The organism is Aureispira sp. CCB-E (assembly GCF_031326345.1).
GTDB lineage: Bacteria > Bacteroidota > Bacteroidia > Chitinophagales > Saprospiraceae > Aureispira.
This window is the reverse complement of record NZ_CP133671.1, coordinates 3,283,420-3,341,090: the sequence shown is the minus strand read 5'-3', so window position 1 is coordinate 3,341,090 and position 57,671 is coordinate 3,283,420. Positions and strand designations below refer to the sequence as shown.

Here is a 57,671-nt window from a genome sequence, read left to right as displayed (position 1 = left end):
TGCTCTCTCCTCAATGCTCCTTTCATGCCGATAGGTCGCGGCAAATTGTGAATATCTGCATATTGGTGTTTTAAACTAATGTGGGGGATTAACCAGTTTGTATTCAATCCATGCAACTCGCAATCTTTCTTAAACTGAGTACGATCATAAAATCCCCAAGAGCATAAGAGGTAAGTCTCTCCAAAAGATTCTACCCAGTCTAAAAAATCATACAATACTTCAGGAAAAAGAGGAGCAGCATCAACATCATGCTGTTCTATTGTCGTTAATTCTGTACAGAACTCTGATAAGGTAGGATTTAATTTTGGTTTAACAAAACTACAATATTCTCCTAATTCGTTCTTATTTTCATCAATACAAACAGCTCCAATTTCTATAATTTCATTGGTAGATTTTCCTTTTTCTCGCCAACAAGTAGCTTCCAAATCCAATATAATATAATTCTTTCTTCTATTTTTCATTGAGTTGTTTTTTAAATTTTAAAATCAACTATAAGAGTTAGCTATGCTGCCACTTCGTGGTCGTTGATTATGCTATGCTTTCAACAAAGCACTAAAATAGGTATAATGCTGAATTTTTTAATAACCTAATTAAAAAACAAAATAGTTCCAAATCAACAAATATAAATCCATCGAATAAGGCAATCTATTAAATTTTTCTTACCTTGAAATATTACTGCAAAACGCCTTCAAAGAAAGCATTTTGAAAGATTTAAGTAAGTGGGCAGAAAAAATATAACTAAAAATAGGTTTATTTTTAGTGCTAATCGAAGAGGAACAGTGCAGTGCTACTTCATGGTAGCGGGCTAAAAGAAGGTTGTTTTTTATATAGTTTTTTCTGAACGATTATTTAGTATAAAAACAGTTAGACATCAGACAAGCATCCAATCATGATACGACGTAATTTTTTAAAACTTTTAGGTATTACAGGTAGCAGTAGTCTTTTGGGACTATCTTGTACAAGCCAACCTTCTGCTTCCAATGCTACATCCGAAAAAACCGTTTCAGAAACACCAACTCATCCTATTATTATTTCAACATGGTCTCACGGTATGGAAGCCAATGCTGCTGCTTGGAATGTCCTTGAAAATAATGGAACTGCTTTGGATGCCGTAGAAAAAGGGGTTATGGTTACCGAATCAGATCCTAGCAATACTTCTGTTGGAATTGGAGGTAGCCCCGACCGAGATGGTCACGTAACTTTGGATGCCTGTATCATGGATCATGAAGGAAACTGTGGCGCTGTGGCTTGCATCGAAGAAATAGAGAACCCTATTGCTGTTGCTCGTTTGGTTATGGAAAAGACACCTCATGTCTTATTAGTTGGAAAAGGAGCCCAAGATTTTGCCGTTCAAGAAGGCTTTCAACGAAAAAACTTATTGACAGAGCAATCTAAAAATGCATGGCTTGAATGGAAAAAAACGTCCAATTATACAACTCCTGTAAATATTGAAAATCACGATACCATTAGTATGCTTGCTATTGATAAAGATGGAAATATGTCTGGTGCTTGCACAACAAGTGGCATGGCTTACAAAATGCACGGTCGTGTAGGGGATTCTCCTATTATTGGTGCCTCTCTATACGTTGACAACGAAGTTGGAGGAGCTTGTGCTACTGGAGTTGGCGAAATGGTTATTCGAGTTGTGGGGAGTTTTTTAGTTGTAGAATTGATGCGCCAAGGGTATTCTCCCCAAAAGGCTTGCGAAATGGCCGTTGAAAGAATTATGTCCAAACATAGTTCTACAGAAGGACAACAAGTCGGATTCTTGGCACTCAACAAAAAAGGAGAAACAGGAGGCTTTTCTATTTATAATGGTTTTAACTACGCCTTGCGAACCAACGATAAAAATGAACTAGTTGACACCAAATTTATCAAAAAGTGGTAGTTTTTTTAATAACAATGGAACATTTAGCAAGCCCAAATGTTCCATTGTCTTCTTTATTTCGAAGCACTCTAAGACTAATATCCAAAAAGGTCTTTTAGTGTCACCTCTTCAAATGCCCCTAAGGATTTTAAATAATTCATATCCAACTTATCCTTATCTCCCAATACTAAAATGGTAAACTTACGATCTTTAATTTTAGACGCATGATAAGCCTTTAAAGCCTCCACTGCGGCTGTTTTGCTCTTCGCCAGTTCTTGGTACATTTGATATTCTTCTACTCTAATATCTTTATCCAAACCTAAACGAGCATTGGATCGACGATCCCAGAAAATATCAGCCCCTGTAATCCGCTCAGTTTCCATTTTTTTAAGAATTGCTTCTACGGCATTTAATACTTGTTCTTCTGCCACAGGCATTTCTTGAATAATTCCAGTCATTGCAGGAATTGCCTCTTTCATTTTGTCTGCTTGTGTTCCGACAAAAGCCATTAAATAATGTGCTTTATCTTTTCGATCTGGAGAAGCACTATAAGCATACGCAGAATAGGCCAAAGCTCTAGATTCTCGAATTTCTTGAAAAACAATAGAAGACAAACCTGCTCCAAAGTATTCATTATATAACCGAGCTATTGTATTTTCTTCCAAATCAAACGTTGGTGTTCCTTTAGAAACCATCAAAATTTCTACCTGCGGCATTGCTTTATAATCGACAAAGACAACCTTATTGCTATTGGTTTCTAATTGCACAAATGTACGTTCAGGAACGAGAGGTTCCAATTTTTCGGGCACTTGATGGTATTTTTCCAATACAGTTGCTACTTCAGATTGGCTTTTTGAACCAAAAAAGAAGATTTTATGCTCTAATTTGGTTAATTTATTGATTACTTTCATTAAATCCTTGGGAGTCAAAACATCCAACCGTCTTTCGTCCAAACGACCTTTTAATGGCGATTGATCTCCATAATAAGCATAACTTAACATTGCTCGTTGCAAAATTTGACGCTTATCTTTTTTCTCGTCTTCACGATTCTTTTTTACATCTCCAACTAATTTTTTTAGCACGTCTTCATCGGGTTTCGCATTCGCCAATATATGCTCAAACAACTCTACACCTTTCTCGAAAGAGCGATCTAGTCCTACTAAACTAATATAAGAAACATCCGACTGAGCACGTACACTAAATGACAATCCCAACTTAAAAAATTCTTGTTGTAGCTCTTGAGGAGAATATCGATCGGTCCCTAAAAACTTCAAATAACGCAAAGCAATCGGTAACTCTCGTACATTATGACTGCCCATTTCGATAATATATGCTAATTCGAACGTTTGATTGTTCCTGTTTTTAATATAATCTAGCTCTATTCCTCCTTTCAAGGTCTGGCTAGATATGCTTTTATTATAATCTAAGAACATAGGCTCTTGACGAGGCGACTCTATTTCCTCAAATCCTTTTCTAAAAGCAGACATAACCTCTCGGTTCAATTTCACAGGTGTAATCACAGGTTTTTCAACTTTTGTCACATTTTTATCTTCTCCCTCTCTTTTGTATACCACTACATAATTATCCATACGTAGTTTTGCATTTGCAAAATCAATGATATCCTGTTTGGTGAATGCTCTCATTTTTTGATACTTTTCGCAAGCCTCTTTCCAAGGCATATCAAAAATAAAAGCATCCAACATACTAAATGCCCGTCCAGAATTAGATTCTAACTTGCGAATTTCTTGTACTTCCAGATTATTAATAACAGCCTCTAGCATCCAATCTTCAAAATCACCCAACTTCAAACGCTCTAGCTCTTTCATCATTAAATCTTTCACAGATTCTAAGGCTTGATTCACCCTTGGCTCGCCATATAGGTAAAAGAACGAATGGTCATTAGCAGACCAAGCGCCCGCAGCACTGCGTTGCCCAATAGCTTGCTTTTGGATCAGGTTCATATCCAATAATCCTGCTTTTCGATTGTATAAAATACCTGCTGCCAATTGAGCTTTCAATGCCTCATCAGAACCAGCACCATCCAGCAACCAACCTATTTGGAAATTAGCTTTTTCTTTGCCATAAATATCTATTGAATTCACTTTTGTTAGAGGCGCAGATTCAGGTGCTTTCCATTTAGGAACTTTCTTAGATTTTAATTTTCCCCAATACTTATCAATCAGTTTTGCCATCTGATTGGGGTCAAAATCTCCTGAAAGGATGATCGACATATTATTGGGTACATAATAAGTATTAAAATAATCGTGGATTTTTTGCATAGAAGGCGTTTTTAAATGCTCCCCTGTTCCTATTGTCGTTTGAGTACCATAGGGATGATTAGGCAATAAACCTTTCAAAAAAGCAGCAAAAACTTTCCGACTATCTTTCCCCTGTGCTATGTTATACTCTTCGTAAACAGCTTCTAACTCGGTATGAAACAAGCGCAAAACCAATTCGCTAAAACGCTCAGATTCTAGTTTCAACCATTTTTCCACTTCATTCGATGGAATATCATTAATATAAACGGTTCGATCCAAAGAAGTGAATGCATTGGTTCCTTCTGCCCCTAACGAAGAAGCCATTTGATCGTACTCATTCGCTGCAACATATTGAGCTGCCAACCCCGAAAGAGAATCTATTTGATGATAAATAGCACTACGTTCTTCTGGCTTAGCTGCTCGGTGTTGCTCATATAAGTCAGAAATTTGTTGCAACAATACTTTTTCTTTTTCCCAATCCAACGAAGCAATTTTGCTTGTTCCTTTGAATAACATATGCTCTAAATAGTGCGCCAAGCCTGTAGCATCCGAAGGGTCATTTTTAGAACCTGCACGGGTAGCAATCATAGTTTGAATTCTTGGTGCATCTTTGTTGACACTCATATAAACCTTTAAACCATTGGCTAAGGTGTATATTTTCACCCCCATTGGGTCATCTTCTACCGTTTCAAAAGCGTATGTTCCGTCCGAATTTAGTTTTGTTTGCATATTTCTGTTACAGGATATTCCGACACACAAACATAACCATGTCAGCCATCCTATTTTTTTAAAATTCATAATTTTGTTTTTATAAGGTTGTATTGTAGTAATCCCTTACTAAATCATCATAACTGTCATTCCATTCTTTCCTACTTTATTAGCTTCAGTAGGATATCGAGCTGCTTTAACCAAGCATTTCCTGTCCTTTTTTAGGTTGGGCATAGGTGTCAGCTTGGATATAAATTTTTCCCTTAATTCATCATCCATTAGAAATTGATAAGGCTTCTTTTGATTCATTTCTAAATGAAAGTTTTTATATCAGTTGTGTTGTATTTCTAGAATAGTCTCATTTACAATGATTTCTTTTTTCTTTTAAGTCTATTGCTTTTATAAACTTGGCACTCCAATTATTCTTGAGGCAATGTGATTTTTAGAAAGGCTTAAAAAATCTTTTGTATATAGACTATCTATTCTCCCATCTTGGCATTGACAATAAGGAAAATAATACAATCCAAATAAAGGATAATTTTTCCATACATTTATAGCTTCTTGCAAAGGCAAAATTAATGAAAATTGATTTCTCTTTTATTAAAGAATGGAGAAAAGGTTGAATTTATTTGTAAACTGAATTAGTAGTCCTAATTTAAGGGGACACAGTACTTTTATTACTTTAAAATTGTAATTACCGTTAATAACGGGAGTATATGGTTCCCTCAATTTTCAGTGGTAGACTATTTTTCTAGATTCCTTCACTTATGAAAAATAGAAAGTAATCTGAATAAGAAACTTTCAAATATTCCTTTTGGAAGCAAATAAAGACCTCTCATATTTACGACCCCATTCATTGAGTTTTGTGGATTGAGGAGCATAGATGGATAAGCATAAAGAGCATATTCATTCATGGTTTTATTTTTAAATTTTAGTTTAGGGTTGTTCCATGTAAAATAAGAGTTTACAAAAGTTTCTTTTTTATCATTTAAAGGAATAATTTCATAAGCTTCCCAAAACATATCAACATACTTTGGATTTTTTAATTCTCCAATAATTTCATCATTCAATTCAATAAACCAACCATATTTTCTGCCATGATTAGAATTTAATAGGTCTTGTACCCTATTTATACTTTTTCTCATCTTTCTTTTAAATTCATGAATAAATCGCACATTGATACAAAAATAGAGTCTATTGGAGACCACCGACCTATGTTATGGTAATTTTGCCTTGTGCATTTATTTTTTGTTGGATTGTATCCTTCTAGCGACCATACTGCCCCGTCTAACCCTCTTCTTTCTATAGTTGGAGGATATGTCCAAAACGAATTTTCATTCAGTCCTTCTGTAATTTCAATCCAAGTGGCTTCAGAAATCCACTTTTCACTAGAATGTACAAGTGAGTCCTCATAGGTACCAAATGCTGAAACATAAATTTTCACTGTAGCACTATAACGATTATTTTTCTTTTCTATTCTGTAAACTTCAGCTCCACCAAATGTATGACTCCATGAAAACCTATAAGCCTCTTTCCCATAATTTATAAGAACTGGCTCTTCTCTTTCCCTAGACCATTCTTGATACCTTTCTTGAATCTCGGGCAGACTAATCAAACTATCTTGAGTTTTGATAGCATTTAATATATCTTTGGAGAGTAAACATGGATTTTTATCTCTTTGACAACTTATAAGAAGAATAAATAGTACGAGTGTGTAAAATAGTTTTTGTAAAATCACTTATCTTGTCTTGTCAGATTTAGTAGAATTATGAAATTTATTTTAAGAATCAATTACGAGTATCTCATTCTTAGTCGTTTCTTTGTATATATGATTTTAGTTTTAATCACTCCCTTTTACCTTAAGAGGGATTTAAAATATCAATGCTATTTTCTGACTTTCAACCCCAAGTCTAATAAACATTAAAATACTAATATAAGAGGACTTTAGATTTTTAATTATGTACAACTACTCCCAATCCCCCATTCCATTTATTTCTACAAAACACATAACAGCTTCTAAACTATAAAAAATCACATCAGTTTGATTGCCCGTCAAGATATAGACTAACAACCTAACTCCTAAGACAATAACAATCAAACCGATGCAGAGATATAAAAGAATGATTTATCTAAATCATGGTAGCCAACTCTGCCAGACGAGCAGAATATCCAGCCTCATTGTCATACCAAGCAGTCACTTTTAGCATACCATTATGAATGGTTGTTAAAGGAGCATCAAAAATACTAGACGAAGGATTAGAGATAATGTCTGTTGATACCAAAGGTTTTTCAGAATACTCCAATATTCCTTTCAACCCCCCTTCAGCAGCAGCTTGGAAAGTGGCGTTTACGGTCGCTTCGTCTACAGATTTGTCCAAAGCACACACTAATTCTACCAAAGACCCTGTAGACACAGGCACTCGAATACTAGAGGCACTTATTTTTCCTTTTACAGAAGGCATTACCAAAGCCAAAGCATTGGCGGCACCAGTTGTAGTAGGAATCATATTCAGAGCAGCTGCTCTTGCTCTACGCAAATCAGAGTGAGGAGCATCTTGCAATTTTTGATTGGCAGTATAAGCATGAATCGTACTCATAAAACCATATTGAATGCCCCAATTTTCATCTATAACTTTTACCAAAGGAGCCAAACAGTTTGTTGTGCAAGAAGCATTCGAGACAATTAAATCCTCTCCTTTTAGCAGAGCATCATTGACCCCTTTCACAATTGTTGGGATGCCATCGCTTTTAGCTGGTGCTGACAAGAGCACCTTTTTTGCTCCCGCCTTAATGTGCAACATCGCTTGTTCTTTTTTTCTAAAGAAACCCGTGCATTCCAAAACAACATCTACCTCTAGCTCTTTCCAAGGCAACTCTTCTGGATTTCGTTTAGAAAATGTTGGAATTTTTTTGCCATTTACAATCAATGTATCTCCATCTACGGCTACTGTCCCATTAAAACGACGGTGCGATGAATCATACTCGAATAAATGAGCCAAAGTAGCGGTATCTGTTAAGTCATTTATTCCTACAATTTCTACGTCATCTCTAACAATTAAATTCCTTAAAGTTAGTCGCCCGATACGACCAAACCCATTTATTGCAATTTTTTTTGCCATTTTTTTATGTTTTATTTTTAAATTTTTTCTTGAATAAAAAACCTTGATTTTGAACCTTTTTTAAGTATTCTGGGTTAATAACAACAATTGATACAGGATAGTTTTCTTAGAAAGATAGAATTTTTTTTCGACAATTCTTTTGCAAATAAAAAAAACTCGCTTATATTTGCACAGCAATGTTGAACAAGTCAACACAACGGTCCATTCGTCTATCGGCTAGGACGCCAGGTTTTCATCCTGGTAAGAGGGGTTCGATTCCCCTATGGACTACCATTTTTACAAGATTTTTCAGGCTTTAAAGTTTGATATGGTCCATTCGTCTATCGGCTAGGACGCCAGGTTTTCATCCTGGTAAGAGGGGTTCGATTCCCCTATGGACTACTATTTTTACAAGATTTTTTCAGGCTTTAAAGTTTGATATGGTCCATTCGTCTATCGGCTAGGACGCCAGGTTTTCATCCTGGTAAGAGGGGTTCGATTCCCCTATGGACTACTAAAGGAATGCTCTACATATAGGGTATTCCTTTTTTTATTTTTATTTTGTATCTTTCTTTATATTTTGCTCTACTCAACATTGTTTCATGAACAAAAAAAACAATACCAAAGTAATTCTCGCCCACGTTACCTTTTGGTTGCTTTTCATGGCAAGTCCTTTGACCTTTAATACAATGTTGTTTGGTTTCCCTATTGCCATTGTCAGAACATTGATTCCCATCAGTGTTATTATCATGATAGCTTATGGCAACAACTTATTTGTGATTAGACAACTCTTTCGGCGCAAAGGATTTGCTTGGTACTACCCTTTTATAGCTTATGCTATCATTACTCCTTTTGCCTTTTTTTTTATTGAATATGCTTTTGAATTTGTCAATATCATAACCAATGTAGAGGTATCCTTATTATTTGAACTAAAACAAAATGGAGAAGTAATTAATACCGATAGAAGTGATGCTAGCTTTCCTAGCTCTGTTGTTGGTTTGATTACTATTTTAGTCCTATTTATAAGCTCTCTCTACGGTTTGGCGCTTGAATTTATACAAAGAGATCGGCAAGAGATAAAATTAAAGGCTACTAACTTAAAAAATGAGTTAAAGCTCCTAAGGCGCCAAATTAACCCACACTTTTTGTTCAATGCTATGAACAATCTATACGCCATCGTCCAACTAAAACCCGATAAAGCAGGAGAGTTTGTACTAAAGTTGTCAGATATGTTGCGATACGTCACTTACGATTGTCAAAATGATAAAGTTTCGATTAGCAAAGAAATTAACTATCTAAACAACTATATTTACTTCCAAAAATGGAGAGATCAGAACTTTCAGGACATTCAACTAAACATTGACCCTTCGCTTCATGAACTGCAAATTGAACCCATGCTTTTAATTCCCTTTATTGAAAATGCCTTTAAACACAGTTACGACCATGATAACAACAACAAACGTTGGATAAAAATAAATCTCCAGAATCAAAAAAATAAATTACTTTTTGAGGTAAGTAATAACCTTTCCAAATCCAATACACAAGAAAATGTTCCTGACGAATATATGGGAATCGGAATAGAAAATGTTCAAAAGCGATTAGATTTATTATACAAAAACAAACATCAATTACAAATTGATAGAAATCCAACTAGCTTTCAAATTAAATTAATGATTGAATTGATATGACTATAAAATGCTTAATTGTAGACGATGAGCAACTTGCTAGAGAAATGTTACAAGCCTATATTTCCAAAGTGCCTGAATTAGAACTAGTAGCACTTTGTAAATCTGCCCATGAAGCGCAAGAAGTCTTAGAACGACAACATATTGACCTGATATTTTTAGATATTCAGATGCCCCAACAATCAGGAATTGATTTTTTAAGGCATTTGGGAGAAAACAAACCCAGCGTCATTTTTACAACAGCCTACCCCAACTATGCTGTACAAGGGTTTGAATTAGCTGCCGTCGATTATCTACTAAAACCAATTGCTTTTGATCGATTTGCACAAGCTATTCAAAAAATTGTAACAACACTTGACCTCAGTCACAAAGCAAACCTATTTGAGCAACAACAGGAACGACAAGAGCAGTTTATTATGGTGCATTCAGAACACAAGCATCACAAAATTTTCTTAAAAGATATTATTTATATCGAATCTCTCAAAGAGTATGTTCGTTATCATACCACTCAAGGCAAAATTATCGAATTAAACTCTATGAAGCGACTGGAAGCTGACCTTCCCGATCATCAGTTTATTCGCATTCATCGTTCTTATATTGTTGCTCTACCACAAATTCAAAGCTACCAAAACGGCAACATCATTTTAAAACTCCCACTAGAATTACCAATTGGAAAAACTTACAAAAAAACCATTTTAGAAAAGCTTTTTAAATAACAAAAAAGGTCTGCTCTCCAGCAGACCTTCTATAAAAACTTACCCAAAAAAACTACTTAAATCATGTGCCAAAGCACTTATTTTTTTTCAGCCTCTTTCCGCTCTAATCTTTGACGTTCAACTTCTTTGGCCAAAAGCCCAACTTTGACTTCCAAAGATTTGATACGCTTTTCCATTTTTGAAAAAGAATCACTTTGAGGTAAGTTTAACTTATCAAAGGCTGAATCTACTATTTTTTTAAATCTATTCTCGAATTGAGGGCGTTGAGTTTCTGCATTTTTCACAACATCATCCACGACCTTTTTCCCCTCTTCTTCAGAGATTTTTCCTTTTTCTACCAATTCATCAATAGAATTTTGTAGTCGCTCTGTTGTAGCAGCAACAATGCCAACTCCTGTATACAGGACCTTCTTGATTAGATTTTCCATTTTAGTATAACTTGTATTATTAGTAGTAATAATTCGTTAATTGCTACACCACTACTATCACTCTGTGTTTTTAACGAACTATTGTATTATAGTAATCCATGTTTTATCTAATTCATTGCAACAGATTTACCTATACAATGAATTAGATAAATATCTCATAGATTGAGTGACCATAAATGTTGATGATAAACGTATTGATTAGTCTTCTTTGCGAAGTGCTTCTAAACTTTCTTCTACCAATTTGCTCAATTTGGCTTCCAAAGCAGCAATACGCTCTTCCAATTCCTCTTGTTCTTCTGATTTAGAAGTTTTAAAACCAGAGAAGGCAGATGCAATCACTTCTTTAGCTTTTGTTTCGAATGTCTCAATATATTTAAACATTGATTTTCTATCTCTAGATTCTTCTTCTTCGTAGTCATAATCATCACCACCATTAAAACCTACAACTTCCTCTTTTACTACTTTAGCAATGTTCTTGCTCAATGCGAAAACATCTTTTACCGTTTCTGTTACAATATCTGTAATTGCCATTTTAATTTACTTTTTAATTGATAGTTTAATTATTGTTCAAAATAGGGATGACAAAAAAAGTGCTTTTTTATCATCCCAAACGATTGATTGTTGATGATTCTATTGGTATTGAATCTTAGTGATGCAACAAATGTACTACAATTTTTTTGGAATTTACAACCCGATTTTACAGTTTTCGATAAAAAATAATATTATAAACTTTTATTAAAAATAAAATAAAATAAACTTTATTAAGTTACTTTTTTAATAAAAAAAAAGCTACTCATTAAATCAACAATAAAATCAAGTGTATTAAATTATTTTATTTTAAACTATCTTTTTTCGAATAGTTCATTTTTCCTGTCATTTTGAATATGCCAAGTTGTCGAGAGGTAATTTTGTCATATTTTTTAAACTAAAAAAAGAGAGATAGTTTAGCTACTTTTTGCTTTTTTGGGAAAAAAAGCATTTTCTACACATTTTATTGTAACCTATTTAAAGTTTTGACTTATGAAAAGACAGTAATTCAAATTAAATACTCTTGTTACAAATATTAGCATGAAGCCTCTATTTTTCTGTCTACTTTGCCATCTTATTTATGATACAACTATTGCTCAGAATACGAATCTAGTTCCCAATCCCAGCTTCGAACAATTAAAAACCCTAGCTCCTTCCAAATTTTCAGCCAATGTCATTGACTTTGATTCCACTATTCAAGACTGGCAATCAGCAAGCTTAGCTACCCCTGATATATTGACATCTCATCTTAATGACCTTAGTCGTTCTTATAAAATCCCTATCGCTAGAACTGGCAAAAATAGCGTGGGCATTATCAACAACATGGGAGTATGGACAGAATACATACAAGTTCGGTTAAAACAACCTTTAGAGAAAGGAAAAACATACTATGCTGAATTTTGGTACATGGCTTTAATTGGGAAAAACCATCCTATGCCTCAGAAAAACCCTCGTTTTGGTTGCTGGTTCCACGACGGGGTCATACAACAAACACAACGTTATATTGATGAACAGCCCCAAGTTGCTCCGCCTCAAAAAAAGGCTTGTCGACCTCATAGTTGGCAAAAATTAGCTGGTACTTTTGTTGCTACTGAAGCACATACACATCTATGCATTGGACAGTTTCTCACCGAGTACAAAAGTGCCATGGATGGTTGCATTGCCATTGACGATGTAATTGTTTGTGAAGCAAAAGATTTGCCGATAGAACCACCAACACCCCTCCCTATCAAGATGGAAGTGGGGACTACGATTGTTTTAGATAATATTATTTTTAAAAGTGGTACAGCTATCTTAGAACAAGAATCTTTCCCCAATCTTGACCTTTTGCTTCAAAACCTCTTAGAACATCCTAATATCTGCATTGCTATTCATGGGCATACTGACAATGTAGGAAGCCAAGAAGCTAATTTGGAATTATCAACCAACCGAGCGCAAACAATCTACCATTACCTTATTCAAGAAGGTATCGACAAGAAACGTTTGAAATTCGCAGGTTTTGGAGAAACAAAACCAGTCGCAAGCAATGAAAATGAGAGTGGTCGAAAGAAAAATCGTCGAGTAGAATTTTTAATTCAAGACCTTTGACAATAGTTAGCTACGCTACTACTACTTTGAGTAATTGCCCCAAAAAGTAAAAAAGCAGCGGAGTATTATTAATACTAAATCCACCTCTTATCATTATCACTAAACAACCTTACTACTGTTTTTTCTCTATCCAATCACTTGGATTATAGGCAACATAATTAAAGATTTTCTGTACGAGTCTTCCTTCTGGATGTTTTCCTGTTTCTAACTCAAACTGTTCAATAGCACAATTAGGAGGCTTGGGCAATGCCAATATCTCTGCTTCATTTAAATGCTCAAAAAGCGATTTAAACAAAATATAGGGAACTTGGTGGGTGATGATTAAGACATTTTGCCCCGCATAATCTCTACTTAATTTAGACAAAAAACTATAAATACGATCACATACATCAGGGTAATTTTCTCCTCGTGGCAATCGATAATAAAACTTGCCATCTCGTTCTCTATCTTCATACTCATCAGGATATTTAGCTTTAATTTCTTTGGTTGTAAAACCATGCAGCCTGCCAAACTCTTTCTCTCGCAATCGAAAATCATTGTAAACTAATAACTTATAGTCCAATTCTTTTTGGATGGCTTCAATAGTTTGAAGTGTTCTACAATAAGGTGATACAAAGCAAATGTCAAATGGCGAAATAGTATTCAGGTATTTTCCCGTCTCTGTTGCTTGCCAAAATCCTTTTTTTGTCAATTGAATATCAGCATCTCTTATTTTCTTTTGTTTGGCTAAAACACCTTCTAAATCGTGCTGAAAGAGATCCAAAGCTACGTTCTGCTCTGATTCTCCATGTCGAATAACGGTCAATCGGTTGGGCCACTTTAATTCTACCATTCTCTTATTGGTTTATTTTTTATCCTTTCAATAGTTCGTAAAAACCACGCAGTAGCAGCGCAGCTAAGTAGTATAACTAACATTCTTATTATAACATTTTTTCAGACGAATGTGTACTAGTTTTAAAGAAAAATAATTTTACCTCATTCTATAACCTACAACCGATTAAATATGATGAATGATGACTATTTACTCATTGGCACTCTAATGGCACTAAAATAAGTCCAAAGAATAAACAAGACTTGAAGCGGTATCCTAAACCATAAGTAGGCTACTCCATTCCCGTCATAAGTTCCATTTTGATAGTCGACCTCTAAAATTGCGGCATTAATATTCGCAGGTAATAATAGGATAAAAAAGCCTAATAAAAACCAAGCGATTGCTTTTTGATATTTGGGAATATGCAACATTACTGCTGCTCCTATCTCCAATAATCCAGTCCCATATACAATTGGGATTTTGAACGGAACTATCGCTGGCAACATCATAGCCATGCCCTCTGTAAAGACAAAATGGGCAATTGCAGTAAAACACAGCATAATAGACAAAGCTATTCTAGCAGAAAGAGCTATTCGAAATCTTTGATTCTTTTTGGTAATGAATACTAAAATTAAAAAGCTCGTCAATAGTACAATTAATGGTTTCATATGTTTTATTCTAGTTGTTTAAATTTTCACAAAAGTGCAACAACTAAATCAACGAAACAATGAACCCAAGTTAAGAAATGCGCTTTCTAATTCTACTCAAAGCTTGAGGAGTAATCCCTATATAAGAAGCCAAATATTTTAGTGGGATAAATTGCAACAGTTCTGGACGTTCGTGAAATAACTTCAAATATCGCTCCTCCGCTGTATCGTTCAACAACGACAGTTCTCTTTGTGCCTTGATTTTGTACAAATTCTCTGCGGCAAGTCTCCCTATGGTATTTCCGATAGAAGTTTCGACATAAATAGATTGTAAATCATCATAAGACAAACTCCAAATACGACTTGGAGTCAATGTCTCTATCTTGCAAGCACTGGGCAATTGAGTAAGGAAAGAATCATAAGCACTAACAAATTCATTGTCAAAACAAAACCCAAAAGTTATATCGTTTTCGAATTTTGGAATAAAAAGTCGGACAATGCCTTTTTCAACAAAAGAAAGCCGCTGTTCAACCTTTCCCACCTCCAAAAGAATTGCTTTTTTAGGCAACTCTTGTAGCACCAGTTTTGATGAAAAAATCTCCCAATCGTTATCACTCAAAGGTACCATGCGGTTCAAATATGCCCTGATAACATCCATATAATATCATTCTAAGTTAAGGCTCAAAAAGAAAAGAGGCCCCCCCTTGCAATGAGAAGCCTCTGAAAAAACAGTACAAAAATTGCTAAATTACAAACCTATTATTTTATTAGAAACTTGTAAAAAGCATGGTAGAAAGGTAGTCAATCTTTCTACCTATATGCTTAAACGTTTAAACTAAAAATCAAGTTTCTTTTATATTGTATATTTTTCTTAACAAAATGTTAAAGTTTTGACAAATTCCAACTATTTGCCATTTTTAGTATACTAATTGAACTAAAAGCGATAGCCTAGGAGAACATATCCTCCTAAATGGATGATATTGGTTTTATCCTCGTTAGCATTCAACACACTATTTCCTTTAAAGATATTAGATGCGCCAATATCCGAACGAAGCCCATACCCTAATACAAATTTATCAATCAGTACTTCTTGCCCCAATGCCACTTTAAATCCAACATCAAATTGATGATAATCTGATTGTTTGTCAAAAAATAGAACACCATCGTAAAATAATTTCGCTTCTCTCATCACTCCTACATAAATCCCCGCTTGTGCTACTACCTTTGTATTAACGAGCTTTTTGCTATTTGTTTGCCAGATAGCATGCTTGTATGCCAATGAGAGCCTATTGTATTTCATGACCCACTCTTTGATATAAAAGACACCTTTTTGATACATGCCATATGCTTGTCGATTATCGGCATTAATTGAGAATTCAGCAACCAAAGCCCCTTTAGGAATAATTTGATACGATGCCCATAAGCCATAATTAGCAGCCAAACCAAAGTAATTTGTAGTTAAACTATTTTGGTCAAATCCCTCTCTAGTTTCATTATTCAACAACATTGTTGAATTAACGACCATAAAAGCACCAGCTTCCAACTTTCCTTCTACCAAATTCTTTTTTGCTTTTCGTTCTAGTTTCATTTCGTCCAACAACCGAATTGGCTCCACCGTATGACCTATTGCTAAAGGATTTATTGTAGAACGATCCAGCCATATTATATCGAATTGTTTTTTTGCTACAAGAGCCTCCTTATTTTTAAGGAAATTAGCATCCGACGGGCTCACTTTTGTCCCTTTAGAATCAATAGGCTGGCTACTTGTTGCTGCATGACTTGGCAAGAAACCTTTTTCAATTTCACTAGCTACAATTGGTAATTCATTATCAGAACTTGTTTCTTTTTTAGAATCAACTGCCAGTACTTTTTTGGATACATCAACTTGCTTATTACTCGACAGTTTGTTAGAAGACGAATGAAGTCCCCTTTGGGTTGGAAACTGAGCTATTAATTTTTTCTTTTTTGTTTTGGTATCCTTTGAATTATTAGAGTTTCTTGATGCTAATCTATTATTAGGTTTTTTTGATAATGGAGCAATAACAGGTTTAGATACACCTGATGGGGTATTTGTAGGATCTTTTTTAGTTACTAAAGGCATCAGTACCTGATCATTTGATTCCTTATTTTGCAACTGTTGAACGAAATCAGTACTTGGAATAGTATAAGGTTTATGTGTACAAGTTTTTAATAACAACAACAACAAGACCGCACTGGCTAGAAAAGCTAACATACGCCCACTCCAATCACTTACAATAGGCTCTTTGTCCAGCACTTTACTAATGCGTTCCCAAGTTTTGTCGATATTCAGTTGGCGACTAACAGCATACCATACTCTATTGGGTGTTTTCTTAGATTCTTGTGAAAGAAAGCCTTGTTTTAATTTGTTGTCTAAAACTTCATCTATGGATGTTGCAGAACTGCTTAATTCATCAGAAATAGCCCCCCACAAAAAAGCAGGTGCTATATTTTTAGTATTTGACAAAAAACCATCTTTGATTTTCTCATCTAGTACTGCATCTATTGAAGGCGTTTCATCTAGATTTTTTTCAACCTTTTGCCATATACCCAAAGGAGCTTTCTGTATTGGTATCTCAGAATGAGCTGCGTACACTTTTTCATCTAAAGATTTATCCACAGCCTCTTCCAAATCCATTTTGCCAACAATACGCCCCCAGAGGTCTGTAGGTGCTTGCTTTTGATAAGCATCAAAAGAAGTCTTTATTTTTGCATCAATATGTTGGTCCAAATTACTTTTCATTATTCTTACTCAGCAACTGTTTTAATAATGTTCTTGCACGGTGTAGCTGAGACTTTGAGGTTCCTTCACTAATGTCAAGCTTTTCAGCAATTTCTTTATGATTGTATCCTTCTACGGCATAAAGCTTGAGCACCATCGCAGCTCTAGAAGGCAACTCATTGACCAAAGCAATTAAGTCTTGGGCATCTATTTGCTCTAAAACATTGCCAATCGTTGGACTTATTGCCACCTGTGTATAGGATTCTAGTTTTTCTTCGTGTCGTTTTTGTTTTCGGTAGTGGTCTAATGCAGTATTGATAATAATTCGTCTTACCCAACCTTTTAGAGAGCTTTCAAAATTGAATTGTTCCAATTTTCTAAAAACCTTGATAAAGCCATCTTGGAGAATATCACAAGCAGCATCTTCATCGTTGTTATAAGAAAGACAAACACTATACATTTGGTCTGCATATTTTCGATAGAGCAATTCTTGGTACTGGCGCTCGTTGGCAATGCAACGTTGCACGAGTTCTCTCTCCGAAATATCGTTTATATCCAAATTATCTTTCACGCTCAGTTAGCTTTGTTTTACAAAAATCGCTTCAATAGCATTATTTTTTAACGAAGTTACAATGTCTTCATATAATTGTTTATTGATTTTACTGTTAATCAATATAGTATTTATTCCTTTAACCGAAACTTTTTCTGCCTTTTCTAAAGCTTTTTTGGGCAAAACAGCAAACCATTTAGCAGGATTGAGCAAAATAGTTGCCTTTGTTTTAGAATTTTGAAGCAAGTCAACTTCTTTATCGTTCTCAATCAAATCTTTGCCTACTATTGAAAATGTTTCCAATTGATTCAACTCAAAGCGAATAGGATAAGAAGTACCGAAAGAATTTTTAAAAATTCCATCAATTACCATATTAGCTTCTTCTTTGTTGGGTACGGTTTTTATTTCTAGATTGATTCCTGTATAAGTACCTTGCGGGACATCAAACTCTAATCCTTCTACATTTGCCGCTCCAAAAGTTGTATTAATCTTCTGCTCATAATGTTTTGTAAAATAAACATCTGCCCCTTGCACTCTTTTGCCATCAAACTGAAAGGACTCAATTACAATATAACCATTTTTAAAAAATAAAGCACCGTCCATAATGGTCTCTTCTTCTAGGTCAATCTCAAAACAAACTTGAGTTGGCTGTTTCCACTGATTTACTTTAGAACAAGCAAAAATCCCCAGAATAAAAAAGCAAAAAATTTTTAACCCCATAGCATATCATTTTCTTTTAAGACGTCTTTAAATTTTGATAGGTTGGAAGTATCTATTTTTTTTTATTTACAACACTATTATCAGATTGTCCTCAAACAGCATACACGCTAGAGTTACAACAATATATTTATATTAAATTAATAAAAAATTATCCAAAAAAATAGAATCAAGATTTTGTTTTATATTTTTTTTATTGTAGTTTGAATTAAAAGATAGCCAGTTATACATTCAACAACAAAGTATGATTACTTTGAGATTTTGTATTTAAACGTCCCATAACCAAATTTTATTCACCACTTCCCCAAAATTTAAACATGAAAAGTTTAAAGAAAAATTTCCCACTAATCCTTTTCTTACTATGCACAGGATTTGTACTCAATGCACAAAATGCACAACAACATTTGCACAGTCATGGAACACCACACCAAGAATGTGCTACACACGCAACTCAAGGGCAACTTGACTACATGAACAGAACCCTGAGAGAGCGCCAAAGTTATGTTGACAATGGGCGTTCAGGAACAATTTATATTCCTGTTCGACACATTATTGTCCGTAAAACAGATGGTACAGGAGGAATCTCCAATACCAATTTACAAAATGCAATGGATGGATTAAATGCCGCTTATGCGGTTGCCAATGTACAGTTCTACGAGTGTAGTAGAGCCTATGTAAACGACGATACTTATTACACTTTTGAAACCTCCGAAGAAGCAGCTTTAGCAGCAGCTTATGAAGTTTCTAATGTAGTAAATGTCTTTCATTGTAATACCGTTTCTAATGGTGCAGGAAGTTCTTACTGCGGATATGCCTACTATCCTGGAGGTGCCGATAGAATTTTCATGGCCAACGGCTGTACCACCAATGGAAGCACATTGATTCACGAATTTGGGCATTACTTTTCTGTTCGTCACACCCACAACGCTGGTAATGAGCTAGTCAATGGTAGCAACTGTAGTACTGCTGGTGATCAAATTTGTGACACTCCTGCCGATCCTAATTTATCAGGTAAAGTAAATGGTTCTTGTGTTTATACAGGTACTGATGTAGATGCAAATGGTGATAGCTATACGCCACAAACGACCAACTATATGTCGTATTCCAGAAAAAGCTGTAGAACAGTATTCACGCCTGGGCAAATTGCTCGTCTTCGTTATAGTGCCATCAACGATAGAGCTTATTTGACCTGTTCTTGTTTTACGTATGATTTTGTAGGTTCTCACAACCTTGGTACCGATGTTACTAGCCACAATTATACTGTTTCTGCCAATACATCACTAACTACTGTTTATAACTGTGACAGCGATCCTCAACAACTACGTGTTGGTTCTTGTTCTGCTTCTGGCGGAGACTTTGTTAGTGTAGAGTTTGACGTGCCTGCTGGTACAGACAAACTAAGATTGTTACTCAAAGGTGGTTGGCAAAACAATCATAGCGAAGTGCACATTGACGGACAATACCAACGTGATTTTACTTTATCAACTACCAACTGTAGCAGCGGTTATACCTATGTTTATGTTTACAATATTTCTAATCATACACAAGATGGAAAAGTAGTTATCAAATTGGTTGATCCTGAAGCAGGTTGTACAGGAGATTTTAACATTGATTACATGTATGTATATGCAGCCAATTGTAACCAAAGTGGCTATGCAAAAATTCCATATTTCACCAACTTCAACTCTGGTGTATTAGATAATTACTGGTTGACGCAAAGTTCTAACGAATTTGGACGTGCTGAATTGACCAATGCCAATGGTCCTTATTCTGGAGCCTATCACTTGGTGATGGATGTCAATACTAATAATAACTATGCTACCAATCAAGCTGATTTAAGAGTTGACTTATCTGGATGTACTAGTCCTAAGATACTCTTCAGATGGAAAGAGTTTTTAGATGAAACACATACACAAGATGGCGTTTATTTATCAGACGATGGTGGTGAGAACTTTGTTAAGGTCCATGACCTAACGGGAGCAGCCAACAACACTTGGACAGCTGTTACACTTGACTTGGCTGCTTTGGCTACTGCCAATAGCCTAACACTAAGTGAAGAATTTGTTATCCGTTTCCAACAGTATGACAATTATGGTGCTACGACTGACGGAATTGCTATTGACTATGTCTATGTTTATGGTTGTAACAACGTTCCTTCTCCGATGGTTATGATAACAGACAACGATCGAGCTAAAGGAGATGTACTTAGTGTATACCCTGGATCAGGAAATGAAACCAATGATGCTCTTACAACTAGCGTAGAAAAAATTGCTAACAAAGCAGAAGTGGATTTATTCCCTAACCCTGCCAATCAAATTATTAGTCTAAACTTTAGACAATTCAAAGCAGATGATGAGTTAACGGTTAAAGTAATTAGTATGTTGGGTGCTGTTCAGTATACGACAACACACACTATTAATAATGCTCAATCTGATATTTTAGAATTATCTGTAGAACAGCTACCTGCTGGAGTCTATAGCGTTATCATAGAAAACGCAACAACAACCGTTACCAACAAACCTTTTGTCATCAAACGCTAAGTTCAGTTACACTACATGACAAATGTGCAAAGCAATTACTCTTCGGAGTAATTGCTTTTTTTTAGGTACTTCTGAACTTTCTTGAATCAAGAATGGTTGTACAACAAACATTCTTATAAATCGTCTATAATATATTCGTCAATATGCGTTGGAAAGTAAAAAAAGAAACTTCCAAACTTTGGATTTTAGAGGAAGGTAATTGTGACTAGCTACTCTTATGAAAATAGATGTTTAAAATTCTACTAATTTTAAATAGAAAATTCTATTTTCGCAACACTAGATTTTAAATTACATAATTTATTAGTTTGTAAAGAACTAATTCAAATCCAATATAGCATAATGCAACATCAATATATCCAAGATTTTGCTCAATACGAAGATGGAACCGAAGTCACTATAAAAGGCTGGATTGACAAACCTCGTAACAGCAAAACCAACCACTTTTTTGATTTCCGTGATGGTACTGGTTTTACTCAATGTGTCGTTTCTTTAGACACTGTTGGGGAAGAAGCTTTTGAGCAAGCCAAACGCTTGACAGTAGAAAGCTCTGTTGCTTTTACAGGCAAGCTTCTACGCAACGATAAAAGTTTAGGTGGATACGAAATACAAGTTAGCAGTTATGATATTTATCATATCGCAACCGATTTTCCCATTACAAAATCAGATGGTGAGCACGGTCCTAACTTTTTGGAAGAACGTCGCCATCTTTGGCTCCGCAGACGACGCCAATGGGCCATCAATCGAGTAAGAAACCAACTGATTATGGGAATCCATGATTTTTTCCAAAAGGATGGTTTCGTTCAAATGGATGCTCCCTTGATGACAGGTTCTGCTTGTGAAGGAACAACCGATTTATTTGAAACAGACTTCTTTGGACAACCTGCTTATTTGTCTCAATCTGGACAATTATATGCCGAAGCGATGGCAATGGCAATGAACAAGGTCTATACCTTCGGTCCTACTTTCCGTTCGGAAAAATCAAATACACCACGCCACTTAGCTGAATTCTGGATGATAGAGCCTGAGGTTGCTTTTGCAACCAACGAAGATAACATGGTTCTCATTGAACGTTTTGTAAAACACGTTATCGCTCATGTCTTGGATAAATGTAAAATCGAATTTGACTTGCTGGAAAGAGATACTTCTAAACTACAAGCAGTTGTCGATGGTAAATTCCCACAAGTCGCTTATTCTGATGCGGTCAAAATTCTAAATGGATTGGTGGATGTTGATGGCAAGAATGCTATTCAGCTTCAAGAAGATGACTTAGCAGCAGCAAGAGCATTAATCGTTCGTCACAAAGAAGAAATTGCAACACGAGAAAAGGCGATTAAAGCAGGTATGAAAAAGGGAGCTAGAAAACACAGCGAACAAGTTATTGCCAAATTGCAAGCCGAAATAAAAATTGCTGAAGAACAAGAAAGAAACATTCCCAAATGGATTGAATCAGCCAAAAACTTCAAACATGGAGAGGATTTAGGTAGCTCAGACGAAACGGTACTAACTCGCGTATTCTCTACTCCTGTGATGGTTTATAACTGGCCTACTAAGATTAAAGCATTTTACATGAAGGAAGTCGATGGAAATCCTGAATTTGTAAAAGGAGTCGATCTATTAGCTCCAGATGGCTTTGGTGAAATCATTGGTGGTTCTGAAAGGGAAACAGATATTGACATTTTGTTGAAAAAGATTGAGGAGCATGAATTAGATCAAGCTGATTTTGAGTGGTACCTTGACTTACGTCGCTTTGGTTCTGTCCCTCATGCGGGTTTTGGTTTGGGCTTAGAGCGTTTGGTTCGTTGGTGTTGTGACTTGCATCACGTTAGAGAAACCATTCCATTCCCTCGTCGCTATGGACATATCAAGCCTTAAGTAAGATAATTAGTATTTATACCAATAGTTTACAAATGAACAACCCTTAACTACAACAAAAGTAGTTAAGGGTTGTTTAAATTTATATTTTATAATAGTAGTTAGCTTAGTTACTCCCTGCGGTCATGAGCCAGCAAGCTGGGTTCGCTGCTACTTCGTGGTCGTTGATGTTTACGTTTTTAGCTCGCTGCGCTCGTAAAATCGCAAGCTCAGTCACCAAAAAAAATAAAAAACCACACTTACACTGACTTGATAATCAAAATTTTAATAAAAGACACAACAAGTTTACAACTTGTTAATTATCGTGAGCGCAGCTAACTATTGTTATAAAAAATAATTAAATAAAAGCGTCTACCACATAACGTTCCCCTCCTTCTTTGATCGCATCAAACCATTTTTCAGCTTCTTGTTCAGACACATTTGCCATGCTCTTGTAAATATTAACAAATGTTTTTTGAACTGCAGGTACCATATACTGACCATCTCCACAAACAAACACTTTGGCTCCCTGTTGGAAAAGTTGGTATACTTTCTCTCGTTCTGCCCATAATTTATGTTGAACAAATTTAATCTCATCATCAAAGGCACTATATGCCCTAAATACTTTGACAATATTTTCTTTCTCCCATTGATTAAATTCATCAACATATAGTGCGTCAACATTGGGATGATCACAACCAAAAAACAACACAGTCTCCCCGATAGCCTGCCCTTTGGATTTAAGAACAGATCGCTCTTGAACAAATCCTCTGAAAGGAGCTATACCGCTACCTGCCGCAATCATAATAACTGGCACAGTAGGGTCTTCTGGAAGATGAAAAGCGGTCGCTGCTGGTTGGGTTTCAATTTGGACTTGTCCGCCAACAGGCAAGCCAGCCAAGTAATTGGATGCTAAACCTTTATAGTCACCCTGCCCTGACCAAGCAGGCGAATGAACAACAGCAACCGTTAGAGCCACCTTTTGATTATCTAAATAAGGGGATGAAGCAATGGAATACAAGCGAGTTTTTATCGGTGGAAGCATTTTTAGCAACTCTTTCAAAGGAATATCAACAGACATATAGCGCTCTAACAAATCTAAAACACTAATTCGTTTCTTTAAAACTTCTTTTTCATAGACTTCTTTTGGCACCAATGCTTCTAAGGCATGCTTTTCAGGAGGACACAAACAATAAGATGCTAATGTCTCTATTTGTTTGGGTGTAGCTGGTTGCCCTAATTCTACATAATTGGTAAAAATATCAAGCAGTGTAATAGGATAACCAACGGGCAAATGAAACTGTTGCATAGCTTCCGCTTGAATTGTAATTTGTGTATCTACGCTATAGCCCAAGCGGCGAAAAATTCGATCAATATTTTCTTTGGGATTGCTAGGAAGAATGGACAAATAATCTCCTGAATTATACTCCATCCCTTTAGGTAACTCAATCTCTATGTGCCTTTTCGAGCGTCCTAAAGGATGTGTCATATCGACCAACTCTTCGTTCCTTAAAACGATCCCTTTTCGTAGAATCTTTTGTTCAAGCGTCTTCAATCGGTCATTCGATATTTTTACCGAAAAATCTTGCCCTTTCAGGATTTCACGAGGCATTTTTGCCCAAAACATCTCTTGCCATTTCTCAAAATCATCATAAACATTGGCAGCACCATTCAAGGCTCCTCTTTCTACAATAGGCTTTGCTCCCATTTTAAATAATAATTGATCTACTTGTGTAGGAACAGCTTGATACGTTTTCACCCAATCTTTATGCCCACACCCCAACACGGCATAAGACATACCTTTAAGTTTTCCATCTTGAAGCTCCTCCAACCATTCTAAAAATTTTACAGCATTTCTTGGCGGTTTTCCCTCGTAGGAAGCGGTCACAATAACCGTAGGTACTTTGGGGCTAAGTTGGTCAATTGCATCGTCCATAGCACTTATTGTTGGTCGATATCCAAATTGACAAGCTTGCTGGTAAATATTTCGAGCAAATCCTTCGGAAAGCCCTGTATTAGATCCAAATAAGATTAATAATGGTTTTCCAGTAGTACGGTCTACAGGTAAATCAACTACTTCTTTAACTTTTTTCTGTTTATTAGAAGCTTCGTTTTCTATGATAATTTCTTTTCTTTTCACCCTCATTTTAAAATCATCGGGTTTGATTGTAATTGCTTCTTTTATTTTTAGTTGATAATTGGGGTTATCCCTAGATATCTCAAATCGTTGTAACAACATAGATAATGCTAAAACAGCTTCTTGTATGGCAAAAAAGCGACCAATACAAGCCCTTCTACCACTACCAAAAGGTTTAAAACAGTCCTCTGGAAGTTGATCTATATTGTTGGCAGCAAAGCGTTCGGGACGAAACTGCTCGACATCTTCTCCCCAAACTGTTTTATCTTTATGCAACCACTCTATTAGAACCGTTACCGTCTCATCCTTTTTGATTAAATACTCACCACCTATCACAGTATCTTCCAGTGCAGCAACACTATACATGGGCGCAATTGGATGCAATCGCAAGGTTTCTTTCAAAATTTGATCGATATACATCAACTTCGGAAGATGATCTATTGTTGGTTGTTGATTACCTAATACCTTATCAACTTCTGCTTGAGCTAGCTTTAATTTATCAGGGTTGTTCAACAACTCATAAATAGCAAAAGTCAACAGCCCACTAGTCGTTTCATGTCCTGCGATCAAAAATGTAATCATTTGATTTTTAATATTCTCATCCGTAAGCCGTTCGCCACTAATTGGATCAACACCATTTAACATAACATTCAGCAAATCGTTGTACTTATGTCTATTCGGATCTTTTTTTCTGGTTTGAACAATTTCAGCACCAACTGTATGCATGTATTCAATATTAGAAAAATACGTCCGATTGGTATTGACCATTAACTTTGTTTGAAGAGGAAATCGAACAATCCGATTTCCCATTTCTGTCAAGCTATCAACCATTGATTTGACAAAAGGATGTAACTCATCTGAATAAAAACTATTAAATCGGTAGTTAAAGCTGCATAGAGCAATCGTATCTAGTGTCAGTTTTGTCATTTCGTCTGAAACATCAAATACGTGTGCCTCTCCCATTCGCTCAAATTTTAGCATCATTTGCTCGGCTATATCCAACATTTGTGGAAATAAATTTCGAATAGCTACGGGACCAAAAGCGGGCATCAACAACCGATGTGCTTTGCCCCATGCCAAACTATTCGTGTCAGCGGTTACCAATCCATCGCCCAACAGCTTTTGTATCTCTTTGAACGATTGATTGACGTTTTTAGCAAAACGACTTTCATCAGAAACCTCATGTACTAATTCTTGAGATCCTAAAATGATCATATTGTTGTTAGGTAACAACAGCTTAAAAATTCGACCAGCCTCAAAATCTTTGGCAATAGCAGATAAACTTTGGCTAAAAGCTTTAGGGCTAATTAATTTGAGGTTGCCAAGGAACGGGAATGTTTTTGGAGTTGGGATGCTTGAATTCGACATCTTATTTGTTTTATTTTTATAGTTTTAATAAATATATATTTATGTATATCTATTCCATGCTTATCTTTTTTTAATCTAGAGGTTGTTTCAAATTGCGTCTTTTTTAAATAGGAGTTTCTCCAAAAGGAGCAGCGAAGCTAATTTTTTGATTTAAACAACTTCTCAATCTAACTAAACTAATTTTCGATATTGCGAAGGGGTTACACCGACTTTCTTTTTAAAAAGCCGACTAAAATATTGAGGATATTCAAAACCTAATTGAAAAGCAATTTGAGCAACAGAATCTTCATTGTTAAATAGCAACGTTTTGGCTTTATTAATAACTTGAGTGTGAACATGCTCTAACGTACTTTTCCCTGTCTCTTTTTTTAATAGGTTGCCCAGATAATTTCTAGACAAATTCATTTCTTTGGCCAATCTTTCCACCGTAGGCAAACCATTTCTTTCAAGCTCTTGAGCCGATAAGAGTGCTTTTAGTGTTTTCTCAAAGCGTATGATAATGTTGGTATACTCTAACTTTTTAGCCATAAACTGCCGATTGTAAAATCGTTCTATATATGTAAACAATAATACAATTTGATGTACCCAAACAGTCGTGCTATAATCGTCAATCAATTGATACTCGCCGAGAATATTGTTCAAAATAGTCTGAATAATTTCTTTCTCCTGAACTGAGATTTGTAGTGCCTCATTTAGATTATAAGCTAAAAAGTTGTACTGTGCTATCTGCTCATAGGTAGGAGAAGAACGAATTAAATCGGGATGAAAAACAATTCCCCAAACTTCGACTCCTTCTCGGCTAACAATATCGTATACTTGAACAATTTGATCTGGACGTAACACAATTAGGGTTCCTTGGTTTAATTCTATATCTTTTCTCCCATACGAAAAACTAGAGTGTACTCTTTTATTGTATAATAAAATTACATAAAAGGGATTTAACAACTCTACTTTAACGAGGTCTACCGTAAAAGTTGACTCCGTAAAGTTTATCACTGAAATTAAAGGGTGCTTGGGTTCAGGACAGCCTATAATCCCATGCAACTCAGCCAGTGTTCTAATATAAATTGGTTCCATATAAATTGATATAGATAAATGTTGACCAATAATCATTCAAAAGAAACCCATACATTGCCTTTCCAGCTTTTGGCAATCTACGCTTATCCTTCACAACAATCATTTATACAAAAGTAAGCACTCTACAACATAGATTTGTATACAAATGCATTATAATTGAATACTTTTCACATATCTAGCCTTTCTATATAACAAGCAGCTCCCGCCAATTCGCCTATTTTGGAAAATTTGACTCTCAAAGTTTTGTTTGGGCAGTTATCAATACTAAAACTATATTTTACTACAAAAGTCCACAACTTTATTCGTGATAATCGCTAATAGTTATTTTTTAATGATTTATTTTCTCCTTCTACTTAGCTTTTTATTAATTTAGAGCAATGCTTAATTCCCCATTATTAAAACCTACTTAGTATGAATAAGGAGTACCTTAAATTAGAACTAGAAAAAAGCAAACAGACTACCTTACAATTTTTTAATTTGCCCTTAGATGATCTCGATAAGCGCTATGCTCCTGGTAAGTGGACGATAAGACAAATCTTGCACCACTTAGCAGATGCTGAAACGATTCTTTACGAACGTATTCGCCGTGTCATTAGTGGTCCTCAACAAGTTCTTTGGGTCTTTGATCAAGATCGTTTTTGCGAACAACTAAATTATGACAAATTCCCACTAGAGATTAATAAAGATATTTTTAATGTCACTAGAAGAGCTATGATTTACGTTCTAGAGCAGCATTACGATGATAAAAAAGCTTTGACTTTCATTCATAGCAAAACTGGAAAGCGGACTTTGGGTGACGAATTTGAAAAGGTAGCTTGGCACAACGAACATCATCTCAATCAAATTCGCCAAGCACTAAAATTTGGTTAGGTAATTTCAAGTAATAATAATCTTTGTTTCTCTAGAACACACCATACTGACTACCAAAACAATATACTTTAACGGCGTTTTCTCTCCCAAACTAATCCTCCAAAGAAGGCAACAAAAATAACAATAGGTTGTTATTTTAGTAACTAGACTTCGATAATTTCTAGTTTCTACAATTTATTGTGTTTGCTTTCTTATTAAAAATGCTCTTTTAGTTGACTAAAAAAATAATAGCATTTATCAAGCACTATAACCATAAACACATCAATGAGCACTCAAAAAAATTCTGAAAAACGACTAGCCGTTCTTATTGACGGTGACAATATACCTTCTGCCTACATCAAAGAAATGATGGAAGAAATTGCCAAATATGGCATTCCTACTATAAAAAGAATTTATGGCGATTGGACAAGACCACACCTAAAAAAATGGAAAAATTTACTTTTAACCAATGCTATTACTCCGATACAACAGTATGCTTATACTAGAGGAAAAAATGCAACGGATTCTGCAATGATTATTGATGCTATGGATATTTTGTATTCTGGCAAAGTAGATGGCTTTTGCATCGTTTCTAGTGATAGCGATTTTACTCGTCTAGCTACTCGATTGCGAGAAGCTGGTATGAATGTCATTGGCATTGGAGAGAGAAAAACCCCTGAGCCGTTTATCGTTGCCTGCGATCGTTTTATTTATGTTGAAATCTTGAAACCTAAACTTGAAAAGATCATCTCCAAAGGCAAGGCGTCAAGCAAAATCAAAAAAGATGAAAAAGACGATTTTGAGCCTGTTACGCCCAAAGTAAAACGCTTGATCGAAAATACTATTTCTGACGTTGCCGATGATGATGGCTGGGCTTTTTTGGGAGATGTTGGTTCTCTACTACAAAAAAAGCAACCTAATTTTGATGCTAGAAATTATGGGTTTCCCAAACTAACACCTTTGATTAAATCCGTTAAGTCTATTGAAATCGACGAACGAGAATCGGGGCGCAGCAAAAGTCGCTTAATTTATGTCCGAGTAAAATAGTTTAACATAAAATTATTCTACTTTCAGTTGGAATTAACCTTAATTAACCCTCTTTAACTTTAATACATACAGATTCCAAGTAGTTTTACTTTGTAATGTTTTTACTTCAAACAAACAAAATAAAATGAAACCAATCACCTACTTAGGAATCTTAATTTTATTCCTAAACAATTTCCCCCTATTGGCACAAAACACCATTCACATTCCTTGTGGAAATGCGCCAACTATAAATGGTTCCTTCTCTAGTAATGAATGGCAAGATGCCAATAAAGTTGATTTACTCATTCAAAATGGCGCCAATACCGTTCAAGTCTTTTTTAAACACGATAGTTTGAACCTATATGTCGCTTTTGTTGACCACTTACAATCTTCTAACATTCGTTTTCCTGAGATTCTATTAGATGTTAATCACGACAAAAGCCCTAGTTGGATGCCTGACGACTGGTGGTTTCATGTTTCTGCAACAGACTGCGAATCGCAAGGGCAACCTAATAATTACGACAGTTGCCAACTCGTTCGCCCCAACTGGGTTGCAGCTAATAATTTTGATCAAAATCCTCCTCAAACAGATACTGTTGAGATAAAAATCCCTTTCAGTACCATCCATTTAAACTCCAATACTACGGATAGCATAGGAATTGCTTTTGATGTCACCAATACATTCAACTCATGGGAGTACTGGCCTGCCGCTGCCAACTATAATAGTCCTGCAAGTTGGGCAACAGGTATACTAGGCTGTTCTAGCCTCTTGAACAAAACTAAACTAAATTCTCCCATAGAAACAATTTCTATTTACCCCAACCCTAGTAATGGTCATGTTGTAGTAGACCTACATCCTCTACAACAGACAATAAAGCAGTTGATGGTCTACAACCTTCTTGGTGAGTTGGTCTACCAATCTAACTTCCATCCGACCAATTCAAAAGATCTAAATCTTCAACTAGCGAATGGTATCTATCTAATAAAAGTACAAACGACGCAAAAAGAATATACAAAAAAAATAATCATTGAATAAAGTAAGGCTGTTCCATCTATTCTATATCTCGCTAAGGTGAGGTATAGAATAGGTGTTTTCTTATATCCCTTCTCTAAGCATTTTTTTTATCAATGATATTTGACCTAAGTGGTAATAACTATGCTCAATAATTGCTTCAATATTTCTACGGTAATTCCCATACTTTTCATCGACAAAACTTTTTTCCAACTGTTCGTCAGACATTTTTTCTACACAATTAGCAAATTGTTCCGCATTACTCCACATAGAATTTAGAAGGTTGTCCCAATCGCTTTCGCATGTTATTTCGGGGCAATCAAAACTATACTTGTCTCGAATATCTAGCGTCCCTCCTTCCAAGACATTTAATACACCTGCTACATAATAATCAATGTGATACGTTAGCCCATGAATGGTATTCAAAGAACCTATCTTTCGAATTGCTTCTTGCCACGATATACCAGACAACATTTCTTTACAATTCGTATTTGCAATCCATTGACCACTCAGAAGTACTTCTCTAAAGCGGTTTGCGATTTGTTTTGATTGTTTCATTGGTTCAAATATTAATTCAGGAATAAATATGATTTAAGTAATTTATTAAAAGTAATCAAGTAAGTCGACATAAAAAACTTAGCAAACAAGAAAAAAATAAGATATCGAAAATGAATATTAAATCGAGCAAGTACTCAATGGTAAAAGCGTTTGCCAGAAATATTATTCTGACAAACGCCTTATCTATATTAAGCATGATTATATAAATAGTAGTTCGTTGATTAGTTCGCTACGCTCATGAGGGCGCTAGCTTAGTTTTTTACTTTTTTACCAAAAAGATAAAAAAGCACATTTATATTAGTTTGATAATCAAAACTTTAACATAAAACGCAACGAAGACACAACTTACTGATTATCAACTGCGCAGCACTCATGCAATAAACTAATAAAGTTTAGCTTCGCTGCTACTGCGTGGTTTCAACGAACTATTGATAAAAGTAAGTAATCGTTCATAAAAATTTATAGGCAAAATAGAATTCTTTTTGCACTATACTTTTTTCTGTCCACTTACTTAATAGATAGCTTCACTACATTCATGAAAATAAATACCCTGTAGTAACATAGTTTTTTTTCACGAAGTAATGCTAAATATCACCTGTATTAATTACTATAAAAATATAATGAAGAAGCTTTGGACAAGCTTTTGTTCATAGATGGTGTTAAGTCTCCCCCTGCATCAGCATTGGTATAACTCAATACTCGACCACCACCGTTAGCAGCTTCTGCAATATAAACTACATTGGCGCTAGCGTCGTATTCAGCGGCAACAGGATTTCCCAACATAGTAGCAGCGCCTGCTACTCTTATTTGATTGCCTGCTACAGCTAACATACCTCCATCTGCTGTATTAGAAAATTTACTTTTAAAATCTGTGATAATATGAAAACCGCCATCCGAATCTGAAGTAGCAGCTCCTACATCGGTTAAAATCATCGTTCCACCGTCGTAAGCAAGACCATGAGTTCGAACAATTCCTTCAATGGCAATCGTTTTACTAGCACTTACGGTAGCATTGGTTGTATTAGAAGCTGTAAAATTAGCAAAAACTGCTAACTGGTTGGTTTTATCCACTACAGCATACAAATCATTCTCCACAAACTCAATTCCCCAAACGGCAAATTCTGTTGTAACAACATTTCTAAGCGTCAATGCTCCGTCGCTTTTGGTGTAAATAAAGAGTCGTCCATCTGCCGTTGCTGTATTTCCATCTACATCGGCATTATCTGCTACCACAACCATATTGCCATTAACAGCAACGTCTCTTGGGCTAGACAAATCGGAAGAACTCGAAAAAGCAAGAGATAAAATAGCATTGACTGATAAAGTGGAAATGCTGCTGTATACGTTCAGTTGATTACTGCTTCTAGATGCTTGGATTACCTTATCCATATCTGCATCATAATAAATACCTTCTGCTGCTAAAGATGTGGTTGTTAAGGTTTTGGTCTCATTCTTTTCCATGTCATAAACAGTTACATTTCCATTGGAATTATTGGAAACGTACAACTCTGTTCTTGTAGAATTATCATTGTTATTGTCCTCTTTGTCGCAAGCAACAAATGCCAAAGAGCTAATGGATAGCAAGAATCCTACTTTCAAAAAATTAGTGTTCATTTGTAAAAGTTTTATTGTTTAAATTGATTGTTTTTATACGAATCATTTAAGTAGGCTATGATAATTAAGTGCGGAAAGGCTTAATAAAATTAGCTTTTGATCGTAGCGTAATGAACTAATTTGGTGAAGAGAGATTAATGTAGATGTTTTTCATTAAGCACCACATTGTGAGGAAAAGTTCAGTAGTTCAATCTTAAACAACATGATTACTAAACGCAGTTAACAAGAAAAAGTTTAGAAAAAGATTACTTTTTTCATTTAACATTGTTTGAAATTAAGAAGATCTTTCTTCCATTATTTTTATATACCCCCTTTTCTGTCTACTTCCTTGCCTTTATAAAAAGAATAAAAATTTTATCTTAGAGCCAATCCTAACCATCAAGTATTTTGAAACCCTACATAAAAACTTAGAAAAAACTAAGACGAGTTCTTTGAAAATATGAGAGAAAAGACGAAAGGGATTTCCCTTTCAATAAAATAATGAACTAATTTTAAGCCCAATGTAAAAATTGAAAACTGTTGATTTTGTTTTTCTTGAACTTTCTTTTTTACTGGACTGTTTTGATGTAAAGCACCAAATCCCATAATAAAACAAAAAGCTAATGCACCAACAATCAACAGATTAAATATGTCATAAGCTTCCTTTAATCTTGTTTTATGCATATTAAATCCTCTTGATTTGAAATCTTTGAACATGGTTTCAATTGAAAAACGCAGTTCATATTGCCTTATAATTTCAAAGGGGTCATCTAGATTACTAATCAAAAATATTGGCTCATCATATTTAGGATCATGCCAATGCAGAAAATTTACATCTTGAATTTTCTCTTTAGAAAACTCAACAGATGGGATAAACAAAAATGTTTCTCCATCTGGTACTTTTGTAAATCGAGGTTTAAAACAGTCTCCTTGCTCATGTAAAATTGTATTCTTGGCTGTTCTTACAGCATATTTCCAGCCTAACTTTAGGCGACATAATTGCTGTATAGATGCTCCATCAAACTCTCCATCTCCTAATAAAGTCACTTTAGTTTGAGTAAAAAGAATCGGTTTTAAGATTTCGGCTGCTTGTTGAATAATGTCTAAATGCATTTGTTGGGGGAAATGTCCTTTACGCCCTTTTCTGATTACCCAACAAATAGGAATACTACGTTTTTTCCAAGCTAGACTGACAACAAGAGCGACATGTTTACTTCCCATTTGACTCCCATCTATTACTAAACTAATGTCTTGATTATTATTCTTTTTGGATAAAGCAAAACGTAAAAATGCAATTAGAAAGGGAAGATAATGTACCTTGTAATCTGTCCACTTATTTGACAGAAATCGTTTGGCATGAACAACTCGACTTGCGGCATCTATATCTTGAGGTAAACCACTACCTATATCTGGCAAATGGCTACTTTTTCGTTTAATCATTCCTGTCACTAAGCCACACAAAGTGTTCAAACGGCTTAGTGCATGCCCCGATGGCTCTTGCTGATATAGACTTTTTAAACTATCTTTGACTTGTGAAAAAATCGTTTTTTTTCATATTGACAGGTTTTGTTTGATATTCGCATTACAAATATGACCTGTCTTTTTCTTTTCTCTACCTAATTTTCAAAAAACTTCTTCTTTTCTTTTTATGTAGGGTTTCAAATCAAGTATAAAGAAAGTTGATTAAGGTTGTTTCTAAACCGTATCCTAATATAAATTAACCAAACACATGGAGCAATGTACAATTTATAGCCATTCTATTGATTTTGATGCTATAATACCTATTATAAAAAAATACCTTCCCAAAGCAACACTAGAAAGAAAAGATACAGAAGGTGAAAAAATTTTGATCGTGCAAGCAAAAAAAGGCTTGTTGAGTCGTAAACACATCGTTACCATCCAAGGAAGACAACGTACAGTGCCCTCTTATCAACTAGAGCAACCAACCTGCCCTTTAACACAGAATTTAGTCGGGATGCACAACTATGTTTCTAATTTGCCCGCTCAAAATACAACCATTCAAAGTTTGTTGTTGCAAAAAATTGCTACTCTTAATAGCGAAATTAGTTTTACAGCACAGCCTTATATATCTGAAGATTTTGAAAAAATTCTAAAAGAAACCCTACAAGTATTGGATGGCATTTTATTTACCCCTCCTACTGCATTATTTTCAAAATCCAAACATCAACAATTCTTAGATAAAAACTTTGACTTAATTCTAGATACAGCTGGAGTATCCAAAATATCTCAATTAGAAGTGAACATTGATACTCAATATTATGATCCTCCCCAAGCAGAGTATACTTCAGCACAGCTCGACCGAAAGGCACGGAGTGAAGCTCTCCTTCAAAAACATCAAGTAACCATCAATCCTCATTTACCTTGCACGCCTAATCTTACTGAAATTGAATTGAGAGATAAAACGGCTATTATTAATCGCATCTATGCATTAACCATTATTACAGCTAGAGCAGAAGGCGTAGCTATAGAGCAATTGAAAACTATTATGTCTGAAAAAGAAATTACAGAGCTTTCGCCTTATGAAAACTATGTATTGAGTAATGATGTTCCTGCCGATGAGTTGTCTATCTTGACTTGGCGCTATGAAAGTCTGTTCTTGCTCTGTTGGGCGATTCAAAAAATAGAAAATCTTCCTTATCCATCTGAAATGTGTGTGGTTGATGAGTTCTTGGGTTCTATTCTACAACAATCGAGAGAAGAATTTACGGCTAGTAGTACACTTCGAAGCAAAGAGGAAATTGTAGAGGCGTTAGATTTGACTTATCGAATGAACTGGGCTTGCGTAGACGCTCGCATCAAAAAAATGCCTCCCTCTGGGAAACTACATCCAGGCATTGTATACGAACGCCATTATGCCTTGAACTGGTTAGTGCATCATCGTCAACAAAATTGGGATGCTGTTACAACCGATACTTAAATAGGTGCTTTATTTGGAATATTAATTTTTTTATTATAAATTCGAGCTCAAATTTATCAAACATACATTGTTCCCCGTATGTTTTATCATAGTTTTATTGTGGGCACAATAAAGCTATACTCTCAAAATTCCACTTACTTAGTTCTCTCCCACAGATTTACTGTGTTGATATTTGGCTAATTCTAAATAGCAATTTTCTATTATAGGGCTAGTAGAAACTTATACTATTCTATGTTTTTAGCTAAATAAGCTATTCAACAATCTGTTTATTTCCAAACTAACTAAAATAGGTTAAGATAGTTTTTTTCTATAGTTCTAGAATGTAGAAATAGATGTTCTTGCCTGTAAAAAATTCTTTCACAAAGACCAAATTTAATTACCATGTTAAAAACTAAAAAGAAATTTTTAATGGCTTTTTTAAGTCTAACACTATGTGCCCACTACAGTTGTAAAAAAGATGCTAGCATTCCAGAAAACAACACTATTTCTGAACAAATGTACTCTGCTGGTCAAAAATCAATTACTGCCGATATCATCAAAACTAGTGATGGAGGTTATCTAATGGTAGGAACTTCTTATACCAATAGTCCTATAGAAGGAGATATTGTTGCTATAAAAACAGATGCTAGAGGCGTCCAGCAATGGACAACTTCAATGGGGAAAGCCTCAGAGATGGGATCAGGTTCTTTAAACGGACAGACCGTTCATTATGACGAGGAAGGTGTCAAAGTTGTCGAAGAATCAGATGGCTCTTTTACCATTGCAGGGAATAGAACTTATATAGCTTATCCTAACATAAATAGCAGTCATGGAGTAAAAAAACATACCAAAATTGTATTTTATCAACTTTCTTCTACAGGTACTGCGACATCTACAGATGGAGTAGAGCTAAAAAGTAATGATGAATTTACAGAGAGGATCTCTGATTTCAAAATTGATGCTTCTAGTGGTTCTTCAAAATACATTTTGACAGGATATACAACCAATGTTAACAATAGTAAGCCATCTAATAATTCCAACACAGACCTTACAGATATGCTTGTCATGTCTTTGGATAATAACTTCAATTTTAATTGGGCGGAACAGAACAGTGCTCAGGGTTTTCAAGGAAGCGACTATGGCACTTCTGTAGTAATAACACCGAATGGGTATGTTGTTACAGGAACTACCCAAACAATCAATTCGGGCGCTGCTCCTTCTACAAGGTTTACTGCTACCTTGATTGATAAAGCAACTGGAACTCCTATAAGAAGATCTCATCACGAAAGCCAAGGTTATGATGTAGAAGGTGGGTATTCAGTTTACGATGCAACCACTCAAAGTATTACATTTGTTGGTAATGTTGTAGGTGGCTCACTAACCATCGCTCAATTAGATGCTAATCTATCCACACAGTATCCAACTAACCAAGGATTTGAACTTCTTACTCCTTCTAGTAATGGTGCCTTTAAAGCTAGTTCTATAGCTATTGTTCCTAATAATGGTGGCTTTATTATTTCATCGACTAAGTCTGATAACCTTGGAAAGGATATTTGCATTACCAAAGTAGAAAATAACTTTTCGCTTTCTACAGCTGCAGGGTGGCCTCATTACTATAGAGCTAATGGCGGCATCAATACCAGCGAATATTGGGCGGGACCTGTTGTTCCCACAGTTGATGCTAATGGAACCCTACAATATGCTTACACAGGTACTTTTAACGCCAATACGTTTACTAGTCAAATAGGATGGGTACTATTTTAATAGTCTTAGCTGCTACTGCATATTTTCAACAACCACGCAGCAATCCTGTGCTGTAACCAGTTATTAAAACAAGAGTATGTCAAATAATAACTTATTCTAAAAATTAAGCTGTATTTCTTACGAAATGCAGCTTTTTTAGTTAACTTACTATGCTGTACCAAGCATCGCCATACTATCATGTAAGTATGTCATCACTTTATCAATTCAATCTATAAAATAAACACCAATGGAACGAGAATATATTGAAGGTTTTTATCAATCTGAAATACCTCCAAGAGACAGCGATATGGATGCTGTACTTATCAGAAACATGGCATCAAGTGCTACCCCATTTACATCTGAAGAAGTTCAAAAAATGCTTGAAGCCCACGACCAATTCATCCAATCAGGAGGTAGTGGTGGTCGATTTGAACGATTACAGTTATCAGGTATCCCTATGAATATTTATATGGGTAAAAAAGGAACGGAAGGAAAACAGTTTGAAGTGCGCATGAAGCAGTTTTCTCCAGAAACAAGCTTAGAAAACGTACAACTAACCTACTCTGACTTTGCAGGTGCTATTGCTGAAGAAGTAAATTTTCAAGGAGCCAACCTAAACCACTCTTTGCTAACAGATGCCTTTTTGGCTGGTGCTAATTTTGACAACTGCTCTGCGGTAGGCACTGATTTTACAGGGGCAGATTTAACTGGCGCCTCTTTTGTTAATGCTGATCTTAGAAATGCTGATTTTGAAATATGCAACTGCACAGGCGTAGATTTTACAGGCGCTAATTTAGAAGGTGCTTTATTTAAAGGAACAACACTAGATGGCATTCGTCGTTAATGCTTACCCCATACGCATCAATTTTAACAAACACATAATCAATATGACAGAAGAAGATAAACAATTTATGCAACGAGCTATTGACCTAGCCAAGGAAGGCATGCATTCTAATGCTGGTGGTCCTTTTGGAGCCGTTGTTGTTAAAGATGGAATCATTGTTGGCGAAGGATACAATAAAGTAACCTCTACCAATGATCCTACTGCTCATGCAGAAGTTACGGCTATTCGAAATGCTTGCCAAGCTCTCAATACCTTCCAATTAGACGACTGTATAATTTACACCTCTTGTGAGCCTTGCCCAATGTGCTTGGGTGCTATTTATTGGGCAAGACCCAAAATGGTTTATTTTGGCTGTGACCGAGAAGATGCAGCGGCAATAGGTTTTGACGATCAGTTTATTTACGATGAATTGGAACGGGATATTGATGATCGCCACATCAAAATTGTTCGTTTAATGCGCAAAGATGCTTTGTCTGCTTTTGAGGCTTGGACTCAAAAAATGGACAAAACAAACTATTAAAGCTCGTGTCAGCTTCTAGGAGCCATCAACTTGAAGGTTAATTTTTTGCAATACTTTTAGAAGTTTTAGAAACCTTCAAGCTGATGTATCTTTTTATACAGAAAAAATTTTAGGGCGTTCAATATTTAATGACACGCCCTTGCTTTATCTTTTCTTTTGCTACTTTCCACGAGGGAAACTCGTCCGACTCGTACGTATAAGTAGCAATTTCTGTTGCTAGTGCAGCACTCTCTTTCATTGCTTCTTGATGTGCTCCTGTTCGCATGGCTTGTTGCATCAACTCCTTCGACTCCCAAGCTGTTATGGTATAATGCATATATCCAAATCCTGTATTTTTTAAACGAATAAAACCAGGTGTTTTTTTTAGTTGTAGAGTTATTTTTAAACCGTGCCAAGATAGCTTAAAAAAGTTCCACACGCTTCTTAGTCGAATAGATGTAATTGTGATAAGCATAGTTTATAGTGTTTTATTTTCAAAATTTTTAGCGTTTTGGTTGTTCATCTTTATTTTAAATCATAAACCTAAGTCCTCTCTATAGGACCATCATAGTCAAGACTTTTTGCTTTATCAAAGTGACTTTGGGCTCGTTTTAATTGGTTCAGCGCCTTATACAATAACCCAAGATTATAATGAACATAAGAATTTTTTTTATCCAACTTTAAAGAATATTTGCAATCCATGAGCCCCTCTTTAAATTTTCCTAATTTATATTTTGCAAAGCCTCTATTATTATATGAGTAGGCAAAAAAAGGATTGATTTCAATCGCAAGCGAAAAATCTTTAATTGCAGCTTCATAACTGCCAATAAATAGTCTGGTATACCCTCTATTATTATAAGCTGTATATGAAGTATTATCTATTGAGATTGCTTTAGAGTAGTCATCAATAGAATCGACATAGTTTTTTAACTTACATAATATTAATCCACGGTTGAGATATCCTGTACTATTTTGAGGATTGATTTTTATCGCTTTAGTAAAATCAACCAATGCATTTTCATAATGACCTTGCACCAGAAGAATTTCGCCTCTTTCCAAATAGGCATCCAAATAATTTGAGTCTCTTTCAATAACAGAACTAAAATCTTTGATAGCTCCTTTGATGTCTCCTTCTTGATTTTTTAATCTACCTCTATTGACAATCGCCAAAAAGCAATAACTATTAATCTCTATAGCTTTATTATAGTCTTCTAATGCGCCTTCTACATCATTTAGTTTTTGTTTGGAAACACCTCTGTTATTATATGAATACTCAGCCTTAGGATTGATTTCAATCGCCTTATTATAATCATCAATTGCCCACCAATAATCTCCTAAACAATATTTTGCCCAGCCTCTTTGGTGATAAGCCTCTTCTAAATTAGGGTTAAAATCAATCGCTTTGTCGTAACTCTTAATCGCTTCTAAATAATCATTATTATCAAAACTAGCATTTCCTTTGTTCAAATATTCTAAGGCGTATTTAGATATACTATCACGTAATTTATAATAACTATGGCTTTTAATTTCTAATAACTCCTTTTTTTTGTCTAAAGGTCGTTTATTATCTTCTAATCCATCTTCGTATGGAACTCTTTGTGCAGCAACGTTTTCAACCTCTTTAGGACGAAGAGATAAAGATCCATCTAAAACATCATTATCCTCTCCTCCACGCAAAAAATTTTGAAAAAACGCTATTATTTTATAAAATAACTTCGTCATCTATTACTATTTAAAATTGCTCTATTCAACTTCCTCCAAAATTAAAAATTACTGGATTATAAATTTAAAGACTTCTGACTACTCTTTTCCTATTCCAATTTATTTTTTTTGTACTTTTGAGGCTCTATTATTCATTCACTGCATAAAAAATGAAGGCACAACCCTTAACTTCTGACGAAATCAACAATTTATCTCAACTCCTCATCAGTTCTAACGCTAGTAGTATTGATGTCGCTTTCCAAATCCTGCACAATTATCCAACTGCCATTCCAAAGGTAATGAACGAATTGGTGCTTATCAGCCAACTCTCTTGGAACGATGCTCAACGAAAAGAAGCACTTCAGCTCTTAGAAAGTACCTTTGATAGGACACAAATCAAGGCATGGAATGATATTTTTCAAATTTTTCATATTTACCAAAATTTATTTGAGCCCGAAGATTTTGAAGAAAACTGGCATTGGTTTGAACAACATGAAGCACACCGAGCTACTTTTATGCCCATTATTCGTCAAAATAATGACTATACAGGAGAGTATTTTGCCATCGCAGAAACTATTGCCGAATATTACAAAAAACGACTCGATTGGGCAGAACGCTATTATTTTATTTCTTTAGAATACAATCCTAACGATCTCAACACATTAAGCACCTTGGCAACGCTATACAAAGATGGCTATCAAGACTACCCCAAAGCACTTTCTTTTTATGATAAAATGCTTGAAATTGAACCTCAGCATTACGATGCATTGGAAGCAAAAGGAGCTTTGTTTTTAGATTATATTAAGGATATTGATAGGGCTACTCAAACTTTTGAAAATGCGCTTAAACATTATCCACAAGACGAAACACTTCAAATCTGGCTGGCAGATACTTATATGCAAAAGAACCACCCAGAAACCCTCCCTCGTGGTAAAGAAATACTAGAACTTGTCTTGGAAAACAATCCCCATAATATGTTTGCATGGACTATTTATGGCAATCGGCTTTGGATTACAGAAAACAAGCCCGAAGAAGCCATAGAAGCCTATCAAAATGGTCTAAAAATCAACCCTAGAAGTTACAATATATTAGGTAATTTGGCAGAGTTATACGAGCGAGTCTATCAAAATTATGAACAAGCCAAAGATTACTACATCAAAGCATTTTCTATTTATATGGATGATGCTTTTCACCTTAGCAACTTTGTTCGCCTTTTGGTTCTTCAAACTCAAGAACTCGACGATGCCAAGGATTATTATGTGCACCTTAAAAGTTTGTTTTTTGGAGCTATTAAGCGAGAACCAGAATTAAATGATGAACAATGGAAAGCATTTCAAGAAGCAGAACAACTCTTATGGAACACCTTCCCCGAATTAAAAAACTACCTATAAACACGTTTTAAATCATCCAACAACAATATCGCTGCCTCCAAAGCTATTTTAAAATTCTCACAGCTTTTATCATGACTTAGTTGAAGGGGTACTTTATAAAAAATTTCTTGATTATCAACTAGCAACTCTCCAAAATACATCTTTGGAATATCAGTTAATTTATCCCGTGTTTTTTTGTTTAGTAAGGTACGAGTAGTCGTGAGGTTTTCTGCATCTATCAAAAACCGATGGTCAAAATCCTGTACACCAATTTCTATTTCTTTGACAAGCCCCAAACCTTTTCCCATTTTTCTAAAAATATGCTCGCTCGCCAATCGAAGCCGATATCCTTCTGTATTAAGATTGTGCTGCAATTTAAAAGCTGTCCAATAGGTAGCATTTTTTCCTGCCCCTACCACATAGGTATAACAAACAAAATTATGCCCTTTGATGGTACCTTTTAAAAGTGGTCCTTTTTTGGTTCCATACTCTGCCAACATATCCTTTTCAAATCGCAAACCATAGGGTCTACCTAACTTTTTAAAGTTCTCTTCTTTTTTCTTTTCAAAATGAACAGCCAATTTGTAAATTAAAAAGATTAGCCCAGCAACAACTCCTAGAATAATTGTTACTGCAATTATTTTTTCTGATCCATCTGACATAATGATATATTTTTAACGTTTTTTAGTGGAGCTTAAAAATGGTGCGAATCATTCTACTCCTCCATGCTTTCCCCAAAGAGGTATTAGAACTTCGTGCCTCTTTGATCGTCATTCATTGCAACTACAAAGTAGCAATGCAACGAACGGCTATAGTATTTTAAGGCAAAATTGTAAAACTTAGCCCCGTTTGTTAAAGATTAAATATTTATGACTGCTATCTTTTACAAAATAGCTTTTAATTTTAAAAATACCTGTTTTTGTGCTGCATTTAAATCATCTGCCATAAAAATACACATTCCTTTTGCACCATTTTTTTTGGTAATGCGAATCGCTGCCTCCAAATCATCAGCCAATCGCAACGCAGGAGAATACAAACCTGCATGAATTGGAAAATCAACATCTTGTACGCCTTGGTTGGTCGCAAAACCTATCCAATTAATCCCTTCTCTATAAAAATTGTGATACAACATAGGATAAGCGGCATCTAAATTCCAATCGTTCCATGCTTGACGAACCATTTGGCGAGACATTTCTGGAAAAGGAAAAACTGCTGCTGTCAAAGGAATATTATACTGATGTGTTAAATCTGCAATTTCATTCACCAATTTTGTAATTGCATTCAAGCGATATTGCCGCCACTCTGTGCTTAACTCTGGATGTTCCATGTCCATTGGATCTTTTCCAAAAATAGCTTTAAAACCTTCTCTAGCAATAGGATGATAACCATAATCATATTCTGGCAGCTCTGTTTCTTGTTTTAAATTGTACTTAGGCTGCAAATCTGCTCCCAAAATCACATCCACATACCGTACATAATCTAGATGTACTGAAGCTAAGTTTTCTATGGAACAATACGCTTGAACCTTGCTTTTGATATAGGCACAAGCATCGGGATGAAAAGGGCTTAGCCACTGATAATAATTTACATAAGCTCGATATTCCAAAGAGTTTTGCCCTCGTCTATTAACAGCATACCATTCTGGGTGTGCTTGAGTTTCTTTGTTACCCGGTTGATTCAACGTCCACATCCAAGCATGCACCTTCATATTCATACGAGTAGCCAAAGGCACTAATTCTGTCAAAAACTCAGGGCTTGCTTGCACCAACAATTCTGTAATTCCCAAAGAGTCATAATAGTTCAACTTTTGAGTCCATTTGTCAGCATCGTATTCTTTTTCGCCATGCACCCAAGTTGACAATGTAAAGCTGCTGTCTACAGAGGGAATTTCTATCGTTTCCTCTTGAATATTAGTTGCATCTTCTTCTTTGGGAACTTGGCAGGCAGCTAGTAAAGCAAATCCAATAATCAGCATTTTCCAACAACTAAATTTTACACTACTCATAACAATTTAAATTTTCCTTCTTCATTAATAACAAATTGTTCTTTAGAGGTTAAGTTCTCTATGTATAATTCAAAACCAACATAGGTTTTCAAAAAAACGACATCGAACAAATTTTGCCTAATTTCCAATTGATTTAATTGATACGTTGTTTGAGGGCTACTATCTAACAAGGATTTGTGTTTGCCAAACTTTATTTGTTCCAACAAAGCATAAGCCACCTGTTTGTTTAGTACTTGAGGAATGGTTACTTCCGTTGCTTCCTTACCTACTAAATGATCGCTAAACACCAAATAGCCCCAATGCTCAGGCAAATGCATGTTGATAGCGCCTTGATTTGACCACACCCAATTGTACTCAGGCAATCGCTTCCCGTTTTCTTTTTTCAAACTATACATTCCATCGTTCAAATCATGTTCCCATTGAACTCTAGAGAAATTAATCCGCCAATAATCGCCTCCCTTGGGATGCTTAACCGTTTTTCTTTTCCGTTGCAAAAGCACTTCAAAAGGAATCGCCATTTCTACCGACCAAAACGTATCAATATCAGTGGCATCATTCAAACTGCCTCCTAGATAAACAGCCGTTTTTAGTCCTTCTATTTCATAGTAATCATTAGCGTGTCCTCCAAAACGATATGCTTTATTCAAACACAAATCCCAGACAGTATTCAAAGCATTGACTTCAATTTCTACGTAATTATAAGTGTCATCTGTTGGATCTATAAACACCTCAAAATCGTTGTTATAAAAAACAACTGCATCGTGTTTTTTAATATTGCCCCAAATGTGTGGTTCTTCTAATTCCGCATAAACATATAAGTACGCATCATCCCAAAGCATTTTTACCTGTGTTTTATATTTAGGTTCTTTAACGCCTTCTATATCTATGAAAGTACTCGTATAAGCTGCTTTTGACCAAGCATTCTCCACAGCTTGCCCATCAATTACCATGTTGTCTGCCGTTCGGTATGCAGTGTACTCTGAAGGTATAATGATAGAAGAATCAATATGAATCGTATTTTCATATAGAACTGTTTTTGTTTCTGTCCTTGGCTTTTTGTTTGTACAGGCAACCATCAATAGCCCTAAACAACAAACAAGTAATTGATTCATTTTTTGGAATTTGGTACCATACATAATCGTTTGACAAAACGCAGGGTAGTTTAATAAATATTCTAATGATGATCCATCCGATACAACTTTATCGCTAAAAATTAAAATCTAACAAAACACGCCATACTCCATCTTCTTCTAGTTGCCACAAAAGAAAATAATGACCTCTTCCATCACTAACGTACTGTCCTATATCATAACACAAGCTATCACCTATCGGCATCGTTTGTATAGTAGACAATCGAATGTGCCAATTTTCACTCAACATATAAGCATACTTATCCTCGATTGCCCGCCGCCCTCGATAGATATAACCGTCATTCAAATAAAAAGCATTTTGACGATACAACTCCATAACCAAAGAATCAGGGTAATGTTGATTCGACCAATATTCCCAATCCTCTCGAGCCTTACCAACCGCTTTCATATGCATATCTTGATGCCTTGTTACAGGATATAAAACTTCCAATTCTTTTGCCCAACGACCTCCTTCTTTTTTCCAAGCAATTGCATAAGCTATTTTAGACTCAAGACTATCCTTAGGTTCATAATACCCAATATCAAAGTAATTGGAAGAATCGTGCTTAACAATGGCTATAGAATATACCGTATCAATGATAGGCAAATTTTGTAGTTTTTGATCTATGCTATCCCTATTTTTATAAATCTTATCTTGTGTCAGCAAAGCTCCTTGTCGGCAGTAGTAAGCTGCTCCGCTATTATTTTGATTCACAGTAGTGATAAAATTCATTTGAATCTTATCAAAAGGCAGCTGTACAACTTCACTATTACAGGCTAACAATGCAAATAAAACAAGTATGACGAGAGCTATTTTCATAATGGAGATAAAAATACGTTATCAAAGATTTGCAATAAATTCTTAAGCAAGCAATTTACAAGACAGTGGACTAAAATAAAATCGTCAATCTATTTTGTTTTTAACAACTGTGCCTCCCAATTTTTAATTCCTCCTGTCAGGTTAATTAAATTGTTGTATCCATAATTCGTTTGCAGTTGTTCGATAGCAATTTTACTTCGAATCCCTTTGGCGCAAAGTACAACGACTGGTCTATCTTTAGGAATTCGATCTTTCCAAAGCACCAAACGAGGCAAAGGGATGTCGATTCCCTTTAGCGTTTCATAACGAGGTTGTTCCCAAGTTTCTCGAACATCTACCAAGGTGTATTGCTCCAAATTATCAGCTAATTCTTGAGGTGAAATTTCTAGAATACTTGGTTGTTTTTCTTCTTTTTTGATGCCACAAAAAGCCTCATAACTGGTCGTTTTAAAGTCCTTTTTCATAGCTTTTGTTTGGGTAATAACGGCAGCGTTAGCCTGAATTGTTAAGATCAAACTTTCTGCTGTCAATGCATTATAAACCAATAGTTTTTCAGACAAAACATCCCCTAATCCCAATATAATTTTTAGGGCTTCATTGGCTTGCATCGCTCCTATCACTCCAGGCAGAACCCCCAATACACCTACTTCTGAGCAATTGGGCACCTCACCTGGTGCAGGAGGATTAGGGAACAAACAACGATAACTAGGCCCTCCTTGATAATTAAAAACAGCTACTTGCCCTTCAAACTTAAAAATAGAACCATAGACCAACGGTTTGTTAGTGATAATGCAAGCATCATTGACCATATAACGAGTCGCAAAATTATCAGTGCCATCCACCACAAGATCGTATTGTTCGAATAATTCTAATGCATTTGAAACCTCCAAAGCATAAGGATAAGCCAATACCTCTATCAATGGATTTAGAGCAACCAATCGCTTTTGAGCAGCCAAGGCTTTGTTAACTCCTATATCTGCTACCGTGTACAAAATTTGGCGTTGCAAATTACTCTCTTCCAAAACATCAGCATCAATGACACCTATTTTTCCTACTCCAGCAGCAGCTAAGTATTGCAAAATCGGACAGCCCAAGCCACCAGCACCAATGACCAGTACGTTGGCATTTTTCAGTTTCTTTTGCCCTTCTAAGCCGATTTCTGACAGCAATAAGTGACGACTATATCTCGCTAAATCTTCTTTGTTTAAATTCATGCGCTATGTTTGATATCCTTTTTAAGCAGACTAATACTTGTATTCTATTTTTTTTATTCTGTCTAGTAACTTTTCTAATTTTCTAGAATTACAAAGATAACATCTTATTAATTAAGTCGAAAAACAAAAGTCATTCGCTATAAAATAAATTACATTCCTCAACAGTTCTTATAAAGAATCTATTCGTACCACCTTCAAAAAAAAGACATTATGAACCTTAAACATTTGATGCTTTTATTTTTAGTTATCCCCAGCATTTCAAAAGCAGCCCCAGATACGAAGATTAAAACATTTAGCTTACAAGAAGCCATTCAACAAAAAATTATTGTTTTATCAAGTATTCAGTCCGTTGCTTACCAATCCTTGCAACTTCGTTTAAAGAACGTGCACCAACGCAAAGACATCTACGTTTATTTTCCAACTGGTTTACAATTCGCCTCTAGAGATAGTTCTGAACAAGATCAAATCATTTTGCAAGAGCGCACTTTGTTGGTAAAAGCAGGACGAACCATTAGCCCTACTTTTGTCAGCTATTGCACACAATCCAATCACCGCAGCCCAGGCAAGGAGAGTCAATTTGATTTAAAAGAAAATGCCAATGGTAAATTATTAGAGTTGGCTAGTTTTTTATCAACCATCAAGGATATTAACTATACAGCTCAACATGCTGTATGGACAGTTACCAATGACCATGACCTAAAAGGGCTACATCATGATGATCTAAAAACAGCTATAAAAATTCAAAAATTTGTAGCAGACTTAACAGGAAAACCACTTCCTAAATACACCGTTCGATATAAAGATGGTCGAGAACGTCAAGTCGCTTTTACGGGAGAAGCCATTGTTATTTATGGTCATCATGAATACATCTTAAAAGAAGATGCAACCGTGACTTGCCAGATTTTTAATGAGGCAGGTGAAATGGTTCAACAAGTCTTTAAAGATATGACTCAAAAAGGAGGCAAAATACGCTTCAACTTTAAACTAAAGGCTTTGGATTTACCCCAAGGAAAATATGTTTCAAAGGTTTTTATTGAAGGAAAAACGATTCAAGAACAATGGGTCGAAGCCTAGCACTAAAATTAACCTCATCCCCTTCTTCATCTTAATAACTAATTTTCAACACATTGAGACCAACAGAACAAAATTCATTCTATTAAAGTATACCCTATTCCTTTATGAGCAAATAGGATTTTCTTAAAAAGTAATGACAAATAATAAATTTAGTTTTTAAATTTGCCCTCGATCAAATTTTTTGTTGTTGATAATTAGTGGTTACTTATGGTCCTACTATTTGGTCGTTGAAACCACGTAGTAGCAGCGCAGCTAACTATTTTGATAATCTTGCAAACATTATATATAGTTTATAAACCATTCACAACAACATACTTAACACTAACAAACTACATTTATTTTGAAAAAGCGATCCATGCTAGAACTCAATCGGTTGTCGGTAGAGTCATATAAAGAGACCCCAAAAACTCCTATTATTGTTATTTTAGATAATATTCGTTCTGCACTTAATGTTGGGTCTGCTTTTCGTACTAGCGATGCTTTTTTGGTTCAAGAAATAGCCCTTTGTGGTATTACTGCTCAACCTCCTCACAGAGAAATTTTAAAAACAGCTATTGGTGCCACTAAATCTGTGGCTTGGCAACATTTTGAAACGACTCAAGAGGCTGTCAATCATTATCGAGCCAAAGGGTTTCAAATTGCTGCAATCGAACAAGCAGAAGGCAGTATTCCGTTGCAGAATGTTCCAGTTCAGGCACAAGATAAAGTAGCCATTATTTTTGGCAACGAGGTAAAAGGTGTTGATCAAGAAATTATGAATATCGTTGATTGTTGCATTGAAATTCCTCAATTTGGCACCAAACACTCTTTTAATATTTCTGTTTCTATGGGAATTGTTTTATGGAGTTTAACACAAAAAATTCGCCCCGATTTAATTATTCAAGAATCGCATTAAAATATTATCTAACCTAGACTTTGGGGTTTTAGAGCAAGACAATAGAGATACTAAATCAATTAGAAAGATGTCCATATATTCTATTTTTGTAGAATAACTAAGCAAAATTAATCCTAGACCATACTTAATCTTTAGGAGATAAAATCAAGCAAGGATTTGAATACTTATATTGACAACCATTAGTTTTGCTTAGTCATTTAGTTTAATACTCCGTTGATTTTTTAGTTTTCCTACGAAAAACGTAAAAAAGCATCTTGCATTAGTTTGATTATCAGTCTTTTAACACAAAAATCAACAAAAATACATCTTACTAATAATCAACTGCGAAGCACTCATGCAATAAACTAATACGATTTTTCAACGGAGTAATGTTAGTTTGAATAATTACCAATTATACTCAAAACTGCCTATCAGCTCCATCTGCTATTTGTCTTCCTTCCCCTTCTTTTCCAAAGTCATTTTTTAATTATAACTATGAAAATCGATATTAATTTTATTAAAAACATTGTAGAAGAACAAATTCCTATTCACAAATTTCTGAATCTAAAACTCGTTGAAATTCGCAGTGGGTATGCGAAAGTAAAAGTCCCTTTTCAAGAAATGGTTTTGGGAGATATTGTTCGTAGAAGGTGGCATGGTGGCATGCTATCCACTATCATGGACTCCGTTGGCGGAATTGTTGGCATGACTCATTTGACTTCTTTTGAGGACAAAATGGCGACCATTGATTTGCGTGTAGATTACCTCAAAGGTGCCAAAGAAGAAGGCATTGTTGTAGAGGGGGAAATTGTGCGTCTAGGAAATCGGATTTTAGTAACACGAATGAAGGTTTGGAATGAAGCAGAAACCGAAGTCCTTGCAGAAGGAAAAGGTGTCTACAACTTTATCCGCATGAAAGACAAAAGCATCATAGAAGCTAATTAATATTCATAAGTTGTTTGTATTTCTAGCACATTCGTTCTTAAGTTCCAAATCATTTTATGCTCCATGCGAGCCTTACAGTTTGGAACTTAAGCATTTGAACTATTTACTTAATACAATAGTTAGCTGCACTGCTACTATTAATAAAGACCTCTCTTCTTTCCTATTCTGAAAAGATAACGGTTAACATAGCCGAGTTAGTTTGGTGCGTTTTGTTGATTTTGGCAGATATAGTAGAGCCAGAAAATATCATTTTTTCATTGTATTGAAACGACTTCGCATTATCTTTCATTGCTATCGCCCATTGCTGTAATAAACCTAATTCGTTGGGGGCTTGCTGCGATAAATTATAGAAAATTTCAGCAATATCTATTGCACAAACTTCTGGTGGTGTATTGAGCGGATACGTTCCATTTAGCAACATCCGATATTCTTGCTGCAAGACATCGCAACCTGATTGATACAGTTCAATACTCAAATTCATAGCTGGCACGGTTACCTTTTCTACAGCATCCTGACCTTTGACTTCAAAACTATGATTGGCAAATCCCTGAATATGCTCAAAGATAGCTGTTGGTGGCTTGTACTTGCATTCTTTTTTTTGATTGCCTGATGCACCACATCCAACTCCAATAAATAGTATACTTATTATTAAACTCCAGAGAATTTTATATTTTAACCTTATCATATTTTACAGTTCATCATTTGTTCCATCATTTCTTATTCCTTAACGATATTGCCACTTGAATTAGTATCAACGCCTCTTGACTGGTTGACAAAAAGATAAAAATATCCTCCTCCCAGCCCATAAGATACGTAGTCCCAATTGTCTCTTACAAAACCATCAAACACTCTAGTAAAAACTTCTTCATAGAGTAGACTCAACGCAACAACCATCACCAACGTGTCAAAAAGAGAAAAACAGAAAGAAACATTTTGCATCAAAAAACGACGTTCGACCAATAATAAACCTAGCAAAATAGGCATGCACAAAAAGCTATCTAAATAACTGTCTATTAATGGGCAATCCCAGTTCCATACTCTTTCTACAAATTGATGTCCCCCAAATAGCAAAAAACATCCCCACCAAGTTCTTTGTTTAAGTACTAACATCTACTCTTTATTACATCGCAAAAGCAACCGCTAGTATAAAACCAAAAATAGCAAAGGGTGACAAAGCTACTAATACAGCTATTCCGATCACTCGAATACTTAGTTTTAGTGCAATAACAAGAATACTATCTTCAGCATGAATAGCCGCTGCATGATTCCACCACTTGAGTGTTTTAGATATTTTCTCTAGAACCACTTGGTCCATTGAGTTCTCTGGTTTCTTTGTCATAATTCTGGTATATTTATTGGTTAATGTTTTGCTCCTCTATTTCTACGTGACCATAGGTAGTTGAAATATTCACTTGATAAACACAAAAATACACCATTTAATATTAGCGTACAGGCTTAGGTTTTTATTTAGAACAATTCTAAAATTTTATGCCAAATAATCCTTTAATGCCTCCACTGTTTTCTTTGCATTGCCAACAAAAATAGCCTCTTCAAACACAAATACAGGTCGTTTTAGAAATGTGTAGTGAGACAATAATAACTCTTTGTAGTCTTCTTCTGACAAGTTCTTGTCTTTCAATCCCATTTCTTTGTATTTGGTAGCTCTTCGATTGATCAAAGATTCGTAAGACTCCGTTTGTTGTCTAAGTTCTTCCACCTGCTCTTCTGACAAGGCTTCTTTTTTTAGATCTTGTAATTCAAAATCAGTAGTATCTACTTCCGACAAAATGCGCTTGCAGGTACTACAAGTGCTCAAATAATATACTTTTTTCATTATCAATTATAATGTTTTAGTTTTCGTATTCCTAACTATTGAGAATTGCAAAACTAATAATTTACGCCAATTTAGATGTTTTATTCCTGAAATTAAATTGGTTGATATTTTACCCTCCTATTAATTCTTGACCTTTGATAAAAAATTTTAAATTGAGGAAATATTAATCTTTTGGTTAAAAAATCAATTTATGCGTCCAATTAAAAGTGCTATTCAGACAAACGCCCCAAGCTATCAAGACAATTATGAACAGATGTCCAAACTAGTCGAAGAACTTAATGGATATCTTCAAAAAAGTTTGTTTCAAGGAAAAGAAAAACACCTTCAAAAAGCTAAAAATTCAGGAAAGCTATTAGCTAGGGAACGAATAGAATTACTTCTAGATCAAGACAGTTTCTTTTTAGAATTATTGCCTTTAATTGGTCTTCAAGGAGAAGGATTTGGTCCTGGTGGAACAGCTGTGTGTGGCATAGGTTTGGTCATGGGACGTTTGTGCATGATTAATGCCAATGTGGGAAGCAATAGAGGTGGTTCGATTGATAAAGCTACCCTAGAAAAAAGCATTCGCATGAGCGAGATTGCAGTAGAAAATGGGTTGCCTGTCATTAATTTGGTCGAATCTTCTGGAGCAAATCTTCCTGAACAGGAACAAATTTTTAACTATGGAGGAACCATTTTTAGAGAAATTACAAGACGTTCCCGCAAAGGCTTTCCCACGATTTCTGTAGTTTTTGGAAACAGCACCGCAGGGGGTGCCTATATTCCTGGTATGTCTGACTATACCATTATGGTCAAAAAGAAAGCAAAAGTTTTCTTAGCAGGTCCTCCGCTTGTCAAAATGGCCACTAACGAAATTACTGACGACGAGTCTCTAGGAGGGGCAGAAATGCATAGCACCATTTCAGGTGTTTCAGATTATCTAGCAGAAAACGAGCAGGATGCCATTCGATTAGCACGAGAAGTCGTAGAACAATTAAAAGCGCCTTCGGCAACAATCCCAACAAAAACAACCGTACAACCTCCTTTATACGACACAGAAGAATTGTTAGGCATTGTTCCTGCCGACATTCGAAAACCTATTGATGCAAGAGAACTTATTGCTCGTATTGTTGATGGTTCTTGCTTTTCTGAATTCAAACCCAATTATGGCACTACCTTAATTACAGGCTATGCAGAAATTCATGGGTACAAAATAGGCATTATTGCCAATAATGGGGTTATTTTATCCGAGTCAGCCAATAAAGCAACGCATTTTATACAGTTGTGCAATCGCAATAATATTCCGTTACTTTATCTTCAAAATACAACTGGATTTATGGTTGGACGAGCTTACGAAGAAGGGGGCATTATCAAAGATGGTGCAAAAATGCTTAATGCAGTTTCTAACAGTGATGTTCCAACGATTACGATTATGATTGGTGCTTCTTATGGAGCTGGTAATTATGCTATGAATGGGCGTGCTTATCAACCTAGGTTTTTATTTTCTTACCCCAACTCCAAAATTGCCGTTATGGGACCTCAACAGCTCAGTGGTGTTATGGAAATTATACAACGAGCAGCCGCCAAAAAGGCAGGGGTAGAATACAATGAAGCGCAAGCTGCTCAGCTGCGACAATATATGATTCAACAAGTTGAACAATCCTCTACCGCTTGGTATTCTACCTCTCAAGGTTGGGACGATGGTGTTATAGACCCTAGGGAAACACGCAATTATCTAGCCGTTTGCTTGGCAACCATCCACAATCAACCCATCAAAGGAACAACAGATTATGGCGTCTTTAGAATGTAACCCTCTATCAATACCAAAACTGCTATTTTACAAAGCTCTCAATGTCAAAAAATTTCACAATGATACAATCTATCTTAATTGCCAATAGAGGAGAAATTGCTACTCGAATTATCAAAACATGTCGCCGTTTAGGGATTAGAAGTATTGCCGTTTATTCAGAACCTGATCAGAATTTACCTTTTGTACACGATGCTGACGAAGCCATTGCATTAGGTGGCAAATCCGCCAAAGAATCCTATTTAGTTCAAGATAAAATCATTGCTGCGGCCAAAAGAACTCAAGCCGATGCGATTCATCCTGGATTTGGTTTTTTATCAGAACAGGCTGATTTTGCGCTTCGATGCCAAAAAGAAGGGCTTATTTTTATTGGTCCTAATGCTGATGCCATCCAAAAAATGGGCTTAAAATCTACCGCAAAAGCCATCATGCAAGAGCATGGTGTTCCAACCATTCCGGGCTACCAAGGCGAGCACCAATCTCTAGACCAGTTAATTCAAGAAGCCAATCGGATTGGTTACCCCGTTCTAATCAAAGCAGTTGCTGGAGGCGGTGGCAAGGGAATGCGTATTGCTTATCAAGAAAACGAAATCAAGTCTGCCTTACTCGCTGCTCAACAAGAAGCTCAAAATAGTTTTGGCAATTCAAGCGTTATCTTAGAACGATATTTCAAAAATGCTAGGCATATTGAATTTCAAATTTTTGGAGATCAACAGGGCAATGTCTTGCATTTATTAGAACGAGAATGTAGTATACAGCGCCGCTATCAAAAAGTCATCGAGGAAAGCCCTTCCCCTAGCTTATCGAATCAGCTTAGAACAGCAATGGGAAACGCAGCTGTTTTAGCTGCTAAAGCAATTAATTATGATAATGCTGGTACAGTAGAGTTTATCTTAACAGAAGAGCAGGAGTTCTTTTTTTTAGAGGTCAATACTCGTCTACAAGTAGAGCATCCTGTTACGGAAATGATCACAGGGCTTGATTTGGTAGAATGGCAAATACTTGTTGCTGAAGGACAGCCTTTGCCCCTCCAACAAGAAGCTGTAAGTAGTCACGGTTATGCCATAGAATGCCGTTTGTATGCTGAAGATCCTAGTGATAACTTCTTCCCTTCTGTGGGTAAAATTTTACATTGGAAAACAGCCAATATAGATGGGGTTCGATATGAGGTTGGGGTTCAATCAGGGTCAGAAGTTGGCATCTACTATGACCCTATGCTAGCAAAAATTATTGCACATGGAGCAAATCGTTCTACCGCTATTCGAAAAATGCAATATGCCTTAAAACACTTAAAATGCCTTGGTGTGCTTACCAATCAAACCTTTCTATTAGCCTTGATGCAAAATAAGGCTGTCCAAGTAGGGGCTTATCATACTAATTTTATTGAGCAGGAATTTGACTTTCAAAAACTAGCCACTCAAGCAGCAGAAGGAGAAACGATTGCGCTCATTGCTTCCTTATTGTATCGTTGGCAACAAAGGCAACAAAAACGCACCTTAATTCCTACTTTAGCATCGGGTTGGCGTAACAACTTTTATCAACCTCAACAAGAATCCTATTTGGTAAAAGAGGTTCCTATTGTAGTTCATTATCAATATCAAAATACAGCTTTTGATATAAACATTCAAACGAAAAACTATAATGTTAAACTCATCAGCCATACACACAAAACCTTGTCTATTGCTATTAATGGGTGGCAGCACAAGGTACACATAGAGTCATTGGATCATGATTATTATATTCATCATTTGAATTATGGTCAACTAAAAACAACCTTAATACCCCAATTCCCCATTATTGAATCAGAAAAAGCAAAAGGTGATTATTTGGCTCCCATGCCCAGCGAGGTATTAAAGATTAATGTTGAGGTTGGGCAGCAGATTCAAGAAGGGCAAGCACTTATTACATTGCTTTCTATGAAAATGGAAAACACAATCGTTGCCCAAGAAAATGGTTGTATCGAGGAAATTTTAGTAACAGAAGGAAGCGCTATTGCTAAAGGGACTTTATTATTAAGAATCAAAGAACAATAGTTAGTTGCGCTGCTAACTAAAAGAAAGTAAATAAAACTTATGGAAACGTCTTTTGACATTATTATTTGTGGTGCAGGACCAGCAGGAAGTACTTGTGCTTTGGCATTGGGAAACACAGGACTTAAAGTTGCATTAATTGACAAAAAGGGCTTTCCTAGAGATAAAATCTGTGGAGATGCTGTGGCACCTTATGTTCCTAATGTTTTAAATACCATTCATCCTAGTTATAAAACTTCGTTTGAAGCATTTAGGGAAAAAGAAATTGTTACAACCTTACGAGTTGTTGCGCCCAATCAAAAAAATATTGATTTAAATTTTCCTAAAGAGGGGGCTATTTCCATGCGTGTCCATTTGGACAACTTCTTATTTCAACATGCCCAGCAATTATCCAATGTCACTACTTTTATTGGCTCAGCAGTATCTAAAGTAGAGACAGACAATGACCAAGCTATCGCCGTATTAAAAAACGGTCAAGTGCTAAAAGCTCAAATCATCATAGGCTGTGATGGCGCTCAAGGGATTGTATCCAAACAACTAACTAGCAATAAAGTTGATTTGAGGCACAACTCTGCCGCTGTCCGTGCTTACTATCGAAATGTAAAAGATATTCCTAACAAGACGTTTGAACTACATTATTTAAAAGACTTGATGCCTGGCTATTTTTGGATTTTTCCTTTGCCTAATGGTTATGCTAATGTCGGCTTAGGAATGCTTTCTAAAACAGTTAGCGACAGAAAAATCAATCTCCGTAAAGAGTTAACTCGTATCATTGAGACGACGCCTTACCTAAAAAAGCGTTTTGAAGCAGCAGAATTAATTGATCCTCCCAAAGGCTATGGTCTTCCTTTGGGGTCTAGAAAAGTTACGATTTCTGGACAACGTTTTATGCTTTGTGGAGATGCTGCCTCCTTAATTGATCCGTTGTCGGGAGAAGGAATTGGACAAGCAATTATTTCTGGGCGTTACGCAGGATGGCAAGCTAAAAAATGCTTTGAACAAAAAGATTTCTCCGCTAAAAATATGAAAGCTTATAACAAAATGGTCTATGATAAGCTATGGAAAGAACATAAAATACACTACTTTACACAGCGAGCAATTGCCAATCGACCGTGGTTAATCAATAGCTTTGCAAATATCGCTTCAAAAAATACTTTCCTTATGCGTCTTTTTCAAAAGGCATTTTGGTAATACATCAATAATAACTCCAATGAAACTATTCAACACATTATGGCTAGGCATCGTTTTATTTTTCCTAGCTTGTAATCCAAGTTCCCAAAAACTACATCATTCTAAGAACCTTCCTTCTAAATCAATGGCTCAATTTCCTGAGGATTGGTTGGGCAAATATCAAGGTAATTTGGAATTATTTAATGCTCAAAAAGGGAAAACAATGGAATTGCCCATGACGGTTATTATTAGCGAAACAGATACTGTCAATCGTTGGCGATGGTATTCCAAGGCTATTTTTAATGGCAAGGAAATTATTAAAGACTATGCCCTTACTCGACATGACTCTATGCCTAAAAATCATTTTATTATGGATGAAAACAATGGTATTTTATTAGATCGCATCCTCTTAGACGATGCCTTTTATGATTATTTTGAAGTTGGCAATTTGGGTTTGTATGGGATTACAAGAAAAGTAGGGCATAACATCCACTTTGAAATTGCTTCCTTTCCTTTGTCATCCAAAACTTACTCTACTTACAAAGGGCAAGATTTTGCAGTAGATACGGTTACAAGTTTTAAGGTCATCAACACCCAAAAAGTTATCCTCAAACGGGTAAAAGAGTAAGTATGTTTACTAAAATGATCGTAAACATGGCATAGTTAAAATAAACTTAAATAGGTTACTTACTACATTTTATTCATATCTTTATTAGTATAAATAATGTGTGTCTTACATCTTTGGGACTTTAGCAAAATTTAACAACCGCACGCACCTGTTACTTGTATTCAATTCTATTAACACTTAAACCTATAACCATGAAAAAAATGTTTTATGTTGCCTTCGTTCTACTCTTCTTTTTACAGTCTAATTCATTTGCTCAAAACAAAGAAAAAGAAACAGTTATAACTACCACTGGCACCTCTGTTGTTACATCGTCTAGCACAGATATGTATGGAGGAACAACTTCTCCCGAAGCCAGTAAACATTATCAAACAGCTGTTGAATATTTTAATAAAAGAGATTATGATAATGCTATTAAATACTATAACAAGGCTATCAAAAAGGATCCTAAATTTGTAGAAGCTTATGATAATGCTGCCGTCCTTTATAGAAAAAGCGGAAATACAGAAAAGGCAATAGAATACAACAAAAAATCTATTAAAATTTATCCACAAGGCCCAATGGCTCACCAAAACTTAGCTTTAATCTATTCCATACAAGGCGATTTTGATGCTGCTTTAAAAGAATATCAAACTTTAGCAGAAATTAATGAAAATGATCCTGAAAGCTATTTTGGAATGGCCAATATTTATATGAGTCAACAAAAGTTGGATTTAGCTTTAAGCAATGCAAATAAAGC

53 protein-coding genes and 3 tRNA genes (2 of these 56 only partly in view) are annotated in these 57,671 nt (G+C 35.5%); 26 read left to right on the top strand and 30 right to left on the bottom strand.

The genetic code is table 11. The features are described 5' to 3' along the window. A protein-coding gene (locus tag QP953_RS12935) for a 3'-5' exonuclease (RefSeq protein ID WP_309555359.1) crosses the window boundary here: on the bottom strand, nucleotides 1-461 show its 5' portion. The gene continues 94 nt to the left of window position 1, outside the view; the window shows 461 of its 555 coding nt (coding positions 1-461); its start codon is at nucleotides 459-461; its stop codon lies beyond the left edge, outside the window. 428 nt (nucleotides 462-889) lie between these two features. Between QP953_RS12935 and QP953_RS12930 the strand changes: the two genes are divergently transcribed. Beyond that, on the top strand, nucleotides 890-1,888 hold the full coding sequence (locus QP953_RS12930; protein WP_052595315.1) for an isoaspartyl peptidase/L-asparaginase family protein: 999 nt from the start codon (nucleotides 890-892) through the stop codon (nucleotides 1,886-1,888). A 74-nt stretch (nucleotides 1,889-1,962) separates the two neighbouring features. Here QP953_RS12930 and QP953_RS12925 read toward each other — a convergent pair whose 3' ends face one another. The 5 genes from QP953_RS12925 to gap form a co-directional block, all read right to left on the bottom strand. Continuing rightward, nucleotides 1,963-4,854 carry an insulinase family protein gene (locus QP953_RS12925; protein ID WP_309555357.1) on the bottom strand — a complete coding sequence of 964 codons (2,892 nt, stop codon included), beginning with the start codon at nucleotides 4,852-4,854 and terminating at the stop codon, nucleotides 1,963-1,965. 108 nt (nucleotides 4,855-4,962) lie between these two features. Next, entirely contained in the window at nucleotides 4,963-5,142 is a 180-nt protein-coding gene (locus tag QP953_RS12920) for a hypothetical protein (protein WP_309555355.1), read from the bottom strand. 452 nt (nucleotides 5,143-5,594) lie between these two features. Then, nucleotides 5,595-5,978 carry a hypothetical protein gene (locus QP953_RS12915; RefSeq protein ID WP_309555354.1) on the bottom strand — a complete coding sequence of 128 codons (384 nt, stop codon included), beginning with the start codon at nucleotides 5,976-5,978 and terminating at the stop codon, nucleotides 5,595-5,597. Next, on the bottom strand, nucleotides 5,975-6,448 hold the full coding sequence (locus tag QP953_RS12910) for a hypothetical protein (RefSeq protein WP_309555353.1): 474 nt from the start codon (nucleotides 6,446-6,448) through the stop codon (nucleotides 5,975-5,977). The genes QP953_RS12915 and QP953_RS12910 overlap by 4 nt, the downstream gene beginning before the upstream one ends. 514 nt (nucleotides 6,449-6,962) lie before the next feature. Beyond that, nucleotides 6,963-7,952 carry a type I glyceraldehyde-3-phosphate dehydrogenase gene (gene gap / locus QP953_RS12905; protein WP_052595321.1) on the bottom strand — a complete coding sequence of 330 codons (990 nt, stop codon included), beginning with the start codon at nucleotides 7,950-7,952 and terminating at the stop codon, nucleotides 6,963-6,965. Nucleotides 7,953-8,150: 198 nt separating this feature from the next. Between gap and QP953_RS12900 the strand changes: the two genes are divergently transcribed. The 5 genes from QP953_RS12900 to QP953_RS12880 all read left to right on the top strand — a co-directional run bounded on the left by QP953_RS12900 (nucleotide 8,151) and on the right by QP953_RS12880 (nucleotide 10,332). Then, a tRNA-Glu gene (locus QP953_RS12900) sits at nucleotides 8,151-8,225 on the top strand. 36 nt (nucleotides 8,226-8,261) lie between these two features. Then, nucleotides 8,262-8,333, top strand: a tRNA-Glu gene (locus tag QP953_RS12895). Between the two features lie 40 nt (nucleotides 8,334-8,373). Next, a tRNA-Glu gene (locus QP953_RS12890) sits at nucleotides 8,374-8,445 on the top strand. 88 nt (nucleotides 8,446-8,533) lie between these two features. Beyond that, the gene (locus QP953_RS12885; RefSeq protein ID WP_052595322.1) at nucleotides 8,534-9,619 is read left to right on the top strand and encodes a sensor histidine kinase; all 1,086 of its coding nucleotides are present in this window, start codon (nucleotides 8,534-8,536) and stop codon (nucleotides 9,617-9,619) included. After that, nucleotides 9,616-10,332 carry a LytTR family DNA-binding domain-containing protein gene (locus QP953_RS12880; RefSeq protein ID WP_052595324.1) on the top strand — a complete coding sequence of 239 codons (717 nt, stop codon included), beginning with the start codon at nucleotides 9,616-9,618 and terminating at the stop codon, nucleotides 10,330-10,332. Before QP953_RS12885 ends, QP953_RS12880 begins: the two co-directional genes overlap by 4 nt. Before the next feature lie 77 nt (nucleotides 10,333-10,409). On the opposite strand, the gene QP953_RS12875 is transcribed toward QP953_RS12880, so the two are convergent. Both QP953_RS12875 and QP953_RS12870 read right to left on the bottom strand, forming a co-directional pair. Further along, nucleotides 10,410-10,760 (bottom strand): phasin family protein, encoded by a 351-nt coding sequence (locus tag QP953_RS12875; RefSeq protein ID WP_052595326.1) that lies wholly within the window; start codon nucleotides 10,758-10,760, stop codon nucleotides 10,410-10,412. A gap of 198 nt (nucleotides 10,761-10,958) precedes the next feature. Further along, a complete protein-coding gene (locus QP953_RS12870) occupies nucleotides 10,959-11,291 on the bottom strand; it encodes a hypothetical protein (RefSeq protein ID WP_052595328.1) in 333 nt (110 codons plus the stop codon). A gap of 537 nt (nucleotides 11,292-11,828) precedes the next feature. On the opposite strand from QP953_RS12870, the gene QP953_RS12865 reads away from it, so the two are divergent. Continuing rightward, nucleotides 11,829-12,875: an OmpA family protein gene (locus QP953_RS12865; RefSeq protein WP_309555351.1), complete on the top strand. Its 1,047-nt coding sequence runs from the start codon at nucleotides 11,829-11,831 to the stop codon at nucleotides 12,873-12,875. Nucleotides 12,876-12,987: 112 nt separating this feature from the next. On the opposite strand, the gene QP953_RS12860 is transcribed toward QP953_RS12865, so the two are convergent. From QP953_RS12860 to QP953_RS12835, 6 genes are all read right to left on the bottom strand, one after another. Further along, nucleotides 12,988-13,707, bottom strand: coding sequence for a phosphoglycerate mutase family protein (locus tag QP953_RS12860; protein ID WP_309555349.1), 720 nt, complete (start codon nucleotides 13,705-13,707; stop codon nucleotides 12,988-12,990). Between the two features lie 185 nt (nucleotides 13,708-13,892). After that, nucleotides 13,893-14,354: a hypothetical protein gene (locus QP953_RS12855; protein ID WP_309555348.1), complete on the bottom strand. Its 462-nt coding sequence runs from the start codon at nucleotides 14,352-14,354 to the stop codon at nucleotides 13,893-13,895. Between the two features lie 70 nt (nucleotides 14,355-14,424). Further along, the gene (locus QP953_RS12850; RefSeq protein WP_052595337.1) at nucleotides 14,425-14,991 is read right to left on the bottom strand and encodes a Crp/Fnr family transcriptional regulator; all 567 of its coding nucleotides are present in this window, start codon (nucleotides 14,989-14,991) and stop codon (nucleotides 14,425-14,427) included. 276 nt (nucleotides 14,992-15,267) lie between these two features. After that, a complete protein-coding gene (locus QP953_RS12845) occupies nucleotides 15,268-17,094 on the bottom strand; it encodes a hypothetical protein (RefSeq protein ID WP_309555347.1) in 1,827 nt (608 codons plus the stop codon). Beyond that, a complete protein-coding gene (locus QP953_RS12840) occupies nucleotides 17,084-17,644 on the bottom strand; it encodes an RNA polymerase sigma factor (protein ID WP_231512776.1) in 561 nt (186 codons plus the stop codon). The genes QP953_RS12845 and QP953_RS12840 overlap by 11 nt, the downstream gene beginning before the upstream one ends. A gap of 6 nt (nucleotides 17,645-17,650) precedes the next feature. Further along, complete coding sequence (locus QP953_RS12835) at nucleotides 17,651-18,343, bottom strand: hypothetical protein (protein WP_309555346.1); 693 nt, start codon at nucleotides 18,341-18,343, stop codon at nucleotides 17,651-17,653. Between the two features lie 314 nt (nucleotides 18,344-18,657). Between QP953_RS12835 and QP953_RS12830 the strand changes: the two genes are divergently transcribed. Continuing rightward, the gene (locus QP953_RS12830) at nucleotides 18,658-20,880 is read left to right on the top strand and encodes a M43 family zinc metalloprotease (protein ID WP_052595344.1); all 2,223 of its coding nucleotides are present in this window, start codon (nucleotides 18,658-18,660) and stop codon (nucleotides 20,878-20,880) included. A 339-nt stretch (nucleotides 20,881-21,219) separates the two neighbouring features. Then, entirely contained in the window at nucleotides 21,220-22,752 is a 1,533-nt protein-coding gene (locus QP953_RS12825; RefSeq protein WP_052595345.1) for an asparagine--tRNA ligase, read from the top strand. 337 nt (nucleotides 22,753-23,089) lie between these two features. On the opposite strand, the gene QP953_RS12820 is transcribed toward QP953_RS12825, so the two are convergent. Next, complete coding sequence (locus tag QP953_RS12820) at nucleotides 23,090-26,236, bottom strand: cytochrome P450 (RefSeq protein ID WP_309555344.1); 3,147 nt, start codon at nucleotides 26,234-26,236, stop codon at nucleotides 23,090-23,092. A gap of 171 nt (nucleotides 26,237-26,407) precedes the next feature. Next, nucleotides 26,408-27,313: an AraC family transcriptional regulator gene (locus tag QP953_RS12815; RefSeq protein ID WP_063833070.1), complete on the bottom strand. Its 906-nt coding sequence runs from the start codon at nucleotides 27,311-27,313 to the stop codon at nucleotides 26,408-26,410. A 411-nt stretch (nucleotides 27,314-27,724) separates the two neighbouring features. On the opposite strand from QP953_RS12815, the gene QP953_RS12810 reads away from it, so the two are divergent. The 3 genes from QP953_RS12810 (at nucleotide 27,725) to QP953_RS12800 (ending at nucleotide 30,224) form a co-directional block, all read left to right on the top strand. Continuing rightward, nucleotides 27,725-28,183, top strand: a complete 459-nt coding sequence (locus QP953_RS12810; RefSeq protein WP_052595353.1) for a DinB family protein — start codon at nucleotides 27,725-27,727, stop codon at nucleotides 28,181-28,183. 264 nt (nucleotides 28,184-28,447) lie between these two features. Next, the gene (locus QP953_RS12805; RefSeq protein ID WP_052595355.1) at nucleotides 28,448-29,209 is read left to right on the top strand and encodes an NYN domain-containing protein; all 762 of its coding nucleotides are present in this window, start codon (nucleotides 28,448-28,450) and stop codon (nucleotides 29,207-29,209) included. Nucleotides 29,210-29,333: 124 nt separating this feature from the next. Continuing rightward, complete coding sequence (locus tag QP953_RS12800; protein ID WP_309555343.1) at nucleotides 29,334-30,224, top strand: T9SS type A sorting domain-containing protein; 891 nt, start codon at nucleotides 29,334-29,336, stop codon at nucleotides 30,222-30,224. A 60-nt stretch (nucleotides 30,225-30,284) separates the two neighbouring features. On the opposite strand, the gene QP953_RS12795 is transcribed toward QP953_RS12800, so the two are convergent. From QP953_RS12795 to QP953_RS12785, 3 genes are all read right to left on the bottom strand, one after another. Beyond that, nucleotides 30,285-30,758, bottom strand: a complete 474-nt coding sequence (locus QP953_RS12795) for a DUF1572 domain-containing protein (RefSeq protein ID WP_309555342.1) — start codon at nucleotides 30,756-30,758, stop codon at nucleotides 30,285-30,287. A 600-nt stretch (nucleotides 30,759-31,358) separates the two neighbouring features. Next, nucleotides 31,359-32,372 (bottom strand): hypothetical protein, encoded by a 1,014-nt coding sequence (locus tag QP953_RS12790; protein ID WP_052595361.1) that lies wholly within the window; start codon nucleotides 32,370-32,372, stop codon nucleotides 31,359-31,361. 417 nt (nucleotides 32,373-32,789) lie between these two features. Continuing rightward, nucleotides 32,790-33,791: a transposase gene (locus tag QP953_RS12785; protein WP_309552816.1), complete on the bottom strand. Its 1,002-nt coding sequence runs from the start codon at nucleotides 33,789-33,791 to the stop codon at nucleotides 32,790-32,792. A gap of 289 nt (nucleotides 33,792-34,080) precedes the next feature. Here QP953_RS12785 and QP953_RS12780 point away from each other — a divergent pair, with 289 nt between their 5' ends. The 4 genes from QP953_RS12780 to QP953_RS12765 all read left to right on the top strand — a co-directional run bounded on the left by QP953_RS12780 (nucleotide 34,081) and on the right by QP953_RS12765 (nucleotide 38,375). Beyond that, complete coding sequence (locus QP953_RS12780) at nucleotides 34,081-35,289, top strand: DUF4272 domain-containing protein (protein ID WP_309555341.1); 1,209 nt, start codon at nucleotides 34,081-34,083, stop codon at nucleotides 35,287-35,289. Between the two features lie 408 nt (nucleotides 35,290-35,697). Further along, entirely contained in the window at nucleotides 35,698-37,032 is a 1,335-nt protein-coding gene (locus QP953_RS12775; RefSeq protein ID WP_309555339.1) for a hypothetical protein, read from the top strand. A gap of 226 nt (nucleotides 37,033-37,258) precedes the next feature. Then, nucleotides 37,259-37,855, top strand: coding sequence for a pentapeptide repeat-containing protein (locus QP953_RS12770; protein WP_052595366.1), 597 nt, complete (start codon nucleotides 37,259-37,261; stop codon nucleotides 37,853-37,855). A gap of 43 nt (nucleotides 37,856-37,898) precedes the next feature. Next, nucleotides 37,899-38,375, top strand: a complete 477-nt coding sequence (locus QP953_RS12765; protein WP_052595369.1) for a nucleoside deaminase — start codon at nucleotides 37,899-37,901, stop codon at nucleotides 38,373-38,375. A 118-nt stretch (nucleotides 38,376-38,493) separates the two neighbouring features. Here the strand turns inward: QP953_RS12765 and QP953_RS12760 are convergent, their stop codons facing one another. After that, the gene (locus QP953_RS12760; protein WP_052595371.1) at nucleotides 38,494-38,829 is read right to left on the bottom strand and encodes a hypothetical protein; all 336 of its coding nucleotides are present in this window, start codon (nucleotides 38,827-38,829) and stop codon (nucleotides 38,494-38,496) included. A gap of 68 nt (nucleotides 38,830-38,897) precedes the next feature. Next, nucleotides 38,898-40,076, bottom strand: a complete 1,179-nt coding sequence (locus tag QP953_RS12755; protein ID WP_309555338.1) for a tetratricopeptide repeat protein — start codon at nucleotides 40,074-40,076, stop codon at nucleotides 38,898-38,900. Nucleotides 40,077-40,225: 149 nt separating this feature from the next. Here QP953_RS12755 and QP953_RS12750 point away from each other — a divergent pair, with 149 nt between their 5' ends. Further along, entirely contained in the window at nucleotides 40,226-41,446 is a 1,221-nt protein-coding gene (locus QP953_RS12750) for a lipopolysaccharide assembly protein LapB (protein WP_052595374.1), read from the top strand. Here QP953_RS12750 and QP953_RS12745 read toward each other — a convergent pair. Beyond that, entirely contained in the window at nucleotides 41,437-42,087 is a 651-nt protein-coding gene (locus QP953_RS12745) for a hypothetical protein (RefSeq protein ID WP_052595377.1), read from the bottom strand. The two genes, QP953_RS12750 and QP953_RS12745, sit on opposite strands and share 10 nt — an antisense overlap. A 38-nt stretch (nucleotides 42,088-42,125) precedes the next feature. Between QP953_RS12745 and QP953_RS12740 the strand changes: the two genes are divergently transcribed. Beyond that, entirely contained in the window at nucleotides 42,126-42,248 is a 123-nt protein-coding gene (locus QP953_RS12740; protein WP_309555335.1) for a hypothetical protein, read from the top strand. A 60-nt stretch (nucleotides 42,249-42,308) separates the two neighbouring features. Here the strand turns inward: QP953_RS12740 and QP953_RS12735 are convergent, their stop codons facing one another. The 4 genes from QP953_RS12735 to moeB form a co-directional block, all read right to left on the bottom strand. Next, on the bottom strand, nucleotides 42,309-43,430 hold the full coding sequence (locus QP953_RS12735) for a family 10 glycosylhydrolase (protein ID WP_309555334.1): 1,122 nt from the start codon (nucleotides 43,428-43,430) through the stop codon (nucleotides 42,309-42,311). Beyond that, nucleotides 43,427-44,542: a carbohydrate-binding family 9-like protein gene (locus tag QP953_RS12730; protein WP_309555333.1), complete on the bottom strand. Its 1,116-nt coding sequence runs from the start codon at nucleotides 44,540-44,542 to the stop codon at nucleotides 43,427-43,429. The genes QP953_RS12735 and QP953_RS12730 overlap by 4 nt, the downstream gene beginning before the upstream one ends. A gap of 94 nt (nucleotides 44,543-44,636) precedes the next feature. Then, a complete protein-coding gene (locus QP953_RS12725; protein ID WP_052595383.1) occupies nucleotides 44,637-45,380 on the bottom strand; it encodes a hypothetical protein in 744 nt (247 codons plus the stop codon). An 89-nt stretch (nucleotides 45,381-45,469) separates the two neighbouring features. Beyond that, the gene (moeB, locus tag QP953_RS12720) at nucleotides 45,470-46,594 is read right to left on the bottom strand and encodes a molybdopterin-synthase adenylyltransferase MoeB (protein ID WP_052595385.1); all 1,125 of its coding nucleotides are present in this window, start codon (nucleotides 46,592-46,594) and stop codon (nucleotides 45,470-45,472) included. A gap of 210 nt (nucleotides 46,595-46,804) precedes the next feature. On the opposite strand from moeB, the gene QP953_RS12715 reads away from it, so the two are divergent. From QP953_RS12715 to QP953_RS12705, 3 genes are all read left to right on the top strand, one after another. Then, entirely contained in the window at nucleotides 46,805-47,668 is an 864-nt protein-coding gene (locus QP953_RS12715) for a hypothetical protein (RefSeq protein ID WP_052595388.1), read from the top strand. 340 nt (nucleotides 47,669-48,008) lie between these two features. Beyond that, nucleotides 48,009-48,563, top strand: coding sequence for an RNA methyltransferase (locus QP953_RS12710; RefSeq protein WP_052595390.1), 555 nt, complete (start codon nucleotides 48,009-48,011; stop codon nucleotides 48,561-48,563). 474 nt (nucleotides 48,564-49,037) lie between these two features. Continuing rightward, nucleotides 49,038-49,487, top strand: coding sequence for a hotdog fold thioesterase (locus tag QP953_RS12705; protein WP_052595392.1), 450 nt, complete (start codon nucleotides 49,038-49,040; stop codon nucleotides 49,485-49,487). A 160-nt stretch (nucleotides 49,488-49,647) separates the two neighbouring features. Here the strand turns inward: QP953_RS12705 and QP953_RS12700 are convergent, their stop codons facing one another. From QP953_RS12700 to QP953_RS12685, 4 genes are all read right to left on the bottom strand, one after another. Next, nucleotides 49,648-50,172: a hypothetical protein gene (locus QP953_RS12700; protein ID WP_052595395.1), complete on the bottom strand. Its 525-nt coding sequence runs from the start codon at nucleotides 50,170-50,172 to the stop codon at nucleotides 49,648-49,650. Between the two features lie 32 nt (nucleotides 50,173-50,204). After that, on the bottom strand, nucleotides 50,205-50,597 hold the full coding sequence (locus QP953_RS12695; protein ID WP_052595397.1) for a hypothetical protein: 393 nt from the start codon (nucleotides 50,595-50,597) through the stop codon (nucleotides 50,205-50,207). 10 nt (nucleotides 50,598-50,607) lie between these two features. Next, entirely contained in the window at nucleotides 50,608-50,826 is a 219-nt protein-coding gene (locus QP953_RS12690) for a hypothetical protein (protein ID WP_052595399.1), read from the bottom strand. A gap of 147 nt (nucleotides 50,827-50,973) precedes the next feature. After that, nucleotides 50,974-51,321 (bottom strand): arsenate reductase family protein, encoded by a 348-nt coding sequence (locus QP953_RS12685; RefSeq protein ID WP_052595401.1) that lies wholly within the window; start codon nucleotides 51,319-51,321, stop codon nucleotides 50,974-50,976. Nucleotides 51,322-51,511: 190 nt separating this feature from the next. On the opposite strand from QP953_RS12685, the gene QP953_RS12680 reads away from it, so the two are divergent. From QP953_RS12680 to QP953_RS12660, 5 genes are all read left to right on the top strand, one after another. Then, complete coding sequence (locus tag QP953_RS12680; protein ID WP_052595403.1) at nucleotides 51,512-53,110, top strand: acyl-CoA carboxylase subunit beta; 1,599 nt, start codon at nucleotides 51,512-51,514, stop codon at nucleotides 53,108-53,110. Nucleotides 53,111-53,169: 59 nt separating this feature from the next. After that, a complete protein-coding gene (locus QP953_RS12675; protein WP_309555332.1) occupies nucleotides 53,170-55,140 on the top strand; it encodes a biotin carboxylase N-terminal domain-containing protein in 1,971 nt (656 codons plus the stop codon). A 39-nt stretch (nucleotides 55,141-55,179) separates the two neighbouring features. Then, a complete protein-coding gene (locus tag QP953_RS12670) occupies nucleotides 55,180-56,328 on the top strand; it encodes an NAD(P)/FAD-dependent oxidoreductase (RefSeq protein WP_052595408.1) in 1,149 nt (382 codons plus the stop codon). A gap of 19 nt (nucleotides 56,329-56,347) precedes the next feature. Continuing rightward, the gene (locus tag QP953_RS12665; protein ID WP_156039713.1) at nucleotides 56,348-56,935 is read left to right on the top strand and encodes a hypothetical protein; all 588 of its coding nucleotides are present in this window, start codon (nucleotides 56,348-56,350) and stop codon (nucleotides 56,933-56,935) included. Nucleotides 56,936-57,126: 191 nt separating this feature from the next. Then, nucleotides 57,127-57,671, top strand: partial view of a tetratricopeptide repeat protein gene (locus tag QP953_RS12660; RefSeq protein ID WP_309555331.1) — the 5' end (the start) only. The gene runs 625 nt beyond the window's last position; only the first 545 of its 1,170 coding nucleotides appear in the window; the start codon lies at nucleotides 57,127-57,129; its stop codon lies off the right edge, out of view.

What these genes read in the sequence shown, in the direction of transcription:
- QP953_RS12930 (WP_052595315.1), top strand. Translation starts at nt 890, where the DNA reads ATGATACGACGTAATTTTTTAAAACTTTTAGGTATTACAGGTAGCAGT.
- QP953_RS12925 (WP_309555357.1), bottom strand. Translation starts at nt 4,854, where the DNA reads ATGCAAACAAAACTAAATTCGGACGGAACATACGCTTTTGAAACGGTA.
- QP953_RS12920 (WP_309555355.1), bottom strand. Translation starts at nt 5,142, where the DNA reads ATGAATCAAAAGAAGCCTTATCAATTTCTAATGGATGATGAATTAAGG.
- QP953_RS12915 (WP_309555354.1), bottom strand. Translation starts at nt 5,978, where the DNA reads ATGAGAAAAAGTATAAATAGGGTACAAGACCTATTAAATTCTAATCAT.
- gap (WP_052595321.1), bottom strand. Translation starts at nt 7,952, where the DNA reads ATGGCAAAAAAAATTGCAATAAATGGGTTTGGTCGTATCGGGCGACTA.
- QP953_RS12885 (WP_052595322.1), top strand. Translation starts at nt 8,534, where the DNA reads ATGAACAAAAAAAACAATACCAAAGTAATTCTCGCCCACGTTACCTTT.
- QP953_RS12880 (WP_052595324.1), top strand. Translation starts at nt 9,616, where the DNA reads ATGACTATAAAATGCTTAATTGTAGACGATGAGCAACTTGCTAGAGAA.
- QP953_RS12875 (WP_052595326.1), bottom strand. Translation starts at nt 10,760, where the DNA reads ATGGAAAATCTAATCAAGAAGGTCCTGTATACAGGAGTTGGCATTGTT.
- QP953_RS12870 (WP_052595328.1), bottom strand. Translation starts at nt 11,291, where the DNA reads ATGGCAATTACAGATATTGTAACAGAAACGGTAAAAGATGTTTTCGCA.
- QP953_RS12865 (WP_309555351.1), top strand. Translation starts at nt 11,829, where the DNA reads ATGAAGCCTCTATTTTTCTGTCTACTTTGCCATCTTATTTATGATACA.
- QP953_RS12860 (WP_309555349.1), bottom strand. Translation starts at nt 13,707, where the DNA reads ATGGTAGAATTAAAGTGGCCCAACCGATTGACCGTTATTCGACATGGA.
- QP953_RS12855 (WP_309555348.1), bottom strand. Translation starts at nt 14,354, where the DNA reads ATGAAACCATTAATTGTACTATTGACGAGCTTTTTAATTTTAGTATTC.
- QP953_RS12850 (WP_052595337.1), bottom strand. Translation starts at nt 14,991, where the DNA reads ATGGATGTTATCAGGGCATATTTGAACCGCATGGTACCTTTGAGTGAT.
- QP953_RS12845 (WP_309555347.1), bottom strand. Translation starts at nt 17,094, where the DNA reads ATGAAAAGTAATTTGGACCAACATATTGATGCAAAAATAAAGACTTCT.
- QP953_RS12835 (WP_309555346.1), bottom strand. Translation starts at nt 18,343, where the DNA reads ATGGGGTTAAAAATTTTTTGCTTTTTTATTCTGGGGATTTTTGCTTGT.
- QP953_RS12830 (WP_052595344.1), top strand. Translation starts at nt 18,658, where the DNA reads ATGAAAAGTTTAAAGAAAAATTTCCCACTAATCCTTTTCTTACTATGC.
- QP953_RS12825 (WP_052595345.1), top strand. Translation starts at nt 21,220, where the DNA reads ATGCAACATCAATATATCCAAGATTTTGCTCAATACGAAGATGGAACC.
- QP953_RS12820 (WP_309555344.1), bottom strand. Translation starts at nt 26,236, where the DNA reads ATGTCGAATTCAAGCATCCCAACTCCAAAAACATTCCCGTTCCTTGGC.
- QP953_RS12815 (WP_063833070.1), bottom strand. Translation starts at nt 27,313, where the DNA reads ATGGAACCAATTTATATTAGAACACTGGCTGAGTTGCATGGGATTATA.
- QP953_RS12810 (WP_052595353.1), top strand. Translation starts at nt 27,725, where the DNA reads ATGAATAAGGAGTACCTTAAATTAGAACTAGAAAAAAGCAAACAGACT.
- QP953_RS12805 (WP_052595355.1), top strand. Translation starts at nt 28,448, where the DNA reads ATGAGCACTCAAAAAAATTCTGAAAAACGACTAGCCGTTCTTATTGAC.
- QP953_RS12800 (WP_309555343.1), top strand. Translation starts at nt 29,334, where the DNA reads ATGAAACCAATCACCTACTTAGGAATCTTAATTTTATTCCTAAACAAT.
- QP953_RS12795 (WP_309555342.1), bottom strand. Translation starts at nt 30,758, where the DNA reads ATGAAACAATCAAAACAAATCGCAAACCGCTTTAGAGAAGTACTTCTG.
- QP953_RS12790 (WP_052595361.1), bottom strand. Translation starts at nt 32,372, where the DNA reads ATGAACACTAATTTTTTGAAAGTAGGATTCTTGCTATCCATTAGCTCT.
- QP953_RS12785 (WP_309552816.1), bottom strand. Translation starts at nt 33,791, where the DNA reads ATGATTAAACGAAAAAGTAGCCATTTGCCAGATATAGGTAGTGGTTTA.
- QP953_RS12780 (WP_309555341.1), top strand. Translation starts at nt 34,081, where the DNA reads ATGGAGCAATGTACAATTTATAGCCATTCTATTGATTTTGATGCTATA.
- QP953_RS12775 (WP_309555339.1), top strand. Translation starts at nt 35,698, where the DNA reads ATGGCTTTTTTAAGTCTAACACTATGTGCCCACTACAGTTGTAAAAAA.
- QP953_RS12770 (WP_052595366.1), top strand. Translation starts at nt 37,259, where the DNA reads ATGGAACGAGAATATATTGAAGGTTTTTATCAATCTGAAATACCTCCA.
- QP953_RS12765 (WP_052595369.1), top strand. Translation starts at nt 37,899, where the DNA reads ATGACAGAAGAAGATAAACAATTTATGCAACGAGCTATTGACCTAGCC.
- QP953_RS12760 (WP_052595371.1), bottom strand. Translation starts at nt 38,829, where the DNA reads ATGCTTATCACAATTACATCTATTCGACTAAGAAGCGTGTGGAACTTT.
- QP953_RS12755 (WP_309555338.1), bottom strand. Translation starts at nt 40,076, where the DNA reads ATGACGAAGTTATTTTATAAAATAATAGCGTTTTTTCAAAATTTTTTG.
- QP953_RS12750 (WP_052595374.1), top strand. Translation starts at nt 40,226, where the DNA reads ATGAAGGCACAACCCTTAACTTCTGACGAAATCAACAATTTATCTCAA.
- QP953_RS12745 (WP_052595377.1), bottom strand. Translation starts at nt 42,087, where the DNA reads ATGTCAGATGGATCAGAAAAAATAATTGCAGTAACAATTATTCTAGGA.
- QP953_RS12740 (WP_309555335.1), top strand. Translation starts at nt 42,126, where the DNA reads ATGGTGCGAATCATTCTACTCCTCCATGCTTTCCCCAAAGAGGTATTA.
- QP953_RS12735 (WP_309555334.1), bottom strand. Translation starts at nt 43,430, where the DNA reads ATGAGTAGTGTAAAATTTAGTTGTTGGAAAATGCTGATTATTGGATTT.
- QP953_RS12730 (WP_309555333.1), bottom strand. Translation starts at nt 44,542, where the DNA reads ATGAATCAATTACTTGTTTGTTGTTTAGGGCTATTGATGGTTGCCTGT.
- QP953_RS12725 (WP_052595383.1), bottom strand. Translation starts at nt 45,380, where the DNA reads ATGAAAATAGCTCTCGTCATACTTGTTTTATTTGCATTGTTAGCCTGT.
- moeB (WP_052595385.1), bottom strand. Translation starts at nt 46,594, where the DNA reads ATGAATTTAAACAAAGAAGATTTAGCGAGATATAGTCGTCACTTATTG.
- QP953_RS12715 (WP_052595388.1), top strand. Translation starts at nt 46,805, where the DNA reads ATGAACCTTAAACATTTGATGCTTTTATTTTTAGTTATCCCCAGCATT.
- QP953_RS12705 (WP_052595392.1), top strand. Translation starts at nt 49,038, where the DNA reads ATGAAAATCGATATTAATTTTATTAAAAACATTGTAGAAGAACAAATT.
- QP953_RS12700 (WP_052595395.1), bottom strand. Translation starts at nt 50,172, where the DNA reads ATGATAAGGTTAAAATATAAAATTCTCTGGAGTTTAATAATAAGTATA.
- QP953_RS12695 (WP_052595397.1), bottom strand. Translation starts at nt 50,597, where the DNA reads ATGTTAGTACTTAAACAAAGAACTTGGTGGGGATGTTTTTTGCTATTT.
- QP953_RS12690 (WP_052595399.1), bottom strand. Translation starts at nt 50,826, where the DNA reads ATGACAAAGAAACCAGAGAACTCAATGGACCAAGTGGTTCTAGAGAAA.
- QP953_RS12685 (WP_052595401.1), bottom strand. Translation starts at nt 51,321, where the DNA reads ATGAAAAAAGTATATTATTTGAGCACTTGTAGTACCTGCAAGCGCATT.
- QP953_RS12680 (WP_052595403.1), top strand. Translation starts at nt 51,512, where the DNA reads ATGCGTCCAATTAAAAGTGCTATTCAGACAAACGCCCCAAGCTATCAA.
- QP953_RS12675 (WP_309555332.1), top strand. Translation starts at nt 53,170, where the DNA reads ATGATACAATCTATCTTAATTGCCAATAGAGGAGAAATTGCTACTCGA.
- QP953_RS12670 (WP_052595408.1), top strand. Translation starts at nt 55,180, where the DNA reads ATGGAAACGTCTTTTGACATTATTATTTGTGGTGCAGGACCAGCAGGA.
- QP953_RS12665 (WP_156039713.1), top strand. Translation starts at nt 56,348, where the DNA reads ATGAAACTATTCAACACATTATGGCTAGGCATCGTTTTATTTTTCCTA.